59 protein-coding genes (1 of these 59 cut by a window edge) are annotated in these 55381 nt (G+C 74.5%); 38 read left to right on the forward strand and 21 right to left on the reverse strand.

Going from position 1 to position 55381, the window contains the following annotated elements:
• The first annotated feature begins 21 nt into the window (after positions 1 to 21).
• Together KDL28_RS21560 and KDL28_RS21565 are read left to right on the forward strand one after the other, a co-directional pair.
• Positions 22 to 660, forward strand: coding sequence for a sensor histidine kinase (locus KDL28_RS21560; protein ID WP_308216040.1), 639 nt, complete (start codon positions 22 to 24; stop codon positions 658 to 660).
• Positions 648 to 1280 carry a response regulator transcription factor gene (locus KDL28_RS21565; protein WP_252441270.1) on the forward strand — a complete coding sequence of 211 codons (633 nt, stop codon included), beginning with the start codon at positions 648 to 650 and terminating at the stop codon, positions 1278 to 1280. The genes KDL28_RS21560 and KDL28_RS21565 overlap by 13 nt, the downstream gene beginning before the upstream one ends.
• A 1-nt stretch (position 1281) precedes the next feature.
• Here KDL28_RS21565 and KDL28_RS21570 read toward each other — a convergent pair whose 3' ends face one another.
• The 10 genes from KDL28_RS21570 to ychF form a co-directional block, all read right to left on the reverse strand.
• Entirely contained in the window at positions 1282 to 2520 is a 1239-nt protein-coding gene (locus KDL28_RS21570; RefSeq protein ID WP_252441271.1) for a ferredoxin reductase family protein, read from the reverse strand.
• 3 nt (positions 2521 to 2523) lie between these two features.
• On the reverse strand, positions 2524 to 2859 hold the full coding sequence (locus KDL28_RS21575) for a hypothetical protein (protein WP_252441272.1): 336 nt from the start codon (positions 2857 to 2859) through the stop codon (positions 2524 to 2526).
• A 104-nt stretch (positions 2860 to 2963) separates the two neighbouring features.
• Positions 2964 to 3800, reverse strand: a complete 837-nt coding sequence (locus KDL28_RS21580) for an MBL fold metallo-hydrolase (RefSeq protein ID WP_252441273.1) — start codon at positions 3798 to 3800, stop codon at positions 2964 to 2966.
• Positions 3801 to 3885: 85 nt separating this feature from the next.
• The gene (locus KDL28_RS21585) at positions 3886 to 4734 is read right to left on the reverse strand and encodes a DMT family transporter (protein WP_252441274.1); all 849 of its coding nucleotides are present in this window, start codon (positions 4732 to 4734) and stop codon (positions 3886 to 3888) included.
• Positions 4731 to 4976 carry a hypothetical protein gene (locus KDL28_RS21590; protein WP_252441275.1) on the reverse strand — a complete coding sequence of 82 codons (246 nt, stop codon included), beginning with the start codon at positions 4974 to 4976 and terminating at the stop codon, positions 4731 to 4733. The genes KDL28_RS21585 and KDL28_RS21590 overlap by 4 nt, the downstream gene beginning before the upstream one ends.
• Positions 4977 to 5147: 171 nt before the next feature.
• Positions 5148 to 5558 carry a type II toxin-antitoxin system VapC family toxin gene (locus KDL28_RS21595; RefSeq protein WP_252441276.1) on the reverse strand — a complete coding sequence of 137 codons (411 nt, stop codon included), beginning with the start codon at positions 5556 to 5558 and terminating at the stop codon, positions 5148 to 5150.
• Positions 5555 to 5827, reverse strand: coding sequence for a type II toxin-antitoxin system Phd/YefM family antitoxin (locus KDL28_RS21600; protein ID WP_252441277.1), 273 nt, complete (start codon positions 5825 to 5827; stop codon positions 5555 to 5557). The genes KDL28_RS21595 and KDL28_RS21600 overlap by 4 nt, the downstream gene beginning before the upstream one ends.
• 531 nt (positions 5828 to 6358) lie before the next feature.
• Positions 6359 to 6973 (reverse strand): hypothetical protein, encoded by a 615-nt coding sequence (locus KDL28_RS21605; protein WP_252441278.1) that lies wholly within the window; start codon positions 6971 to 6973, stop codon positions 6359 to 6361.
• 31 nt (positions 6974 to 7004) lie between these two features.
• Positions 7005 to 8009 (reverse strand): helix-turn-helix domain-containing protein, encoded by a 1005-nt coding sequence (locus KDL28_RS21610; protein WP_252441279.1) that lies wholly within the window; start codon positions 8007 to 8009, stop codon positions 7005 to 7007.
• A gap of 191 nt (positions 8010 to 8200) precedes the next feature.
• Entirely contained in the window at positions 8201 to 9274 is a 1074-nt protein-coding gene (ychF, locus tag KDL28_RS21615) for a redox-regulated ATPase YchF (protein WP_252441280.1), read from the reverse strand.
• Positions 9275 to 9387: 113 nt separating this feature from the next.
• Between ychF and KDL28_RS21620 the strand changes: the two genes are divergently transcribed.
• Positions 9388 to 10575, forward strand: a complete 1188-nt coding sequence (locus tag KDL28_RS21620; RefSeq protein ID WP_252441281.1) for a phosphotransferase — start codon at positions 9388 to 9390, stop codon at positions 10573 to 10575.
• Positions 10576 to 10668: 93 nt separating this feature from the next.
• Positions 10669 to 10974 carry a hypothetical protein gene (locus KDL28_RS21625; RefSeq protein ID WP_252441282.1) on the forward strand — a complete coding sequence of 102 codons (306 nt, stop codon included), beginning with the start codon at positions 10669 to 10671 and terminating at the stop codon, positions 10972 to 10974.
• A gap of 112 nt (positions 10975 to 11086) precedes the next feature.
• Here KDL28_RS21625 and KDL28_RS21630 read toward each other — a convergent pair whose 3' ends face one another.
• The 3 genes from KDL28_RS21630 to KDL28_RS21640 are packed head-to-tail and all read right to left on the reverse strand — an operon-like array spanning position 11087 to position 13576.
• Positions 11087 to 11752: a response regulator transcription factor gene (locus tag KDL28_RS21630; RefSeq protein WP_252441283.1), complete on the reverse strand. Its 666-nt coding sequence runs from the start codon at positions 11750 to 11752 to the stop codon at positions 11087 to 11089.
• The gene (locus tag KDL28_RS21635; protein WP_252441284.1) at positions 11749 to 13296 is read right to left on the reverse strand and encodes a sensor histidine kinase; all 1548 of its coding nucleotides are present in this window, start codon (positions 13294 to 13296) and stop codon (positions 11749 to 11751) included. The genes KDL28_RS21630 and KDL28_RS21635 overlap by 4 nt, the downstream gene beginning before the upstream one ends.
• Complete coding sequence (locus tag KDL28_RS21640) at positions 13283 to 13576, reverse strand: hypothetical protein (protein ID WP_252441285.1); 294 nt, start codon at positions 13574 to 13576, stop codon at positions 13283 to 13285. Before KDL28_RS21640 ends, KDL28_RS21635 begins: the two co-directional genes overlap by 14 nt.
• 129 nt (positions 13577 to 13705) lie before the next feature.
• Here KDL28_RS21640 and KDL28_RS21645 point away from each other — a divergent pair, with 129 nt between their 5' ends.
• The 4 genes from KDL28_RS21645 to KDL28_RS21660 all read left to right on the forward strand — a co-directional run bounded on the left by KDL28_RS21645 (position 13706) and on the right by KDL28_RS21660 (position 18325).
• Positions 13706 to 15187: a DNA-3-methyladenine glycosylase 2 family protein gene (locus tag KDL28_RS21645; protein ID WP_252441286.1), complete on the forward strand. Its 1482-nt coding sequence runs from the start codon at positions 13706 to 13708 to the stop codon at positions 15185 to 15187.
• Positions 15184 to 15687, forward strand: coding sequence for a methylated-DNA--[protein]-cysteine S-methyltransferase (locus KDL28_RS21650; RefSeq protein WP_252441287.1), 504 nt, complete (start codon positions 15184 to 15186; stop codon positions 15685 to 15687). The genes KDL28_RS21645 and KDL28_RS21650 overlap by 4 nt, the downstream gene beginning before the upstream one ends.
• A gap of 323 nt (positions 15688 to 16010) precedes the next feature.
• Positions 16011 to 17594 (forward strand): DNA recombination protein RmuC, encoded by a 1584-nt coding sequence (locus KDL28_RS21655; RefSeq protein ID WP_252441288.1) that lies wholly within the window; start codon positions 16011 to 16013, stop codon positions 17592 to 17594.
• The gene (locus tag KDL28_RS21660) at positions 17591 to 18325 is read left to right on the forward strand and encodes a DUF6542 domain-containing protein (RefSeq protein ID WP_252441289.1); all 735 of its coding nucleotides are present in this window, start codon (positions 17591 to 17593) and stop codon (positions 18323 to 18325) included. Before KDL28_RS21655 ends, KDL28_RS21660 begins: the two co-directional genes overlap by 4 nt.
• On the opposite strand, the gene KDL28_RS21665 is transcribed toward KDL28_RS21660, so the two are convergent.
• Positions 18249 to 19211, reverse strand: coding sequence for a 4-hydroxy-3-methylbut-2-enyl diphosphate reductase (locus KDL28_RS21665; RefSeq protein ID WP_252441290.1), 963 nt, complete (start codon positions 19209 to 19211; stop codon positions 18249 to 18251). The genes KDL28_RS21660 and KDL28_RS21665 overlap by 77 nt on opposite strands.
• A gap of 159 nt (positions 19212 to 19370) precedes the next feature.
• On the opposite strand from KDL28_RS21665, the gene KDL28_RS21670 reads away from it, so the two are divergent.
• Genes KDL28_RS21670 through KDL28_RS21680 form a run of 3 tightly spaced genes read left to right on the forward strand, consistent with a single transcriptional unit; the run spans position 19371 to position 21561 of the window.
• Entirely contained in the window at positions 19371 to 20057 is a 687-nt protein-coding gene (locus tag KDL28_RS21670; RefSeq protein ID WP_252441291.1) for a lipid droplet-associated protein, read from the forward strand.
• On the forward strand, positions 20054 to 21358 hold the full coding sequence (xseA, locus tag KDL28_RS21675) for an exodeoxyribonuclease VII large subunit (RefSeq protein WP_252441292.1): 1305 nt from the start codon (positions 20054 to 20056) through the stop codon (positions 21356 to 21358). Before KDL28_RS21670 ends, xseA begins: the two co-directional genes overlap by 4 nt.
• Positions 21355 to 21561, forward strand: a complete 207-nt coding sequence (locus tag KDL28_RS21680; protein WP_252441293.1) for an exodeoxyribonuclease VII small subunit — start codon at positions 21355 to 21357, stop codon at positions 21559 to 21561. Before xseA ends, KDL28_RS21680 begins: the two co-directional genes overlap by 4 nt.
• A gap of 32 nt (positions 21562 to 21593) precedes the next feature.
• Here KDL28_RS21680 and KDL28_RS21685 read toward each other — a convergent pair whose 3' ends face one another.
• Entirely contained in the window at positions 21594 to 22220 is a 627-nt protein-coding gene (locus KDL28_RS21685; RefSeq protein WP_252441294.1) for a DUF4245 domain-containing protein, read from the reverse strand.
• Positions 22221 to 22397: 177 nt separating this feature from the next.
• Here KDL28_RS21685 and glpX point away from each other — a divergent pair, with 177 nt between their 5' ends.
• From glpX to KDL28_RS21700, 3 genes are all read left to right on the forward strand, one after another.
• Complete coding sequence (gene glpX, locus KDL28_RS21690) at positions 22398 to 23462, forward strand: class II fructose-bisphosphatase (RefSeq protein ID WP_252441295.1); 1065 nt, start codon at positions 22398 to 22400, stop codon at positions 23460 to 23462.
• Positions 23463 to 23657: 195 nt separating this feature from the next.
• Positions 23658 to 24335: a L,D-transpeptidase gene (locus KDL28_RS21695; RefSeq protein ID WP_252441296.1), complete on the forward strand. Its 678-nt coding sequence runs from the start codon at positions 23658 to 23660 to the stop codon at positions 24333 to 24335.
• A gap of 52 nt (positions 24336 to 24387) precedes the next feature.
• Positions 24388 to 25824, forward strand: coding sequence for a class II fumarate hydratase (locus tag KDL28_RS21700; protein ID WP_252441297.1), 1437 nt, complete (start codon positions 24388 to 24390; stop codon positions 25822 to 25824).
• 11 nt (positions 25825 to 25835) lie between these two features.
• Here the strand turns inward: KDL28_RS21700 and KDL28_RS21705 are convergent, their stop codons facing one another.
• Positions 25836 to 26804: a helix-turn-helix transcriptional regulator gene (locus tag KDL28_RS21705; RefSeq protein WP_252441298.1), complete on the reverse strand. Its 969-nt coding sequence runs from the start codon at positions 26802 to 26804 to the stop codon at positions 25836 to 25838.
• A 145-nt stretch (positions 26805 to 26949) separates the two neighbouring features.
• Between KDL28_RS21705 and KDL28_RS21710 the strand changes: the two genes are divergently transcribed.
• Both KDL28_RS21710 and KDL28_RS21715 read left to right on the forward strand, forming a co-directional pair.
• Complete coding sequence (locus tag KDL28_RS21710; protein ID WP_252441299.1) at positions 26950 to 27462, forward strand: DinB family protein; 513 nt, start codon at positions 26950 to 26952, stop codon at positions 27460 to 27462.
• Positions 27463 to 27511: 49 nt separating this feature from the next.
• Positions 27512 to 29020, forward strand: a complete 1509-nt coding sequence (locus tag KDL28_RS21715; RefSeq protein WP_252441300.1) for an ATP-dependent DNA ligase — start codon at positions 27512 to 27514, stop codon at positions 29018 to 29020.
• A gap of 28 nt (positions 29021 to 29048) precedes the next feature.
• Here the strand turns inward: KDL28_RS21715 and KDL28_RS21720 are convergent, their stop codons facing one another.
• Positions 29049 to 29468, reverse strand: coding sequence for a PaaI family thioesterase (locus KDL28_RS21720; protein WP_252441301.1), 420 nt, complete (start codon positions 29466 to 29468; stop codon positions 29049 to 29051).
• Positions 29469 to 29533: 65 nt separating this feature from the next.
• On the opposite strand from KDL28_RS21720, the gene KDL28_RS21725 reads away from it, so the two are divergent.
• The 13 genes from KDL28_RS21725 to KDL28_RS21785 all read left to right on the forward strand — a co-directional run bounded on the left by KDL28_RS21725 (position 29534) and on the right by KDL28_RS21785 (position 40063).
• Positions 29534 to 29962 carry a MarR family winged helix-turn-helix transcriptional regulator gene (locus KDL28_RS21725; protein ID WP_252441302.1) on the forward strand — a complete coding sequence of 143 codons (429 nt, stop codon included), beginning with the start codon at positions 29534 to 29536 and terminating at the stop codon, positions 29960 to 29962.
• 97 nt (positions 29963 to 30059) lie between these two features.
• Positions 30060 to 30512: a hypothetical protein gene (locus KDL28_RS21730; protein WP_252441303.1), complete on the forward strand. Its 453-nt coding sequence runs from the start codon at positions 30060 to 30062 to the stop codon at positions 30510 to 30512.
• Positions 30509 to 30826 (forward strand): winged helix-turn-helix domain-containing protein, encoded by a 318-nt coding sequence (locus tag KDL28_RS21735; RefSeq protein WP_252441304.1) that lies wholly within the window; start codon positions 30509 to 30511, stop codon positions 30824 to 30826. Before KDL28_RS21730 ends, KDL28_RS21735 begins: the two co-directional genes overlap by 4 nt.
• 74 nt (positions 30827 to 30900) lie before the next feature.
• Complete coding sequence (locus KDL28_RS21740) at positions 30901 to 32340, forward strand: GuaB1 family IMP dehydrogenase-related protein (protein ID WP_252441305.1); 1440 nt, start codon at positions 30901 to 30903, stop codon at positions 32338 to 32340.
• A 13-nt stretch (positions 32341 to 32353) separates the two neighbouring features.
• Positions 32354 to 33589, forward strand: coding sequence for a kynureninase (locus tag KDL28_RS21745; protein ID WP_252441306.1), 1236 nt, complete (start codon positions 32354 to 32356; stop codon positions 33587 to 33589).
• Positions 33586 to 34437, forward strand: a complete 852-nt coding sequence (kynA, locus tag KDL28_RS21750; RefSeq protein ID WP_252441307.1) for a tryptophan 2,3-dioxygenase — start codon at positions 33586 to 33588, stop codon at positions 34435 to 34437. The genes KDL28_RS21745 and kynA overlap by 4 nt, the downstream gene beginning before the upstream one ends.
• A 187-nt stretch (positions 34438 to 34624) precedes the next feature.
• Positions 34625 to 34936 carry a hypothetical protein gene (locus tag KDL28_RS21755; RefSeq protein WP_252441308.1) on the forward strand — a complete coding sequence of 104 codons (312 nt, stop codon included), beginning with the start codon at positions 34625 to 34627 and terminating at the stop codon, positions 34934 to 34936.
• Complete coding sequence (locus KDL28_RS21760) at positions 34936 to 35229, forward strand: hypothetical protein (RefSeq protein ID WP_252441309.1); 294 nt, start codon at positions 34936 to 34938, stop codon at positions 35227 to 35229. The genes KDL28_RS21755 and KDL28_RS21760 overlap by 1 nt, the downstream gene beginning before the upstream one ends.
• Positions 35230 to 35239: 10 nt before the next feature.
• A complete protein-coding gene (locus tag KDL28_RS21765; protein WP_252441310.1) occupies positions 35240 to 36247 on the forward strand; it encodes an MvdC/MvdD family ATP grasp protein in 1008 nt (335 codons plus the stop codon).
• Positions 36247 to 36786, forward strand: coding sequence for a MauE/DoxX family redox-associated membrane protein (locus tag KDL28_RS21770; RefSeq protein WP_252441311.1), 540 nt, complete (start codon positions 36247 to 36249; stop codon positions 36784 to 36786). The genes KDL28_RS21765 and KDL28_RS21770 overlap by 1 nt, the downstream gene beginning before the upstream one ends.
• Positions 36787 to 36808: 22 nt before the next feature.
• On the forward strand, positions 36809 to 37354 hold the full coding sequence (locus KDL28_RS21775; RefSeq protein ID WP_252441312.1) for a TlpA family protein disulfide reductase: 546 nt from the start codon (positions 36809 to 36811) through the stop codon (positions 37352 to 37354).
• The gene (locus KDL28_RS21780; protein WP_252441313.1) at positions 37351 to 39156 is read left to right on the forward strand and encodes an ABC transporter ATP-binding protein; all 1806 of its coding nucleotides are present in this window, start codon (positions 37351 to 37353) and stop codon (positions 39154 to 39156) included. The genes KDL28_RS21775 and KDL28_RS21780 overlap by 4 nt, the downstream gene beginning before the upstream one ends.
• 100 nt (positions 39157 to 39256) lie before the next feature.
• Positions 39257 to 40063: an SAM-dependent methyltransferase gene (locus tag KDL28_RS21785; protein WP_252441314.1), complete on the forward strand. Its 807-nt coding sequence runs from the start codon at positions 39257 to 39259 to the stop codon at positions 40061 to 40063.
• 73 nt (positions 40064 to 40136) lie between these two features.
• Here the strand turns inward: KDL28_RS21785 and phoH2 are convergent, their stop codons facing one another.
• Both phoH2 and KDL28_RS21795 read right to left on the reverse strand, forming a co-directional pair.
• Positions 40137 to 41471: an RNA 5'-3' helicase PhoH2 gene (gene phoH2 / locus KDL28_RS21790; RefSeq protein ID WP_252441315.1), complete on the reverse strand. Its 1335-nt coding sequence runs from the start codon at positions 41469 to 41471 to the stop codon at positions 40137 to 40139.
• Positions 41472 to 41836: 365 nt separating this feature from the next.
• A complete protein-coding gene (locus tag KDL28_RS21795) occupies positions 41837 to 43054 on the reverse strand; it encodes a DUF885 domain-containing protein (RefSeq protein ID WP_252441316.1) in 1218 nt (405 codons plus the stop codon).
• Positions 43055 to 43371: 317 nt separating this feature from the next.
• Here KDL28_RS21795 and KDL28_RS21800 point away from each other — a divergent pair, with 317 nt between their 5' ends.
• Positions 43372 to 43794 carry a hypothetical protein gene (locus tag KDL28_RS21800; RefSeq protein WP_252441317.1) on the forward strand — a complete coding sequence of 141 codons (423 nt, stop codon included), beginning with the start codon at positions 43372 to 43374 and terminating at the stop codon, positions 43792 to 43794.
• 224 nt (positions 43795 to 44018) lie between these two features.
• Here the strand turns inward: KDL28_RS21800 and KDL28_RS21805 are convergent, their stop codons facing one another.
• Entirely contained in the window at positions 44019 to 45050 is a 1032-nt protein-coding gene (locus tag KDL28_RS21805) for a LacI family DNA-binding transcriptional regulator (RefSeq protein WP_252441318.1), read from the reverse strand.
• Between the two features lie 277 nt (positions 45051 to 45327).
• Between KDL28_RS21805 and KDL28_RS21810 the strand changes: the two genes are divergently transcribed.
• The 8 genes from KDL28_RS21810 (at position 45328) to KDL28_RS21845 (ending at position 55102) form a co-directional block, all read left to right on the forward strand.
• Positions 45328 to 46638, forward strand: coding sequence for an ABC transporter substrate-binding protein (locus KDL28_RS21810; RefSeq protein WP_252441319.1), 1311 nt, complete (start codon positions 45328 to 45330; stop codon positions 46636 to 46638).
• Positions 46635 to 47567, forward strand: coding sequence for a carbohydrate ABC transporter permease (locus KDL28_RS21815; RefSeq protein ID WP_252441320.1), 933 nt, complete (start codon positions 46635 to 46637; stop codon positions 47565 to 47567). The genes KDL28_RS21810 and KDL28_RS21815 overlap by 4 nt, the downstream gene beginning before the upstream one ends.
• The gene (locus KDL28_RS21820; RefSeq protein WP_252441321.1) at positions 47564 to 48421 is read left to right on the forward strand and encodes a carbohydrate ABC transporter permease; all 858 of its coding nucleotides are present in this window, start codon (positions 47564 to 47566) and stop codon (positions 48419 to 48421) included. Before KDL28_RS21815 ends, KDL28_RS21820 begins: the two co-directional genes overlap by 4 nt.
• 2 nt (positions 48422 to 48423) lie before the next feature.
• The gene (locus KDL28_RS21825; protein WP_252441322.1) at positions 48424 to 50343 is read left to right on the forward strand and encodes a glycoside hydrolase family 127 protein; all 1920 of its coding nucleotides are present in this window, start codon (positions 48424 to 48426) and stop codon (positions 50341 to 50343) included.
• 111 nt (positions 50344 to 50454) lie between these two features.
• Positions 50455 to 51300 carry a P-loop NTPase family protein gene (locus KDL28_RS21830; protein WP_252441323.1) on the forward strand — a complete coding sequence of 282 codons (846 nt, stop codon included), beginning with the start codon at positions 50455 to 50457 and terminating at the stop codon, positions 51298 to 51300.
• A 163-nt stretch (positions 51301 to 51463) separates the two neighbouring features.
• Entirely contained in the window at positions 51464 to 52660 is a 1197-nt protein-coding gene (locus tag KDL28_RS21835; protein ID WP_252441324.1) for a fumarylacetoacetate hydrolase family protein, read from the forward strand.
• Between the two features lie 145 nt (positions 52661 to 52805).
• A complete protein-coding gene (locus KDL28_RS21840) occupies positions 52806 to 54311 on the forward strand; it encodes an aldehyde dehydrogenase (NADP(+)) (protein ID WP_252441325.1) in 1506 nt (501 codons plus the stop codon).
• A 29-nt stretch (positions 54312 to 54340) separates the two neighbouring features.
• Positions 54341 to 55102, forward strand: coding sequence for an alpha/beta fold hydrolase (locus KDL28_RS21845; RefSeq protein ID WP_252441326.1), 762 nt, complete (start codon positions 54341 to 54343; stop codon positions 55100 to 55102).
• 4 nt (positions 55103 to 55106) lie between these two features.
• Here KDL28_RS21845 and KDL28_RS21850 read toward each other — a convergent pair whose 3' ends face one another.
• Positions 55107 to 55381, reverse strand: the 3' end of a protein-coding gene (locus KDL28_RS21850) for a zinc-dependent alcohol dehydrogenase (RefSeq protein WP_252441327.1). It continues 871 nt past the right edge of the window; 275 of the gene's 1146 nt are visible here — the last part of the coding sequence; the start codon falls outside the window, past its right edge; its stop codon occupies positions 55107 to 55109.

Raw genomic sequence — 55381 nt, forward strand, 5'->3', positions numbered from 1 at the left:
GGGGGGGTGTTTTTTGTGGGGGTGGGTTGGGGGGGTCGCCCCCCCCGAACCCCCCCCCCCACCACCCGGGGGCTCGCCCAGGCCCTCGACGACCAGCGGCGGCGCATCGAGCGCGACCTGCACGACGGCGCGCAGCACAGGCTCACGGCCGTCACGATGGCGCTGGGTGTCGCCCGCATCGAGGACGACGCGCCTGCGGTGCGCGCCCAGGTCGAGCGCGCGTACGACCAGGCCCGGCTGGCGCTCGCCGAGCTGCGCGAGCTGGTGCACGGGATGCACCCGCAGGAGCTCGGCGCCGGGTTGGGGCCCGCGCTCGCCGCACTGGCCGAGCGGTCACCGGTCCCGCTCGACGTCCAGGTCCACCTGTCCACCCGCCCACCCCCCGCCGTCGAGGCCGCGGCGTGGTTCGTCGCGACCGAGGCCGTGACGAACATCGCCAAGCACAGCGGGGCCGGCCGGTCGTGGATGCGGTGCACGCAGCGGGCCGGCGTGCTGCACGTCGAGGTCGGCGACGACGGGCGCGGCGGTGCCGACCCGCTGGCCGGCACGGGTCTCGCCGGCCTCGCGGACCGGGTGACCGCGCTCGGCGGGCGGCTGCGGCTGCGCAGCCCCGCGGGCGGGCCGACCGTGCTCACCGTGGAGCTGCCGTGCGCGCGGTGATCGCTGAGGACGCGGTGCTACTGCGCGACGGGCTCACCCACATCCTGCAGCGCTGCGGGTGGGACGTCGTCGCCGCGGTCGGCGACGCGGACGCCCTGCTGGCCGCGGTCGAGCGGGAACGCCCGGACGTGGTGATCACCGACGTGCGGATGCCGCCGCGGTTCGCCGACGAGGGGCTCGTCGCCGCGCTGGAGCTGCGCAGGCGGCGGCCCGGCTTCCCGGTGATCGTGCTCTCCCACCACGTGCAGCACGACAGTGCCGCGGAGCTGGTGCGCAGTGGCGACGGCGTCGGCTACCTGCTCAAGGACCGCGTCGGCGAGGTGGCGGAGTTCGTGGCGGCGGTGGCCGAGGTGGCGGCCGGGGGAACGGTGCTCGACCCGGAGGTCGTGCGCCGGCTGCTCGACCGCTCCCCGGTCGCCGCGCTCACCCCGCGGGAACGCGAGGTGCTCGCGCTCGTGGCCGAGGGCCGGTCGAACGCCGCCATCGCCCGCGGCCTCGTGGTCACCGAGGCCGCGGTGGCCAAGCACGTCAACGCGATCCTGACGAAGCTCGACCTGCCGCCCGCGCCCGACGACCACCGCCGCGTGCTCGCCGTGCTCGCGTTCCTGCGCGCCGGATGAGTCAGCGGAACGTCGCCAGCTCCCGGTGGATCGCCGTCGCCGGGACACCGAGGCGGCGGAACCCGGCGGCGAGGCTCGCGGTCATCGGCTCGGGGCCGCACAGGAAGACGTCCACGCCGTCCAGCGGGCCCACCACGGCGGCGATCCGCTCCGCGGTCAGCCGACCCGACGCCGAGGTCACGACGTGGTGCACGCGCAGGTGCTCGCCGGCGTGGCCCTCGATCTCGTCCCGGAACAGCGCGTCCTCCGGGCGGCTGACGGCGTGGAAGAGGTCGACGGAGCGGTCGCCCGGACCGGAGCGCAGCCAGCTGAGGAACGGCGTGATCCCGATGCCGCCCGCCACCCACACCTGCCGCGACCGCCCGCGGGTGTGGTCCAGCATCCCGTAGCCGCCCTCCACGGTGGCCCGCCGGCCGGGCTCCAGCTCCCCGTGCACCCGGCTGGTGAAGCGTCCCGCCGAGCGGATGGTGAGTCGCAGGACGTCCTCCGACGGCGCGCTGCTCACCGTGAACGGGTGCGGCTCCCGCAGGCCGCGCTGGTGCAGCGTCACGAAGACGAACTGGCCCGGCCGGAAGGAGAGCCTGCGCCGCAGGCGCGGCGCCAGGACGACCTCCACCGTCGCCGGGTCGAGCCGGCGCACCGCTCGGACCAGGTAGGACCGCCGCGGCCGGACGAACCGGGCGACGAGCAGGGTGTAGGCGTAGGCGGCGATCCCCGCGCCGTACGCCGCCCACTGCAGCAGGAACGGGCCGGGCGCGGTGTCGACGAGGGAGTCGACGAGCAGGGCGTGCGCCAGGCTCACCACGAAGAAGACCCCGACGAGCCGGTGCGACCGCCGCCAGGCGCCGTAGCGCAGGGTCGGGATGGCGCAGAGCAGCACCAGCACCAGGAACCCGGCGCCGGCGAGCAGGCCGGACGGGGTGCCCCCGGGCGAGGACCCCGTCCACGGGACGGCCGCGACGTGCCCGGCCAGCAGCGCGAACCCGCACTGGCCCGCCCGGCGGTGGGCCCGGTACACGCGGTCCAGCCCGCCGAAGAGACCTTCGAGCCACCGCGCCCGCGTCGCCAACACCAGGGCCGCAGCGAACAGGAGCGCGGCGGTCGACCCGAGGGCCTCCCCCACCACCTGCCGCGCGTACCCCGGCCGGCCGTCGTCGGGTGGTGGGAAGCCCGCCCAGAGCGCGCCGCTCAGCAGCGGGAGCGCTGCGGTGACGGCCGGTCCGATCCGGTCGCGCCGCACGCGTCACCCCCTGGCCCGCGGCCGGGCGGCGACGGCGAACCCGACCGACAGCGCACCCGTGACGACGTGCACGAGGTCGTCGGTGTGCTCGAGCAGTCCGAGCCGGGCGACGAGCCCGAGTCCCACCCAGAGCAGGCCGAGCGCACCGACGACCCCGGGTACCGGCCGTCGAGCGCCCCACAGGAGGAACGCCGCCCCGGACGCCAGGTGCAGCGCGCCGTGCACGTACTCCGGGTGCGCGAACGGCGGCAGGCCCGGGACGGGGACCATGCGCAGGACGCCCACGACCAGGAACCCGACCCCGAGCACGAGCGACCAGACCCGCAGTGCCAGCACCATGGATCGACCTCACCGTGCCGGCCGGCCGGTGTCCCCAGCACAGGCATCCGGATCGGTGGTGGTGCCAGGGCTACCGCCGGTCGAGCGACGCCGTGAACCGATCGTCAGCGGGGCGTCGCGTCGCGTTCGCGTCTTCGGGCGAGGCTTCGGGCTTGCCCCGCGTGTATGTCGCTGACCCATTCCCAGCCGGGCGCGGCCGATGGGCCGATCCGCGGGTCGCTGGGATCCCGGGCGTCACGCAGGGCGTGCACGTACGCGCGGTCCTGGTCGATCCGCGCGCGAACCTGGTCGGGGCCGCCGACCGACCCGTGACCGGGGATGAGGACATCGACGTCGTCCGCCACGTCCTCGAGCAGCCGCAGCCCCGTGAGGTACTCCTCGATCGGGTCATTGGTGCTGTTCCAGTCGTCGAGCATCGGGATGAAGACATCGGACAGCATGTCGCCGGCCACGAGGACCCGGCGTTCCTCGATCAGCAGTGCCGCATGGCCCGGGGCGTGCGCCGGATTCTCGATGATCCGGACGTGCGGGCCCTCCCAAGGAACCCGCGCGGTTCCGGCGGGCAGACCGGTGATGAGGCCGAACGGGTCCAGCGGTATGTCCTCCGCGATCTCTGGCGGTAGCCCCTCGACGACGCGAGCCTTCCAGTCCGCGTTCGACCGCAGATCCCGCATGAAAGCGGCGCAGCGGGCCGTGCCGTAACGGGGCGCTTCTCCGAGCTCGGCGTGCCAGAGCACGTGATCCCAATCAGGGTGCGTCGAGAAGCCCGCCACCACGGACCGGCTCGACTCGCGGAGGTCGTTCGCGAGGCAGCCCATTTCCGCGCCCGTGATCCCGGGGTCGACGAGCAACACGCCGGCCCGGCCCTGGACGACAACGGTGTTGTTCTGGAGTAGCTCGCTCCGGTGGACCAGCACACCTTCCGCGACCTGCGTCAACATGGGGTTCCTTCCGTTCGTGGTCTGCAACTGCTCGTCGGGACAGTTGGTCGGGGAACGACGGCGTGCCCCTCCATCGCCGGTCCGATCAGGCCATGGCCACCAGCCCGACGGACGCTCCGCAGACCAGCAGGCCGAGGCCCTGGCTGAGACGGAACGGCTCGCGCAGCACGGTCGTGGCCAGCAGCACGGTCACGGCGGGGTAGAGCGAGGCCAGGACGCCGACGACGGCGAGGTCGGCGCTGTGGCTCGCGAACAGGAACGCGGCCGTGCCCGCCGTACCGAGCAGCCCACCGACGGCACCCCAACCGGCCGCGCGGAATCCGGCCCGGTCCCGGGGTGCCCACGGCTGCGACAGCAGCCCGGCGACCGCCAGGGTGAACACCGCGCCGACGCCCTGGTTGGCGGCCAGCGGCAGGAGGCCGGCCGACTCCGGCACCTGCGCGAGAGCCACGAACAACAGGCCGAACCCGAGGCCGGCCAGCGCTCCGTCCGCGATCCCGCCCCAGGACCGGCCGGTGCCGTCCGCGACCTCGCGCGAGACGAGGTAGATGCCCGGCAGCGCCACCAGGACGCCGACCCAGGTGAGCACGGCGGGACGCTCGCCCAGGGAAACGCCCACGAACACCGGTACCAGCGCGGCGCCGACGCCGGACACCGGGGCGACCACGCCCATCCGGCCGCGCGCCAGGCCGCGGTACAGGAAGACGGTCCCGACCGCGCTGCCGGCGCCGGCCAGCACCGCCCACGCGAAGTGTTCCGGACGGGCCTGCCCCGGCAGGGCCGAACCGGCGACCAGCATCGCGAGGCCGCCCGCGAGCTGACCGGCGAGGGCGACCGCCCACGGGGAGACACGGCGCGCGGTGAGCCCGCCGACGAAGTCGGCCGCGCCGTATCCGACCGCGGCCATCAGGGCCAGGACGATCCCGATGCTCATGGGCCGATCGTGGCCCGGAAACGGCCTCCTCTGAAGGTCCACTTCGGCCTCGCCACCTCGGACCAATTCGGGTGGGGGTCACCTGGTCGGGGGAAGGGCAGGCGTTGCCGGGGCGGAGCCGCGCCGACCACGCGGGCGAGGGTCTCGGCGAACTCGCGGCTGCGCACCTGCTGCGGCGCGGCGAGGTCGTGGGCGCCCCGCCACCGCTGCTCGGTCAGGGCCCGCAGCACGAACCCGGCCACGTCATCACGGTGGATCCACGGCAGCCCGCCGCGCACACTCGGCCGCTGCGGCGCACATCACCCGCCATGTGCGCCGCGGCCAGGCGGTGCGCGTCGCGATGAGGTCAGGCGGTCGGCCTCGGGCCGCCCGCCACATCGATCAACCCGAGCGGAAGGAGCTCCCTCCAGCCGTCACACCTCGGCGCCGGGCGCCACGACGGCGAAGGAACACCCTCGAGCGGCCTCGGCCAGGCGCTCGTCGTAGGTGACGAACGCGGAGACGTCCTTCCCCGAAGCCACCAACTGGTCGGCAGTCGCCAGGTGGATGGCGTCGAGCGAGCGCAGCACGGGGTCGACGTATGCGGCAGCAGTGGCACGGACCGCGGCGTCCAGCTCGATGCGGTCGATCCGGGCCAACGTCGCCGCCACTGCTGCGAGCACACCGGGATCACTGCGGCGCAATGCACGTGGGACCTCGACTTCCACGAGCGCGGACGCGACCAGCCGTTGGCCAACGCGTTCGTTCAGCCAGCTCACGAGCGCGCGGGTCTCGTCCTCCTCCCGGACCAGCTTGACGAGCGCCGCCGAGTCCAGGTAGATCACCAGCGCTCCTCGTCACGCAGATCCCGCAGCAGCCGGCCCGCCTCGGCGCCTGCCTCGGCCCGGTGGGCGGGCATGGGGATCGGCCCGGCGACGGTGGCGGGAACCACCCGGCCCTGGGCGACCCAGTCGTCGAGCTCACCCACGCCGGCAGGCACGATGCGGCCGATCACGCGGCCATGGCGGGTGATCTCCACTGTCTCGCCGTTCTCGACCCGAGCCAGCACACCTGCCGTGTCCTGGTTCAGCTCGCGTACTGGCACCTGACCCATACCGGCGAAAGTACTACAAAGGTAGGACGACGGTCGTCGTGCTCGGCTGTTCGTCGTCCAGTCACGGCTCGACGTGACGAGCCGATGCGGTGGAACCGCACGACCGGTACAGCCGCGAGCCGCGACTCGCGGAGTGCTCGGGTCTCGACGGCCGCGAGAGCCACCCGCCGCACGGCGTCGATCACGGATCGGGGACCTCGGCCGCGCCAGCGCGGTTCATGTCCCCCACCAGCGAGTAACCGCGCCAACCCCGAGATCCCGGCTCCATCCTCGAGGTCCTGCACGGGCACCGCTCGGGTTCAGCTCATCGGCTCGCCCCGCCCGACAGCGTCCGCCGAGATCTTGAGCTGGAACCCGGCTACACGTTGAAGCGGAACTCCACGGCGTTGCGCCACTGACCAACCTCAACGCCCTCGACGAGTCGCTCGACCAGTCCCGGTCAGTCGACGAGAACTCCTACCAGTAGATCGCCGACCAGGCGGACGTCGTCGATGTCGATGTCCTGGCCTTCTGGGACGGCACGCACCTTGCTCAGCGATCGCTCCGCCGTCTCGTGGAACCATCGTCGTGCATGCAGGAGGGCGTCCGCGCGCAGCTGCCGGTCAGCCGACTCGAGTTGGTCCCGGGAGGTGGATCCGCAGCCCCTGTCGAGCGTGAGCCGCACGATGTCGAGGAGATCCGTCCCCCCTTGGCCGCTCCGCGATTCATGATCGACTGCAGCTTCATCGCGATGAGCGGGCCGGGCTCGGCGACCGCAACCGTCAGCGGCGGCAACTCCTCCACCTCGAGCACCAGATGGGTCGCCGTCGAAGCCGCCCAGGCGTGGGACTGGACGTGGAGCCGGTCGGTCTCGTCCTCGGGGAGCGGATTGAGGTCTGCATCCGTCACCTCCAGGACGTCGACCTGCACATCGCCGAAGGATGTGCGGACGAGCGCCCCCGAAGGCCCGCTCGGTGTCGCGCCGGCCGACACCAGCAGTTCAAGCTGCGGATCCTGATCGACGGCGTGCCGGTCGACCGTGTCGAGGTCGGTCGTCGCTCGGTACGGAGCGGCCAACCGGCACATGACCGCCAGTCCACCGACGAGCACCACCGGACGCCCGGTTTGCTCGGCGACCACGGGTATGGCGCTCACGAGCCGGTTCATCGAGGACCCGCCGAGCACGACGACGCCTGGTTCACCAGACACGGCGCCAGCGGCCCCTCGGCGTCCAGCCGTCAAGGATCTCGCGCCCCCGACCCGGATCCTGGGCGAGATCGAGCGCCACGAACAGTGGATCGGCCAGCGGCCATTCTTCGCTCGCCCACCCCGTGGCGTCCACCCGCCGATCGCACACCATGGAAACCGGGGCCAGGCGTACGCGACCGGCACGCGACGTTGCCGTGACGGCGGACCCGAGCACCTGGACAGCGCGACGGAAGGTGCTCTGGTCGGGGACGTAGAAGTCACGCGGGTGGTCCGCCCGCATTCCGACGGGCGCACCGTAGGCAGCAGCTGCGACCGTGTCGCTCAGCGCCCACCCGGTGGTTGATTCGACGTCGTCGAACCCCAGGTTGAGTACAGCGTTGTCGCGAGCCGGGCCGGGACTCGGAAGAGTGGCCAGGTCGCGGCTCAGCGGCTTCCACTGTGCAGCCAGCTCCCAGAAGAGCGCGGGCACGGCAGGTTTGCGCTCCGTCCCGACGAGACCCGCCGCACGCAAGGCCCGGAAGGAGTCGGAGATCGCACTGGGTGACCGGGACAACGCCTTCGCAGCATCACGGACGCCCACCGTCTTCTCCGGAGCCAGCAGCAGCAGCACCGCAAGTTCGATCCCAACCCGGCCGACGAGCCCCGATCGGTCCGGACCCTGCTCCACCTGCGCGGGAACATCGGCGTCGATGAGTAAACCGGGCCCGGCCAACCTCAGGTGACCACGCAGATCCAGCCAGTTCCACCCGGCCCGCGTCAGTTGGTCACGACCATCGGCCGTGATCCGATCGGCGACGATCACACCCGCCGCGCCCTGTCTGCGCAGATCCGGCCACTGCCGGGCCTGGCCAGGCGCGCTGGCCGCGGTCACCAACGAGACCGGCTTGACCTCCAGGTACATCATCGACCCGTCCGGCAGCACGACAACGACATCGAGGCCAGCTGCGTCCGTCTCGGTTCGTGCCTCGAGCCCCACCGCCTCGGCCGCAGCCACGACCGCTTCAGCGGCGTCGTGCTCAGGGCTACGGGCAGACATGGATCGCAGCCTCCGGTCCGTTCGGCGTACTGTCAATACCGAACACCGAACAGGCGCTGTGACCGCAGCGTCCCGGCCATCTCGTGCTGTCGCCCGTGTTGCCAGCGCCGCGATGACGACCGGAACTCAGACGTTGAAGCGGAACACGATCACACGTTGAACCGGAACTCCACCACGTCCCCGTCCGCCATCACGTAGTCCTTGCCCTCCATCCGCACCTTCCCCGCCGCCTTCGCCGCGCTCATCGAGCCCGCCGCGACCAGGTCGTCGAAGGACACGATCTCGGCCTTGATGAAGCCGCGCTCGAAGTCGGTGTGGATGACGCCGGCCGCCTTGGGGGCGGTGGCGCCGCGGTGGATCGTCCAGGCCCGGGCCTCCTTGGGGCCCGCGGTGAGGTAGGTCTGCAGGCCGAGGGTGGTGAAGCCGGCGCGGGCCAGTGCGTGCAGGCCCGGCTCCTCCTGGCCGATGGACTCCAGCAGCTCGCGGGCGGACTCCTCGTCCAGCTCCAGCAGCTCGGCCTCGACCTTGGCGTCGAGGAACACGGCCTGGGCGGGGGCGACGAGCTCGACGAGCTCCTTGCGGCGGGCCTCGTCGGTGAGGACGCCCTCGTCGGCGTTGAAGACGTAGAGGAACGGCTTGGTGGTGAGCAGGGTCAGCTCGCGCAGCGGCTCGGGGTCGACGCCGGCGCCGAACAGGGTGCGGCCGCTGTTGAGGATCTCGACGGCGGCCTCGGCGGCCTCCAGGACCGGGCGGCGGTCCTTCTGCATCCGGGCTTCCTTGGCGATCCGCGGGACCGCCTTCTCCAGGGTCTGCAGGTCGGCCAGGACCAGCTCGGTCGAGATGGTCTCGATGTCGGACGCCGGGTCGATGCGGCCGTCGACGTGGACCACGTCGGGGTCGTCGAAGACGCGCACGACCTGGCAGATCGCGTCGGACTCGCGGATGTTGGCCAGGAACTTGTTGCCCAGGCCCGCGCCCTCGGAGGCGCCCTTGACGATGCCGGCGATGTCGACGAACGACACGACGGCGGGCACGACCTTCGCCGAATTGTGGATCTTCGCCAGGACGTCGAGGCGGGGGTCGGGCAGCGCGACGACGCCGACGTTGGGCTCGATCGTGGCGAACGGGTAGTTCGCGGCGAGCACGTCGTTGCGGGTCAGCGCGTTGAACAGCGTCGACTTGCCGACGTTGGGCAGGCCGACGATGCCGAGGGTGAGGGACACGGACAACCAGGGTAGTCGCGTCGGGTCCGGGGCCCGCAGCCGCGCGCTGCGGATGAGCGAGCTCTCATCCGGCTCTCACCGGGACCTCCACCGCCGCGCCCAGCCTGGACCCGGTGACCACGGCCCCGCTCACCCTGCTCCTCGGCCCCGAGGCCCCCGCCGTGCTGGCCACGGCCCTGGACGGCTACCGGGGCCGGTTGCACGCCCTGCGCGTCGCGTCGGTGGCCGTGCAGCCGACCGGCGCGGCCGTCGTCCAGTACCGGGCCGACGTCGAACGCGCCGACGGCAGCCGCACGGCCGAGACGCTGGCCGCCACGACCGGCGGGCGCATCCCGTCCGGCGCGGCCGTGCTCAGCGGTGAGCACGACGGGCGGCCCGTCGAGGTCGGGGTGTGGCGGTGGCCGCAGGACCCGGCGCTGCCGGCGCTGGCCGCGGCCACCGACCCGGACCGCCTGCGCGACGCCCTCGCCGCCGCGGGCCTGCCCCGCACCGGCCCGCCGCGGGTCCGGGTGCGGGCCTACCGGCCGGGACGGCGGGCGGTGCTGCAGGTCGACGGGGGCGGACCGCGGCTGTACCTGAAGGTCGTGCGGCCGGCGGCGGTGGACGCGCTGGTGGCCCGGCACGGCCTGCTGGCCGGGCCGGCGCCCGTGCCGCCGGTGCTCGCCGCCACGGCCGACGGGCTCGTGGTGCTGCCCGAGCAGCCCGGCACCCCGGTGCGGGCGCTGCTCGGCGGCGGGGCGCCGCTGCCCTCGCCCGCCGACCTGGACGCGCTGCTCGACGCCCTGCCCCCGGCGCTGGCCGGGCTGCCCTCCCGGCCCGGGCACCTGGGGCGGGTGCGCCACTTCACCGACGTGCTGGCCCTGACCGCGGTCACCGCGCCGGCCGAGCGGGAGGCGCTCGACGCACTGGCCGCCGCGCTGGAGGCGACCGACGCCGGCGCCCCGGCGACCGTCCCGGTGCACGGCGACCTGCACGACGGCCAGCTGCTGGCCGCGGACGGCTCGGTCACCGGCCTGCTCGACGTGGACACCGCCGGGCCCGGCCACCGGGTCGACGAGTGGGCCACGCTGCTGGCCCACCTGTCCGTGCGGGCCCCGCACGAGCGCGACCCCGGACCCGTCCGCCGCTACGGCGCGACCCTGCTGGCCCACGCCGAGGAGCGCGTGGACCGCGCGGCGCTGCGCCCGCGGATCGCCGCGGCCGTGCTCGGCCTGGCCACCGGCCCGTTCCGCGTGCAGCAACCCGGCTGGGCCGCCCACACCCGCGCCCGGCTCGGCCTCGCCGGCCGCTGGCTCGGATGAGAACGGCCTCATCCCGATCTCCCGGAACCCTCACGACCGGCCGGAAGAGTAGCTCCTGTCAACGAAGCACAACGCTCTGAACTGGAGAAGCACATGGCTCTGTGGAAGATCGTCACCCTGGGCGCCGCGCTCACCGGCATCGGTGCGGCCGGCGCCGGGCTGGCGTTCGCCGCCGCAGACGACGATGACGACGAGCGCCGCGTGGACACCCGCCCGGTCGCGGTGAGCGGACCCGCCGCGGAGGCGCCCGCGCCGCTGGCCCCGCTTCCCGGCGACCCGTCGCCGGAGTCGGCGGACTCGCCGTTCGAGAGCCCCGACGACGCCCCGCCCCCCGCCGGCGCCGCCGACGACACCCCCGACGACCCCGACACCACCCCCGACGACGGCGCCGACGACTGACACCCCCTCCCGCGAACGTCAGGAAAGCCACCATCAGGACGTGCGGCGTCCTGATGGTGGCTTTCCTGACTGTGAGAATCGTCGGGGCGGCTGGGGGGAGCACCGGGGCCGGTCAGCCCACGGCGTCGAGCCGGTAGCCCATCCCGCGCACCGTCGCGATCCGCTCGGCCCCGAGCTTGCGCCGCAGGTAGCGGACGTAGACGTCGACCACGTTGGACCCGGGGTCGAAGTCGTAGCCCCAGACGTGGCTGAGCAGCTGCTCACGGCTGAGCACCTGGCCGGGGTGCCGCAGGAACGTCTCGGCGAGCGCGAACTCGCGCGCGGACAGGTCGACGGTCCGGTCGGCGACCGTGGCGCGGCGGGTGCGCAGGTCGAGCCGCAGGCCGCCGTGCGAGAGGATCGTCAGCTCCGGGGTGCGGTCGGGGGCCAGCCGCAGCCGCACGCGCGCGAGCAGCTCCTCGAACCGGAACGGCTTGGCCATGTAGTCGTCGGCGCCGCCCTCCAGCCCGGCCACCGTGTCCTGCACGCTGTCGCGGGCGGTCAGCACGATGACCGGGATCGGGTTGCGCTCGGCGCGCAGCGTGCGCAGCACGCTGAAGCCGTCGACGCCGGGCAGCCCGATGTCGAGCACCATCAGGTCGAAGCCGCCGGTCATGGCGTAGTCGCGGGCCGACGGGCCGTCGCCGACGACGGTGACCGCGAAGCCGTTCGCGGCCAGGCCCTTCTCCACGAACGCGGCGATCCGCGGCTCGTCCTCGGCGATCAGGATGCGGCTCACGACGGCTCCTCGTGCGGGGCGGGGGCGGCGACGGCGGGGACGACGGCTGGGATGACCAAGGTGAAGGCGGCGCCACGACCGGGCACGCTGTCCAGCAGGACCTCGCCGCCGTGGGCGACGGCGATCGCCCGCACGATCGCCAGCCCGAGCCCGGCGCCCTCCGAGCGGGGGCCCGGCCCGGAGCCGCGGGCGAAGCGCTCGAAGATCCGGGCCCGGTCGGCCTCGGCGACCCCGGGACCGGTGTCGGACACCCAGAACCGCAGCCTGCCCTCGCAGAGCTGCGAGCCCAGCGCGATCCGGTCGCCGGGACGGGTGTGGCGGCACGCGTTGTCGGCCAGCGCGACCAGGGCCTGGGTGATCCGCTGCGGGTCGAGGACGGCGTCGACGCGGGCCGCCGTCTCCAGCGCGAACTCGCGGTCGTCGAGCGCGGCGACCTTCACGAACGCGTCCTCGGTCAGCGCGGCGACGTCGGTCGGCGTCGGCCGCAGGAACGCCGGCTGCTCGGAGCGGGCCAGCAGCAGCAGGTCGGAGACCATCCGGTTCATCCGGTCGAGCTCGTCGTCGACCAGCGCCACGGTGCCGCGGACGTCGTCGGGGTCGGTCGGGTCGAGCACGTCGAGGTGGCCGCGCACGATCGTGATGGGGGTGCGCAGCTCGTGCCCGGCGTCGTCGACGAACCGGCGCTGGGCGGCGACGCCGGTCTCGACGCGGTCGAGCATGGCGTTCACGGTGCGCACCAGGTCGCCCAGCTCGTCGCCCTCGCCGTGGTCGGGGATGCGCCCGGACAGGTCGGTCTCGGTGATCGAGCGGGCGGTGGTGGCGACGTCGCGCAGCGGGCGCAGGATGCGCCCGGCCACCAGCCACGCCGCGGCCGCGCCGCCGAGCAGGGTGGCCCCGCCGACGAGCAGCATCAGCTGGGCGGCCCGGTCGGCGTCGGCGCGCTCGGCGTCGGCCAGGTAGGCCGCGACGATCACACCGCGGGCCGGGTCGCCCTCCAGGGTGAGCGGGATGGCCAGGTAGTGGATCTCCCCGGCGGTCGGGCTCCCGTAGGTGCCGCGGGTGGGCTCGGCCACGGTGGCGACCAGCGCCGCGAACGCCGGGTCGCCGGCGAGCAGCTCGGGCGTGCCGGGCTGCTGGCGGCTCTGCGTGCGGTAGGTGCCGTCGACGTAGCCGAGGAACTTCTCGTTGGGCCGGGCCACGTTGTAGGCGATGGCCTCGCCGATCACCTCGTCGACGGTGCCGAAGGGCAGGCCGGTGCGCGGGTTCACGCCGGACGCGGTCAGCTCGGTGAACTCGTCGACCTCGAACCGCAGCCCCTCGTCCATCCGGGCCTCGGTGGCCTGCACGAGCAGCCGCCACGTCACGAACGTCATCACGGCCAGCGCGCCCAGCACGAGCAGCAGGACCCACCCGATGATCCGGGTGCGGGCGGTGAACGGCCGCGCGCGGCGCCACCGCGGGCGGGCCGCGGGGTCGGCCGGGGTGGGCGGCACCGGTGTCCTCGCCGGGTCCCGGCGGCCGCGCCGGGACTCAGTCGTCGTCATCGGGCTCGTCGGTGCCGTCCGCGTCGTCGTCGGGGCCGTCGTCGTCGGGCCCGTCGTCGTCATCGTCGCCCACGGCGGGCGGCGGCGCCACGTAGCCGTCCTCGTCGCGGGGAGCGGGCTCGACCGGCTCCGCCGGTGGCGCGCCGGGCGGCACCCGCGGCGCCTGCACCGTGATGGGCTGCAGCGGGGGCGGCTCCGACCGAACCATCCCGCTGGTCGTGGCCACCGCGATCCCGATGACGACCAGCACCAGGGCCGCGATGACGAGGGGGGCGCGCACGGGGTCGAGCCTGGTCGGTGGGGCGTGGTCGCGCGGTGAGAGCCGGATGAGAGAGCTCTCATCCGGGCCGTCACGGTGGTGTCCGATTCCCGCGAGAAGCGCCGTGGCGGCACTGGCACAGTCGACGGTGTGCTCCTCGACGAAGACTCCTGCTACCGCGCCGTCGCCTCCCGCGACGCGCGCTTCGACGGGCGCTTCATCACCGCCGTGCGCACCACCGGCATCTACTGCCGACCGTCCTGCCCCGCCGTCACGCCCAAGCGGGTCAACGTCGAGTTCCTGCCCACGGCGGGCGCCGCCCAGCAGCGCGGCTACCGGGCCTGCCGGCGCTGCCGGCCCGACGCGGTGCCCGGCTCGCCGGACTGGAACCTGCGCGCCGACCTCGCCGCCCGCGCCATGCGCCTGATCGCCGACGGCGTCGTCGAGCGCGACGGCGTCGCCGGGCTGGCCTGCCGGCTGGGCTACTCCGAGCGCCAGCTCAACCGGGTGCTCACCGCCGAGCTCGGGGCCGGCCCGCTCGCGCTGGCCAGGGCGCACCGCGCGCACACCGCCCGGCTGCTGATCGAGACCACCCCGCTGGGCATGGCCGACGTGGCGTTCGCGGCGGGGTTCGCCAGCGTGCGCCAGTTCAACGACACGGTCCGCGAGGTCTACGGCGTGGCGCCCACCCAGCTGCGCGCGGAGGCCGGTCGCCGGCGCGGCGCGGCGCCGGTCACGGCGGGCACGCTGGTGCTGCGGCTGCCGTTCCGGACGCCGTTCGACGCCGACGGGCTGCTGGCGTTCTTCACCGCCCGCGCCGTCGCCGGCGTCGAGGAGGTCACCGCCACCGCGTACCGGCGCACGCTGCGCCTGCCGCACGGCCCGGCCACCGTCGCGCTCGAACCGCGGACCGCGCACGTGCTGGCCACGCTGCGCCTGGGCGACCCTCGCGACCTCGGCCCGGCCGTGGCCCGCATCCGCAGGCTGCTCGACCTCGACGCCGACCCCCATGCCGTCGACGACGTGCTGGGCGCCGACCCGGCGCTGGCCGCGGCGGTGGCCGAGGTGCCCGGCATCCGGCTGCCCGGCACCGCCGACGGCGCCGAGACGGCCCTGCGCACCGTGCTCGGCCAGCAGGTGTCGGTCGCGGCGGCGCGCACCGCGGCCACCCAGCTGGTCGCGGCGCTCGGCGAGGAGCTGCCGCCCGCGCTCGCCGCCGACGGCCCCGGACTGCTCTTCCCCACCCCCGACGTGATCGCCGAGCGGGGCGGCGAGGTGCTGCGCGGGCCCGCCCGGCGGATCGCGACCGTGCTCGGGCTGGCCGCCGCGATCGCCGACGGCTCGCTCGTGCTCGACGCCGGGCGCGACCCGGCCGAGCTGCGCGCCGCGCTCACCGCGCTGCCCGGCATCGGCCCGTGGACCGCGGGCTACCTGGCGATGCGCCTGCTCGGCGACCCCGACGAGCTGCTGGCGACCGACCTGGGCGTGCGCCGCGGGGCGGAGCTGCTCGGGCTCCCCTCCACCATCGACGGCCTGACCGCGCGCGCCGCGAACTGGACCCCCTGGCGGTCCTACGCCGCCACCCACCTGTGGCGCGCCGCCGCCACCCGCACTCCCCGGAGGACGCCATGAGCACGACCGCGACCTGGTCCACGTTGGACACCCCCGTCGGCCCGTTCACCGCCGTCGTCGACGCCGACGGCGCCGTCCTGGCCTCGGGCTGGACGGCCGCGCTGGACGAGCTGACGCCGCAGGTGCACCCCGCGCTGCGGCCCGCCGAGCTCGTCGAGGGCGACATCGGCGCCGTCGGCACGGCGATCGCCCGCTACCACGACGGCGACCTGTCCGCCGTCGACGCCGTGCCCGTGCGGCAGCGGTCGGGGGTGTTCCTGGAGCACGCCTGGGAGGTGCTGCGCACGATCCCGGCCGGGGCGCCCGTCACCTACACCGAGTACGCCGCCAAGGCGGGGCGCCCGGCGGCGGTCCGGGCGGCGGCCTCGGCCTGCGCCCGCAACGCCGCCGCGCTGTTCGTCCCGTGCCACCGGGTGCTGCGCACCGACGGCGCGCTGGGCGGGTTCCGCTGGGGGCTGCCGGCCAAGCGCTGGCTGATCGCCCACGAGGCGGCCCACTGACCCCCTCCCCGCGCGCCGCCGCCCCGAACCACCGCCCCGAACCACCGCCCCGGACCACCGCTCGGGGCCGCCGCGACCCCTCCCCCGGTTCAGGAAGGCCACCTTGATGGACCCGGAGGTTCAGGAAGGTGGCCTTCCTGTCCCCACAGGGCCTGAAGGTGGCCTTCCTGAACGTCGGGGCGAGCGGGCGGGGCGGGCCAGCGAGCCGGGCAGGCATGGACGCCGACCTCCTCGATCATGCGTTCGACCGTTCGCCGATTCGTCCACCGGAGCCCGGCGCGTCCGCTGCCGATCCCTCGCGGCTCCGATGCACCCTCGGTGACGTGTCGACCACCTCCTTCCCCCTCCTGCTGCTCGGTCTGGTCGTCGGGGCGCTGCTCGGCGCCGGTGCCGCCTGGCTGGTGCTGTCGACCCGGGCCAAGGTCGCGGCGGCCGACGCGGGCAAGGCGGCGGCCGACGCCTCGGCGATGGCCCGCGCCGACGCCGCGGGGCTGCGCGCCGAGCGGGCGGGCCTGCTGGAGCGGCTGGCCACGCTCACCGAGCAGCACGAGCGCGCGGTGGACGAGGCCCGCCACGCCCAGACCGAGGCCGCGGCGGCGCACGCCGCCCTGCGCGGCGAGCGGGAGGCCTCCGCGCAGCGCGAGGAGCTGCTGACCCGCCGCGACGCCGAGCTCAAGGAGGCGTTCCGGGCGCTGTCGGCCGACGCGCTGGCCCGCAACAACGAGCAGTTCGTGGCGCTGGCCGAGGGCCGCATCAAGGAGGCCACGGCCGCGCTGCGGGCCAAGGCCGACGGCGATGCGGTCGCCCGGGAGAAGTCGATCGGCACGCTGCTCGACCCGATGGCGGCCACGCTGGCCAAGGTCGAGGGGCAGCTGCGGGCGGTGGAGAAGGAGCGCGAGTCGGCCTACGCGGGGCTGCGCGAGCAGGTGATCGCCATGCGGTCCAGCTCCGAGCGGTTGCAGGACGAGACCAAGCAGCTGGTCAACGCGCTGCGCGCGCCGCAGGTCCGGGGCCGCTGGGGCGAGCTGCAGCTGGAGCGGATCGTGCAGCTGGCCGGCATGGTCGAGCACTGCGACTTCTCCACCCAGGTCGTCGGCCACGGCGAGGACGGCGGCGTGCGGCCCGACATGGTGGTGCGGCTGGCCGGTGGCAAGCAGGTGGTGGTCGACGCCAAGGTGCCGTTCGCGGCCTACCTGGAGGCCGTGGAGAGCCGCGACCCCGACGTGCACCGCGAGCGGCTGGCCGCGCACGCCCGCCAACTGCGCCAGCACGTCGACGCGCTCAGCGCCAAGAGCTACTGGGAGGCGTTCGCGCCCTCGCCGGAGTTCGTGGTGCTGTTCGTGCCCGGCGACCCGTTCCTGGAGGCGGCGCTGCAGGCCGACCCGTCGCTGATGGAGTACGCCTTCGCCAGCAACGTCGTGATCACCACGCCGACGACGCTGATCGCGCTGCTGCGCACGGTCGCATACAGCTGGCGCCAGGAGGCGCTGGCCCGCAACGCCGCCCAGGTGCACCAGCTGGGCAAGGAGCTGCACAGCAGGCTGGCCACCATGGGCACGCACGTGGCCAAGCTCGGGCGCAGCCTCGACACCGCGGTGAGCAGCTACAACCAGACCGTCTCCTCGCTGGAGGCGCGGGTGCTGGTCACCGCGCGCAAGCTCACCGACCTGGCCGTCGCCGACGGCGAGCTGGCCGAGCCGGGCCAGGTCGAGCGCACCCCGCGGACGATCTCCGCGCCGGAGCTGGTGGCGTCCGCGGCCGACTCGCTCATCGCGCTGCACGGGGTCGTGCGCGCCGAGCCCGCGGCCCGCGACGCCGACGACGACCCCGGAAGGGGTGACGCGGGCCATGACGAGCGGACCGGTCAGGGCGGGTGGCCGGAGGGCAGGGCTACCGTGACGGGATGACCGCGCGTGACGTCCGGCCGGCCGGCGGGCGCTGGCCCATGCCGGAACGGTCCGTCCTGGGCAGCGTGCTCGGGCTGCCGCCGGTGGGCGCCGTCGGCCTGGCCTCGGTGCTCACCGCGGTCGGCGTGTTCGTCGACCTGATGCGCATCGGCAGCCTGGGCATCGTGTTCACCGTCTGCTTCGTGGCCGGCTGCGTGCTCGCGGTGGCGTGGGTGCGCCGGGGCGGGCTGTTCGGGCCGATGGTGCAGCCGCCGCTGCTGGTCGGCATCGCGGTGCCGGTGATCGTGCTGCTGGCCGGCACGCCCGCGCCCGGCGCCGGGATGGCCGAGCAGCTGCTGGTGATCGGGGCGCCGCTGGTCAACGCGTTCCCGATCATGGCGTGGACCACCGGCGCGGTGCTGCTGCTGGGGCTGGCCCGGCTGGTCGTGCAGCGGCCGCTGACCGGCAGGCCCGCCAAGGTGCGGCCCGCCCGGAAGTCGTCGACCGCACCGGGCAAGCCCCCGGCGAAGGGATCCGGGAAGCCGCAGGCGAACCGATCCGGCAAGCCGCCCGCGACGGCGGCGGAGGGCAAGAAGCCCACCGGCGCCCGCAAGCCGGGCGCCGAGCGCGCGGGGGCCGACGACGAGGACGCCGCGCGGCCCCGGCGCGAGGGCGCTAGCGAGCGGCGCCGGCCCGGCGCGGACGGAGCTCGCGGGGAAGGGAGAACGTCAAGGTCTCCTCGGCGGTCGTGACCTCCTCAACCGACTCCCAGCCGCGCTCGGCGAGGTGCTCGAGTACCCCGCGGACGAGCACCTCCGGCACCGAGGCGCCGCTGGTCAGGCCGACCGTCTCGACGCCGTCGAGCCAGCTGTCGTCGATCTCGCGGGAGTAGTCGATCAGGTGCGCGGCGCCCGCCCCGGCCTGCAGCGCGACCTCCACGAGGCGCACCGAGTTCGACGAGTTGCGCGAGCCCACGACCAGCACGAGGTCGCAGTGCGGGGCCATGGCCTTGACCGCGACCTGGCGGTTCTGGGTGGCGTAGCAGATGTCGTCGCTGGGCGGGTTCTGCAGCGTGGGGAAGCGCTCGCGCAGCGCGTGCACCGTCTGCATGGTCTCGTCGACGCTGAGGGTGGTCTGCGACAGCCAGATGACCTTCTCCGGGTCGCGCACCGTCACCCCGGCGATGTCGGCGGGCGACTCGACCAGCTGGATGTTCTGCGGCGCCTCCCCGGCGGTGCCCTCGACCTCCTCGTGGCCCTCGTGGCCGACGAGCAGGATGTCGTAGTCCTCGCGGGCGAACCGCTTGGCCTCCTGGTGCACCTTGGTCACCAGGGGGCAGGTGGCGTCGATGGTGCGCAGGTTGCGCTGCTGGGCCTGCTCGCGCACGGCCGGGGAGACGCCGTGGGCGGAGAACACCACGAGGGCACCCTCCGGCACCTCGTCGGTCTCGTCGACGAAGATCGCGCCGCGCTCGCGCAGGGTCTCCACGACGTGCACGTTGTGCACGATCTGCTTGCGCACGTAGACCGGGGCGCCGTGCTGGTCGAGCGCCCGCTCGACCGCCTCCACCGCGCGGTCGACGCCGGCGCAGTACCCGCGGGGCTTGGCCAGCAGGACGCGCTTGCTCGATTCGGGCATGGCACCCAGCGTACGTGCGCCGCCCCCGCCCGATCGCGGCGACGAGTCCGGCGCCACGAAAGTGGAGGTCACGGGGGATCGTCACGGGGATCGTCACGGGGATCACAGCCGCGGACGGTCGAAATGGGGAAGTCGGTGCGCATGGGGAACACTGGGCTCATGGACGACAGGGACTCCGAGCGGAACAAGCCGCTGCCGCTGCCGGTGCGGATCGCCGCCGGCCTGGTCGCCACGGCCTTCGAGCAGGCCAAGGACCTGCCGCGGACGGTCGTCGAGCTGCCGGTGACGGCGGTCAGCCAGGTGCTGCAGGCCTCGATGCGCGTGCAGCAGAAGGTCACCGAGCTGGCCATCAAGGGCGACCGCGCGCTCGGCGCGCTGCGCCCGGTCGAGGAGAAGCCCAGCTGGGCCACCTTCGACGAGGACCTCCCGCCCCGGCGCAACGGGCGCAGCAGCAGCGTCACCGAGCTGCGCCCGCAGGCGCGCCCCGAACCCGAACCCGACCCGGCCCCGCCGTCGGCGGGGATCGCCGCGCAGGCCACCGCGGCGGCCGCCGCCGGCACGGCGACCCTGGAGCCGACCGACGAGGACCTCCCGTCGGCCCCGCCCGCCGCGGCCGACCTGGCCGGCTCCCCCGAGCCCGGCTCCGCGCCCGCCCCGGCGGGCGACGCGGGCCCGAACATCCTGCCCGGCTACGCAGACATGACGATCCCGCAGCTGCGCGGGCGCCTGCGCCGCCTCAGCGCCGACGACCTGCGGACCCTGCTCGACTGGGAGCTCGCCAACGGCAACCGCCCGCCGTACGTGACCATGCTGACCAACCGGATCAGCACGGTCACCGCGGAGTGACGGCACCGCCGACCGCGGAGCGGCCGTGGCCGGTGCGCACGGTCGCCCGCAAGATCGCCGAGTGGGTCGACCGGCTCGGCGCGGTGTGGGTGGAGGGCCAGCTGGCCCAGGTCACCGCCCGGGCCGGCACCGGCACCGCGTTCCTGGTGCTGCGCGACCCGGCCGCGGACGTGTCGTTGCAGCTCACCGCGCCCATCGGGCTCGTGCGCGACGGCGGCCCCGCGGTGGCCGAGGGCAACCGCGTCGTCGTGCACGGCAAGCCGTCGTTCTTCCTGGGCCGGGGCACGCTGAGCCTGCGCGTGGACGAGATCCGCGCGGTCGGGATCGGCGAGCTGCTGGCCCGCATCGAGCGGCTGCGCAGGCTGCTGGCCGCCGAGGGGCTGTTCGACCAGGCCCGCAAGCGCCGCCCGCCGTTCCTGCCCGGCTGCATCGGGCTGGTCACCGGGCGGGCCTCGGCCGCCGAGCACGACGTGGTGACCAACGCGCAGGCCCGCTGGCCGGCGGCGCGGTTCCGGATCGAGTCGGTCGCCGTGCAGGGCGCGCTGGCGGTGCCGCAGATCGTCGACGCCCTGCGCGTGCTCGACCGCGACCCCGACGTCGACGTGATCGTGCTGGCCCGGGGCGGGGGCAGCGTGGAGGACCTGCTGGCGTTCTCCGACGAGACGCTGTGCCGGGCCGTCGCCGACTGCCGCACGCCCGTCGTGTCGGCGATCGGGCACGAGCCCGACACACCCCTGGTCGACCACGTCGCCGACCTGCGCTGCTCGACCCCGACCGAGGCCGGCCGCAGGCTGGTGCCCGATCTGGCCGAGGAGACCGCCCGGATCGCCGGGCTGCGCGACCGGGCCCGCCGCGCCCTGGCCGGCTGGGTCGACCGCGAGGAGCGCCTGCTGGCCGCGCTGCGCGGGCGCCCGGTGCTGGCCGATCCGCTGCGCATCCTCGACGCCCGCGCGGAGGAGGTCGCCCGGCTGCGCGAGTCCGGGCGGGCGTGCCTGGTCCGCGGGCTCGACCGGCGGGCGGGCGACCTCGAGCACGTGCGGGCCCGGCTGACGACGCTCGGCCCGGCCGCCACCCTGGCCCGCGGCTACGCGGTGGTGCAGCGGGTGCCGGCGGGCGAGGACGCGGTGGACGGTTCCGGGGCGCCGCTGCCGGTGCTGCGGTCGGTGGGCGAGGTCGCCCCGGGCGACCGGTTGCGCATCCGGGTGGCCGACGGGGCGGTGGCGGCCGTCGCCGCCGAACCGGGTACGAAGGGCGCGGCGCCCGCGGAGCGCCCCCGCCGAACGAGAGCGAGCACGTCATGACCGAGCGCCCGGCCGTGGACGCGTTGGGCTACGAGCAGGCCCGCGACGAGCTGGCCGAGGTCGTGCGCGCGCTGGAGGCGGGCGGGCTCGGGCTGGACGAGTCGGTGGCGCTGTGGGAGCGCGGGGAGGCGCTGGCCCGCCGCTGCGAGGAGCAGCTGGCCGGGGCCCGCGAACGCGTCCAGAAGGTCCTCGACGGGTCGTGAGCGGAAGGCGGTGCCAGCGCACCGTTCTCCACTCACGACCCCTGATCTGCTGGTTCTCCGGTGGCGAGGGCGGTGGCCAGTGCGGCGAAGTCGTCATCGGAGCCGCTGCCGGTGATCAGGGCGCGGCTCGGGGCCTCCCCCGCCAGCTCGGCGATCCAGATCGGCTCCTCGTCGTCGCGGGCGTAGACGACCCAGCGCAGGCCAGCGATCTCCCGCACGCCTGTGCCCGGCACCGGCTCGGGGCCGGTCTCGGTGCCCAGCAGCCCGGCCTCGTCGGCGTCGGACTGGACGACCCGCAGGTAGCGGCCCTCCGGGGTGAGGTACCCCACGCGGACCGCCCGCCGGGAGTCGGTGGCGCCGTCCGCGCCCACGCGGTCCTGGTCGACGTTGTTGGACCGCCACCCCTCTGGGACGTCGGGCACCCGCACCGGGAACGGCACCGTGCGCGCGATCGGGGCCAGCTCGGCGGCCACGTCGACCACCGGCAGCCGCGACGAGTCGATCGTCGGCCCGCCGGGTGAGAACGAGCACGCCCTGGTGAGCCCGCCGAGCAGCAGGATGACCGGGACCAGCACGGCCAGCGCGACCAGCATGTCGCGCACCGACAGCGCCGAGCGCGGCGGCTTCGACGGCGGGCCCGGCTGCTGATCGCTGCTCACGCCGTCATCGTCCCAGACCGCTGCTCCGCCACCCGGGCGTGCGCCTGGTCTCATCACGCCCGATCCGCCATCGACGGCCGCCCGCGACCGCGTCCGGTCTGCCAGGATCGGGCGATCCCCACGTCCCGCCGACCGGCGCCGCGAGTGCAACGCCCGTGGGAGAAGGAGGCCGCCGAGATGACCACCGCCAGCCAGCAGGAGCGCCGCCGCGAAGCCCCCGACCGCAACCTCGCCATGGAGCTGGTGCGGGTGACCGAGGCGGCCGCGATGGCGGCCGGGCGGTGGGTCGGTCGCGGCGACAAGAACGGCGGCGACGGCGCGGCCGTGGACGCCATGCGCCACCTCATCGGCAGCGTGTCGATGCGCGGCGTGGTCGTGATCGGCGAGGGCGAGAAGGACGAGGCGCCCATGCTCTACAACGGCGAGGAGGTCGGCAACGGCGAGGGCCCGTGGTGCGACGTGGCCGTCGACCCGATCGACGGCACCACGCTGATGGCCAAGGGCATGCCCAACTCGGTCGCCGTGCTCGCGGTCGCCGAGCGCGGGGCGATGTTCGACCCGTCCGCCGTGTTCTACATGGAGAAGCTCGCCGTCGGCCCGGAGGCGGCCGACGCCATCGACATCACCAAGCCGGTCGCGGAGAACATCCGCGGCGTGGCCAGGGCCAAGGGCATCGGCGTGGCCGACGTCGTGGTGTGCGTGCTCGACCGCCCCCGCCACGCCGAGCTGGTCAAGGAGATCCGCCGCACCGGGGCGCGCATCCACTTCATCTCCGACGGCGACGTCGCCGGGGCCATCTCCGCGGCCCGCCCGAACACCGGCGTCGACCTGCTCTACGGCGTCGGGGGCACGCCGGAGGGGATCATCACCGCCTGCGCGATGAAGTGCATGGGCGGGGCGATGCAGGGCAGGCTGTGGCCGCGCGACGACGAGGAGCGGGCCAAGGCGCTGGCCGCCGGGCACGACCTCGACCGGGTGCTGACCACCGACGACCTCGTCCGGGGCGACAACGTGTTCTTCTGCGCCACCGGCGTCACCGACGGCGACCTGCTGCGCGGGGTGCACTACCGGGCCGAGGGGTGCACCACCCAGTCGATCGTCATGCGGTCGAAGTCGGGGACGGTGCGGATGGTCGACGGCTACCACCGGCTGAGCAAGCTGCGCGAGTACTCCAGCATCGACTTCGAGCTGTCCGAGGCGCAGCTGGAGGCCGTCGAGCACGCGGCGCCGCCGCTGCCGTGACCCGATCCTCACCGGACCCTGATCGTTCCGTTCCCGACCGGAACGAGACAGATGTTTTCAGTTCGGTAGTTTCGGTCACTCGATCGGGAGTGTTCTGCGCCACTGTCCGGGCTTGATCGTCCAGCCCCCGGCGCGGATGCTTCTCGAGGAGTGGCTTCGCCTCGCCGGAGTCGCCGCTGACCTGGGGGGTTCGCCATGCGGGCGTTTCGCGCCTTCTCACTGACCGTGCTGACCGCGGTCATCGCGCTGGTCTGCAGCGCCGCGGCCGGCGGCCCCGCCAACCCCGTCGCGCCCGCCCGCGCGGCGGCCCCGGCCGCGGTGGTCGCGGCGCCGCCCCCCGCGCCTGCCGCCGCTCCCGCTCCTGCCGCCGCTCCCGCTCCTGCCGCCGCTCCCGCTCCAGCCGCCCCTGCGCCCGCTCCGGCCGCGGCGCCCGCCGTGCCCGCGGTCCCGGTCGTCGTCCCGCAGGAGGCGCCCGCCCGACCGGCCGCGCCGCCGAAGGCCCCGACCGCCCCGAGCGCCGTCCCCGGCACGCCGTGCCTGTCCAGCGCCCGCGCCTGCGTCGACCTGTCGGCCAACCAGGCCTGGCTGATCAGCGGCGGCGCGATCTCCTACGGCCCGGTGCCGATCACCAGCGGCCGCAAGGGCTACCGGACCCCGCCGGGCACCTTCAACGTCACGTTCAAGAACCGCCACCACGTCAGCTCGATCTACGACGCGCCGATGCCGTACTCGGTGTTCTTCAACGGCGGCATCGCCTTCCACCAGGGCAGCCTGCGGGAGAAGTCGCACGGGTGCATCCACCTGTCCCGCGCGGCCGCGCGGGAGTTCTTCGGCTCGCTCGGCCGCGGCGATGTGGTGCAGGTCGTGCGGTAAGCGACAGCACGCGCGGGATGCGCCCCCGCACGCCGGGCGGAAGACTCTCGTCATGGCCACCGACGACGCAGCCGCCCCCACCGGCGCGGACAGCTCCGGGTTCCGCACCGAGCACGACACGATGGGCGAGGTCCGGGTACCCGCCGACGCCCTGTGGCGGGCCCAGACCCAGCGCGCCGTGCAGAACTTCCCGATCTCCGGCCGCGGCCTGGAGCGATCCCAGATCCGCGCGCTCGGCCTGGTCAAGGCGGCCGCGGCGCGGGTCAACGGCAAGATCGGGGTGCTCGACGCGGAGAAGGCCGACGCGATCGCGGCCGCCGCCGACCGGGTCGCCGCGGGCGAGTTCGACGACCACTTCCCGATCGACGTCTTCCAGACCGGGTCGGGCACCAGCTCGAACATGAACGCCAACGAGGTCATCGCCTCGGTGGCGGCGGCGTCCGGCGTGCAGGTGCACCCGAACGACCACGTCAACGCCTCGCAGTCGTCCAACGACGTGTTCCCGACGACCATCCACCTGGCCGCGACCGAGGCCCTGGCCACCGACCTGGTCGACGCGCTCGACCACCTGGCGGGCGCGCTGCGCCGGCGCGCGGGCGACTGGGCCGACGTGGTCAAGGCCGGCCGCACGCACCTGATGGACGCCGTCCCGGTCACCCTGGGCCAGGAGGCGGGCGGGTGGGCCACCCAGGTCGAGTACGGCGCCGACCGGGTCCGCGGCGTCCTGCCCCGGCTCGGCCAGCTGCCGATCGGCGGCACCGCGGTCGGCACCGGCATCAACGCGCCGGAGGGCTTCGGCGCCATGGTCGTCGACGAGCTGCGCACCGCCACCGAGCTGTTCGTGCTGACCGAGGCCGAGGACCACTTCGAGGCGCAGGGCGCGCGCGACGGGCTGGTCGAGGCGTCGGGCGCGCTGCGCACGATCGCGGTGTCCCTGTTCAAGATCGCCAACGACCTCCGCTGGCTGGGCTCCGGCCCGCGCGCAGGCCTGGCCGAGCTGCGCCTGCCCGACCTGCAGCCGGGCAGCTCGATCATGCCGGGCAAGGTCAACCCGGTGATCAGCGAGGCGACGATGATGGTGGCCGCGCAGGTCATCGGCAACGACGCCACCGTCGCCTTCGCCGGCAGCCAGGGCAACTTCGAGCTCAACGTGATGATGCCGGTGATGGCCCGCAACCTGCTGGAGTCGGCGCGGCTGCTGACCGCGGTGGCCCGCCTGCTGGCCGACAAGGTCGTCGACGGCGCCGAGGCCGACGTCGAGCGGGCCCGCGAGTACGCCGAGTCGTCGCCGTCGGTGGTGACGCCGCTGAACCGCTACCTCGGCTACGAGGAGGCGGCCTCGATCGCGAAGCAGTCGCTCAAGGAGCGCAAGACCATCCGCGAGGTCGTGGTGGAGCGGGGGCACGTGCGCGACGGGAAGCTCACCGAGGAGCAGCTCGACACCGCGCTCGACGTGCTGGGGATGACCCGCGGCAGCGCCGGGGGCTGACCGCGGCCGCGTCAGGCGGGCTCGGCCGCGGCGCGGGCGAAGCGGGTGGCCAGCTCGCCCACCAGGGTGCGCAGCCCCGGCGGTGAGACCACCTCGAACTCCTCGCCGAGCACGCCCAGCGCCATGGCGGGCCAGGACAGGTCGTCGGTGGTCATGGTGACGCGGGTGCGCTCGGGCCCGAGCTCCTCGACGACGAACCACCGGCCCATGCGCTCGCGCACCGCGGCCGCCGGGGCCTCGACCAGCGCCTCCACCGCGTGCGACGCCGGGATGCGGGTGATCCCGGCCCGGACGAACGCCGCGGCGTCCTCGGCGGGCAGCTCGCGGGGGCGGAACCGGGCGCCGGTCCCCCGCGGGCCGGTGACCCGGTCGAGGCGGAAGCTGCGCCAGTCGGTGCGGTCGAGGTCGTAGGCCACGACGTACCAGCGCCGCCCCAGCGACACCAGCCGCAGCGGCTCGGCGTGACGGGCCGTGTCGGCGCCGTCGTGGGCGGTGTAGCGGAACCGCACCCGCTCGGCGTCGCGGCAGGCCTGGGCGAGGACGGAGAGCACGTCGGGGTCGACGGCCGGGCCGGGCGCGCCGCCCCACGAGCCGGGCACGGTGACCGCCCGGACGGCGTCGACGCGGCGGCGCAGCCGGGCCGGCATGACCTGCACGACCTTGGCCAGCGCCCGCGCCGCGGCCTCCTCGATGCCCGAGGTCGCGCCCTGGGTGGCGGCCTGCATCCCGACCGCCAGCGCGACGGCCTCCTCGTCGTCGAGGATCAGCGGCGGCAGCGACGCCCCCGCGGCCAGCTGGTAGCCGCCGTCGACGCCGCGGCTGGCCTCGACGGGGTAGCCCAGCTCGCGCAGCCGGTCGACGTCGCGGCGCAGCGTGCGGGGCGAGACCCCGAGCTTGTCGGCGAGCACCGGGCCCGGCCAGTACCGCCGCGTCTGCAGCAGGGACAGCAGCCGCAGGGTGCGGGAGCTCGTGTTCGCCATGGGTCCATCCTGCGCCGGATTCCGGTCAGGAAATGACCGTTGGGCAACATTGAGGTCAGGAAGTGACCGCTGCACCCCCTAGCCTTGTCCCGGTGAGCGAGTCGGGGATCCGACCCCACGATCGAGAGGCCAGGAGATGACGACGATGGAGCAGACCCTCACCGGTGAGCGCGCCGACCTGCTGGAGACCCTGCGGATGCACCGCGCCCTGCTGCGCGGCACCGCCCGCGACCTGACCGACGAGCAGGCCGCCACCCGCAGCACCGTCAGCGAGCTGACCGTGGGCGGGCTGATCAAGCACGTCGCCCTCATGGAGTCGCAGTGGGTCGACTTCATCGAGCAGGGCACCTCGGCGATGGAGTCGTCCCCCGACGACGACTGGGCGGAGTTCGGCAACACCTTCCGGATGCTGGAGGGCGAGACGCTGCAGGTCCTGCTCGACCGCTACGACGAGATCGCCCGGCGCACCGACGAGGTGGTGGCGACGCTGCCCGACCTGGACCTGTCGCACCCGCTGCCGGAGGCGCCGTGGTTCCCGCCGGGCGCGCGCCGCTCGGCCCGCCGGGTGTTCATGGGCCTCATCGCCGAGATCGCCCAGCACGCCGGGCACGCCGACATCATCCGCGAGGCGATCGACGGCCAGAAGTCGATGGGCTGACGACAGGTCGGCGGGGGCGGCTGTCGGTCGGCGCTGCCAGGATGGGTCCATGCTGCTCAGCGACGTGGTCGCCACCTCGGCCGCGGTCGGGGCCACCCGCTCCCGCACCGCCAAGGCCGCCGCGCTCGCCGACGCACTGCGCGCGGCCGCCCCGGCCGAGGTGGAGGCGGTCACCGCGTGGCTGTCCGGGGAGGCCCGGCAGGGCCGGATCGGCGCCGGGTGGCGCACCCTGGCCGCCCTCGACCACGCCCCGGCCGCCCAGCCGTCCCTGCGGGTCGACGTGGTCGACCGGCTCCTCGACGAGCTGGCCGCCACCACCGGCAGCGGCTCGGTCGCCCGCCGCGCCGCGCTGCTGGGCGAGCTGTTCGGCGCCGCGACCGCCGACGAGCAGGCCTTCCTGCGCCGGCTGATCACCGGCGAGCTGCGTCAGGGGGCGCTGGAGGGCGTGATGCTGGAGGCCATCGCGTCCGCCGCCGAGGTGCCGGCCGCCGTGGTGCGCCGCGCCTTCATGCTCTCCGGTCGACTGCCCGGCACCGCCGCGCTGGCCCTGTCCGGTGGGGTCGAGGCCCTGCGGGCGGTGGCGCTGCGGGTCGGCACCCCGGTCCGGCCGATGCTCGCCTCCCCGGCCGACTCGCTTGACGGCGCCCTCGCCGACCTCGGCTCCGACGTCAGCGTCGAGTACAAGCTCGACGGCGCCCGCATCCAGGTCCACCGCGACGGCGCCGACGTCCGCGTCTGGACCAGGACGCTGCGCGAGATCACCGCCGCCGTCCCGGAGCTGGTCGAGTTCGTCCGCGGCCTGCCGTGCACGTCGGTCGTGCTCGACGGCGAGACCCTCGCCCTCACCGACGAGGGCCGCCCCCGCCCCTTCCAGGAGACGATGAGCCGCTTCGGCGCCGCCGCCGGCGACCAGCTGCTGGCGCCCTTCTTCTTCGACTGCCTCGCCCTCGACGGCGCCGACCTGCTCGACGAGCCGCTCGCCGTCCGGCTGGAGGCCCTGGAGACGGTCGCCGGCGCGCACCGCATGCCGGGGCGGCTGCGGCCCACCCCCGACGAAGCAGCGCAGGTCCTGGCCGACGCCATGGACGCCGGCCACGAGGGCGTCATGGTCAAGTCGCTGGCCGCCCCGTACGCCGCGGGCCGGCGCGGCAAGGCCTGGCAGAAGGTCAAGCCGGTGCACACCCTCGACCTCGTCGTGATCGGCGCCGAGTGGGGCTACGGCCGGCGTACGGGCTCGCTGTCCAACATCCACCTCGGCGCCCGCGACCCCGACGGCGGCGAGCCGATCATGGTGGGCAAGACGTTCAAGGGCATGACCGACGAGCTGCTGGCCTGGCAGACGGCCACCTTCCCGCGGTACGCGCGGGAGGAGGTGCCGGGCGCGGTGCTGCTGCGCCCGGAGCTGGTCGTCGAGATCGAGCTCGACGGCGCCCAGCGCAGCACGCGCTACCCCGGCGGCGTGGCGCTGCGGTTCGCCCGGGTCCTGCGCTACCGCCCGGACAAGACCCCCGCCGAGGCCGACACGATCGACGCGGTGCGGGCGATGCTGCGCGACTGACTCGGTTTCGCGCGGCCCGTTCCGACCGCTACCGGGCGCCGGGGAGCGTGGCGATGGTGCCCTGCGCGACGGCGCAGAGGGTCGGCTCCCCCGCGTCGCTCAGCGCCTCGACGTCGCACCGGCACACGACCCGCGCCCGCCCGGCCCGTACCACCCGGGCGCGGGCGCGCAGGGTGCGGCCCGTGGCCGGGCGCAGGTAGTCGATGGTGAGCCCGGCGGTCACCAGGCCGGAGCCGACGGCCGCGCCCGCGGCGAAGGTGAGCGCGTTGTCGGCGGCGTAGCTGAGCACGCCGCCGTGCACGAAGCCCATCTGCTGGCGCAGGTCGTCGCGGATGTCCAGCTCCAGCACCGCCACCCCGTCCCCGAACTCGGTCAGCCGCGCCCCGAGCAGCCGGCTGAACGGCTGCGACTCCAGGATCCCCTGCGCGTACTCGAGCGGTGTCGTCATCCCCACCTCACTTCGCATCTGAAGTGAGCATCGCGCCCGCCGCCGCCGACTGTCAAGATCGCGGGGTGGCCGACCCCGATCAGCGCCTGTTCTTCCTGCTCCAGCGCGCGGCGCACACCCTGCGCCTGGCCGCCGACCGGCGCTGCCTGGCCGCGGCGGGCATCACGACCGCGCAGCTCGGCGCGCTGTACGCCGTGCGCGACCAGCCCGGGACCACCCAGCGGCAACTCGCCCGCACCCTCGGCCTGCGGGAATCCGCGGTCACCGGCCTGGTCGGCCGGCTCGTCGCGGCCGACATGCTGACCCGCGGCGCCCACCCGGACGAGCACCGAGCGGTGGTGCTCGAACTCTCGACGAGGGGCACCGAGGCCCTCGCCGCCGTCCAGCCCGAGGTCGACCGGTTCAACGCCGAGCTGCACGACCTGCTGGGCGACGGGTTCGACAGCACGTCCGAGGCGATGCACCGACTCGCGCACTGGAACCCCGCCGAGTGACCTCGCGGTGCCTCCACCAGCGGATCCGACTTGCCAGTCAGGAAAGTGAAGTGCTAACTTGCCTGCAAGGAAAGTCAAACGTGTGGAGGTGGAACCGATGGTCGACTCCGAGGAAGCGCGCGCCCGCCTGGCCGAGATCGCCGAGCGGCGCAAGCAGGTGCTCGACGGCACGACCCGCGGGCGGCACCGCGGCTGGGACACCACCGGACTGGTGGCGCTGGTCGCCGGCTTCGCGGCGATGGACCTGCCCGTGCCGATGGCCCTGCGGCTCAGCCTGTTCGGCGGAGCGGTGATCGCCGCGCTCGCCTGCTTCACCCACGCCGGCCGGCACGGCCGGGTGGCCATGCACAGGTCCCAGATGACCCCCCGCTTCTGGGCCCTGCTCGCCGGCGGCGCGCTGGCCTCCGCCGCGCTCACCGTCGCCGGCCTGCGGCTGCTCGACCAGATCGACTTCCCGCTGCGCAACACGCTCGTCGGCGTGGTGCTGGCCGTCTTCATCGCGGCCACCCACCCGCTCTACCGGGCGCTGCTGCTGCGGACCGCCCGGTGAGCACACCCCCCGGCTTCGACGAGCTCATCCACCCGCCGACCCGGCTCGGCCTGGTGGCGCTGCTGGCCGCGACGCAGTGGGCCGAGTTCAGCTTCCTCAAGGAGAGCCTCGGACTCAGCGACTCGGCGCTGTCCAAGCAGGTCTCGACGCTCGCCGAGGCCGGGTACGCGGAGGTGCGCAAGGAAGGCGCCGGACGGCGGCGGCGCACGCTGGTCAGCCTCACCGACCAGGGCCGCACGGCGTTCGACGGCCACGTCGACGCACTGCGGCGGCTGGTCGGACCCACCGTGGTGAGCCCGGCGGAGGCGCCGTAGCCGGCGTCCGGCCCGGCCGGACGCCGGCCGCGACCGGAACGAACGCGGCCGGACGGGCGTAGTATCCCGATACCGTGCGCTTTCTCGACGCCCAGCGGCCCGGTCACGACCTCACCTACGACGACGTCTTCCTCGTTCCCGGCCGGTCGTCGGTGGCCTCCCGGTTCGACGTCGACCTCGCCACCGCCGACGGTTCGGGGGCCACGCTGCCCGTCGTCGCGGCGAACATGACCGCGGTCGCCGGCCGCCGGATGGCCGAGACGCTGGCCCGTCGGGGCGCGCTCACCGTGCTCCCGCAGGACGTGGCGCCCGAGGCGGTGGCCGACATCGTCCGGTTCATCAAGTCCCGCCACGCGGTGTGGGACACCCCGCTCGTCCTGTCCCCCGGCGACGCGGTGGCCGATGCGGTCAACCTGCTGGCCAAGCGGGCGCACCGGGCCGTCGTCGTGGTCGACGACGGCGGGCGCCCCGTCGGCACCGTCGACGAGGCCGCCTGCACCGGGGTCGACCGCTTCACCCGGCTCGCCGACGTGCTCGAACCGTCCCCGCTGACGCTGCCGCTGGACACCTCGCCGCGCGAGGTCTTCGAGGCGCTCGGCGGGCGGGGGGTCGCGCTCGGGGTCGACGCCGACGGCCGGCTGGCCGGTCTGCTCACCTCGCTCGGCGCGCTGCGCGCCGACATCTACCGCCCCTCCCTCGATGCCGACGGCCGGCTGCGCACGGCGGCCGCCGTCGGCATCAACGGCGACGTCGCGGTCAAGGCGAAGGCGCTGCTGGACGCCGGTGTCGACGTGCTCGTGGTGGACACCGCGCACGGCCACCAGGACAAGATGCTGGAGGCGCTGCGGGCGGTGCGCGGCGTGGTCACCGACGCCGGGGCCGCGGTGCCGGTGGTCGCGGGCAACGTGGTCACCGCCGAGGGCGTGGCCGACCTGGCCGAGGCCGGCGCCGACATCGTCAAGGTCGGGGTCGGGCCCGGCGCGATGTGCACCACCCGGATGGCCACCGGCGTGGGGCGGCCGCAGTTCAGCGCGGTGCTGGAGTGCGCCGAGGCCGGGCGGCGGCACGGGGTCCGCATCTGGGCCGACGGCGGCGTGCGCCACCCGCGCGACGTGGCGCTGGCGCTGGCCGCGGGCGCGTCCGCGGTGATGATCGGGTCGTGGCTGGCCGGCACCTACGAGTCGCCGGGCGACCTGCTGCGCGACGAGTCCGGCCGGCTGTACAAGGAGTGCTTCGGGATGGCGTCCAAGCGCGCCGTCGGGGCCCGCACCCGCGGGGACGGCGCCTTCGACCAGGCCCGCAAGGCCCTGTTCGAGGAGGGCATCTCCAGCTCGCGGCAGTGGCTCGACCCGCGCCGGCCCGGGGTGGAGGACGTGCTCGACGAGATCTGCTCCGGCGTGCGCTCCACCTGCACGTACGCCGGCGCCCGCACCCTCGACGAGCTGGCCGAGCGCGCCGTCATCGGTGTGCAGACGATGGCAGGCTTCACCGAGGGCACACCGCACGGCCTGTGAGGGGACCGCTGTCATGACCACGACCACGACCACCTGGCGCGAGCTCGCCGCCGAGCTCGACGCCGCCGACCCGCTGGCCGGGGTGCGCGACGAGTTCCTGCTCGACTCCGCGCCGGGGGTGACCGCGTACCTGGACGGCAACTCGCTGGGCCGGCCGCTGCGGGCCACCGCCACGAGGATGACGGCCTTCATCGAGCGGGAGTGGGGCGGGCGGCTGATCCGGGGCTGGACCGAGGGCTGGATGGACTGGCCGCAGCAGCTCGGCGACCAGCTGGGACGGGCGGTGCTCGGCGCAGCGCCCGGGCAGACCGTCGTCGCCGACTCGACCACGGTGATGCTCTACAAGCTGGCCAGGGCCGCGGTCGACGCCGCGGCCGACGGCCGCGACGAGATCGTCTGCGACACCGACAACTTCCCCACCGACCGCTACGTCGTGGAGGGCATCGCGGCCGAGCGCGGCTGCCGGGTGCGCTGGATCGAGACCGACCCCGACGCCGGGATCACCCTCGACCAGGTGCGCGCCGCCGTCGGGCCGCGCACCGCGCTCGCCCTGTTCAGCCACGTCGCCTACCGGTCGGCGCACCTCGCCGACGCCCCCGGCATCACCCGGGCCGTGCACGACGCGGGCGGGCTGGTCCTGTTCGACCTCAGCCACTCCGCGGGCTCGGTCGAGCTCGACCTGGACGGCTGGGGCGTCGACCTGGCGGTGGGCTGCACCTACAAGTACCTGTGCGGGGGGCCCGGCGCCCCGGCGTTCGGCTACCTGGCCGCCCGCCACCACGGCGTGCTGCGCCAACCGGTCCAGGGCTGGATGGGGCACGCCGACCCGTTCGCGATGGGACCGGGCCACACTCCGGCCGCCGGGGCGCGGGCGCTGCTCAGCGGCACGCCGCCGATCGTGGCCATGGTCCCGGTGCGCTGCGGGCTGGACCTCGTCGAACGGGTCGGGATGGCGGCGATCCGGGCCAAGTCGGTGCTGCTCACCCGGTTCGCCCTGGACCTCGCCGACGACCTGCTCGCCGGCGCCGGCGTCACGGTGGCCAGCCCGCGGGCCGACGCCGAGCGCGGCGGGCACGTCACGCTGCGCCGCCCGGACTTCCGCGCGGTCAACGACCGGCTGTGGGAGGCGGGCGTGATACCGGACTTCCGCGCCCCGGACGGCATCCGGCTGGGGCTGGCCCCGCTGAGCACCAGCTTCGCCGAGGTGCTCGAGGGCGTGCAGGTGCTGGCCCGGGAGGCCGGCCGATGACCTCCAGCAACGACCGGCCGGTGGAGCGCGAGGTGGTGCGCGACTTCCGCGAGGCCATGTCCTACGGCGACTACCTGCACCTCGACGAGCTGCTCTCGGCCCAGCACCCGGTCAGCCGGCCCCCGCACCACGACGAGATGCTCTTCATCATCCAGCACCAGACCTCGGAGCTGTGGCTCAAGCTGGTGCTGCACGAGCTGCGCGCGGCCATGCGCCACCTCGCCACGGACGATCTTCGGCTGGCGCTGAAGAACCTGGCCCGGATCAAGCACGTGCAGCGCACGCTGATCGAGCAGTGGTCGGTGCTGGCCACCCTGACCCCGTCGGAGTACCTGGAGTTCCGCGGGTCGCTGGCCAGCTCGTCGGGCTTCCAGAGCCAGCAGTACCGGGCCGTGGAGTTCGCGCTCGGCAACAAGAACGCCGCCATGCTGGAGGTCTTCCGCCACGACGAGCCGCGGCAGCGGGAGCTGGCCGAGCTGCTGGCCGCGCCGAGCCTCTACGACGAGTTCCTGCGCTACCTCGCCCGCCAGGGCTGGCCGGTCCCCCGGGAGGTGCTCGACCGCGACGTCACCAAGACCCACGTGCTGCACGACGGGGTGGTCGAGGTGTTCCGCGGCGTCTACTCGCAGGTGGACCAGCACTGGGGGGTCTACGAGGCCTGCGAGGACCTGGTCGACCTGGAGGACAGCTTCCAGGTCTGGCGGTTCCGCCACCTGCGCACGGTACAGCGCACCATCGGCTTCCGGCGCGGCACCGGCGGCTCGTCGGGCACCGGCTTCCTGGCCCGCGCGCTCGACCTGACGTTCTTCCCGGAGCTCTACGCGGTCCGGACCGAACTCGGCGACTGACCGCGCAGCGCCTATCACCGTCATCACCGCGCGGTTCGTGCGCGCGCAATGAAAAGCGGCCATCCGCCCGCTTTCCGCCCGCGGATCACGGCGCTCGCCCCAGCCGCGGTGACCGCCAACGGCCCAGCCCGTTCGACGCCGTTCGGTCGATTGTCCGCGAGAACGCGATCCGGCAGCATCAATGGGCGTGACCAGCACGGGACCGACATTCCTGCGGATGGATCGCCCGGAATTGTCGGAGGGCAACGTGATGGTCGTCCGCTCCGTACCCCCCGCCGACCGGCAACAACGACGGTTGAGCCCGTCGTCCCCCTTGGCGTACCTGTTCGAGAACGTTTCCCCGTACGAGCCGGACAGCGATGTCGAGATGAATGCCGGGCACTACGACCAGACCGAACTGGTCTGGTCGTTCTCCGGTGAGGTGACCGCGATCGTCGGCCTCACCGAACCCACTGGCCCCGGGGACGACCGTTCCCGGCCGACGGATGGAGGTCTGTGATGTCCGCTCCGGTTCTGACCAGGAACCCGCTCCGCACATCCCGCTCGATGCTGCACGGGCACGTGGTGCCCGACGGCGTCACGCCCACCGAGAGCGGCCTGCCGCTGGCCTACCAGTACTCCGAGTTCCGGGTGGAGGGCGAGCTGCCCTTCATCGACATGGGCCGCTACGACGAGGACCTGCAGGTCTGGGTCGTGCCGGACGGCGTGCCGACCATGGGCATCGCCACGAAGACCCGCACGTCCAACGGCACCCAGTGCGGCGACTGCACCAGCGACGACGCCTGCGGCTGAGTCGACGACGATGGCGCAGCACCCCACCGTCCTGATCCTCACCCAGGAGTTCGACCCCACCGTCGACCCGGTCGTGCGCGCGCTGCGCGAGCGGGACGCCGAGATCGTGCGCGTGGACCTGAGCTACTTCCCGCAGCGGCTCAGCCTCACCGCGTCCGACTTCGGGGCAGAGCGGCGGGTGCTGCGCCACCGCGACCGCGTCGTCGACCTCGACGCCCTGTCCGGGGTCTGGTACCGGCGCCCCACGACGTTCGCGTTCGACCCGGAGATGGGCGCCGCGGAGGTCGAGTTCGCCCGGAGCGAGGCCCTGCACGGCGTCGGGGGCATCCTGCGCGCCACCGACTGCCTGTGGGTCAACCGCCCCGACCTCGACGGCACCGCCGAGCTCAAGCCCTACCACTCGCAGCTGGCCAAGCGGCTGGGCTTCCGGACCCCGCGCACGCTGATGACCAACGACCCCGACGAGGTCACCGCCCTGCTGCGCGACAGCGGCGGGAAGCTGGTCTACAAGGCGCTCAGCGGCGGGGTCGTGCACTACCCCGGCGCGTTCCCGAACGGCCTGCTCACCACCGTCGTCGGCGACGAGATGACCGAGCACGTCGACCGCGTCCGACACACGATCTGCACGTTCCAGGAATACATCGAGAAGGCCTACGAGATCCGTCTCACGATCATCGGCAACACCTACTTCCCGGTCGTCATCAGCTCGCAGTCCGAGGAATCGACCGCGGTCGACTGGCGGGGCGCGGACGAAATGCCCTACGGCGACTACGTCCCGCTGCCCGACCACGTCGTGAAGAACGTGCACGCGCTGATGGACGATCTGGGACTGGTCTACGGGGCGATCGACTTCATCGTCACCCCGGACGGCGACTTCGTCTTCCTGGAGGTCAACCCGAACGGCCAGTTCATCTGGATGGAGCACGACCTCGGCCTGCCGATGAGCACCTGCTTGGCCGAGCTGCTGATGTCCGGACCGACGTTCCGGCGCGGCGACGTGACCCAGATCGGCTACTGATGCTCGCCGCCGCGCTGACCGCCGCGGTGGCGGTCACCTTCGCGATGTCGGCCGCGGCCAAGCTCGCCGACCCGGGGGCGTTCCGCCGGTCGCTGCCGGCGACCCTCGGGGTGGCGCCGCTGCGCGCGAACCGCCTCGCGCCCGCGGTCGTGGCCGCCGAGCTGGCCGTGCTCCCGCCGCTCGTGCTCGGGGCGTGGTGGGTCCCGGCGGCGCTGCTCGGCTTCGCGTCGGCCGCCGCCCTGCTGATCGCGTTCACCGCGGCGCTGCTGTCGATGATCCGGCGCGGGGTCACCGAGCCCTGCCACTGCTTCGGCGCCCAGGATTCGCCGCCGGGTCGGCTCGACCTGGTCCGCAACGGCCTGCTGGCCGGGTTCGCCGTGGCCGGGCTGGTCGTGGCCGCGGTGGCCGGGCCCGTCGTCGGGAGCTCCGCGGTCGAGGTGGGCGGCGGGGCGCTGCTCGGGGCGGCCGCGGCGCTGCTGGTGGTGCGGCTGGACGACCTGCGCTGGATGGTCGGGCCGGTGCTGCCCGGCCTCGGCTGAGGACGAGGGAGGACGGGGAACGGTGTCGGAGTCCGCTGTCGTGCTGGCCGTGCTCGGCCCGCTCGGCCTGGCCAACCTGGTGCTGGTGGTCGGGCTGCTGCACCGGCTGCGCCGGCACGACGCGCTGATGCAGACCATGATCGACGGGGTGGCCAACCCCCGGTCGACGATGCTCGAGGCCGGCGAGGAGGTCCGGGCGTTCGCCGCTGCCACGGTGACCGGCGCGCCGGTCGGCTCCACCGATCTGCGCGGTCGCACCCTGGTCGCCTTCCTGTCGCCGACCTGCCCGGCGTGCATCGACTCGCTGCCGCTGTTCACGGCCAGGGCCCAGCTCACCCCGGGTGGCCCGGCGCAGGTGCTGGCCGTCGTCGTGGGTCACGACGGGGAGACCGCCGAGCTGCGCGAGCGGCTCGAACCGGTGGCCCGGGTCGTGGTCGAGCAGCCGTCCGGGCCGGTGGCCGCGGCGTTCGGCGTCGTCGGCTTCCCGGCCTTCGCCGTGCTGGACGAGCACACCGTGGCGGCCAGCGACTTCGCCCTGGAGCGGCTCCCGGAGACCGCGGCGGCGTGAGCGCGCCGGCCGCGCCGGACCGCGAGCGGCTGCTGCGGCCCGCACTGGCCCTGGCCCGCGAGGTCGCCGCCCCGCTGCTGGTGCTGCGGCTCGCGGTGGGGGTGGTGACCGCGGTCGTGCCGGTCGGCGTCGCCTGGCTGATGAAGGTCGTGCTCGACCGGCTGGTCGGGGGCGGTGAGCTGGCGCTGCCGGTGGCCGGGCTCGCTCTGGGCGGGGTGGCCGCGGCCGCGCTGCCCCAGCTCGTCCAGTACCTCGACGCGGAGCTGGGCCGGGCCTTCACGCTGGCCACCCGCCGGCGGCTCTACGCGGCCGTGGGCCGGCTGCGCGGGCTCGCCCGGCACGAGGACCCCGAGTTCCAGACCCGGCTGTCGCTGGCCACCGAGGTCGGCCCGGCCGGCCCGGCCGAAGTGCTGACCAGCTCGATCGGCGTCCTGCAGGGCGCGGCGATGGCGGCGGGGTTCCTGTCCGCGCTGGCCGTGGTCAACCCATGGATGCTGCTGGTCGTGCTGGCTGCGGCCGCCCCGACGCTGCACGTCGAGCTGGCGCTGAGCCGCCACCGCGCCGCCATGATCACCCGACTCGGGCACGCGGCCCGCCGCGAGCACTTCTACGCCCAGCTCATCTCCAGCGTCGAGGCGGCGAAGGAGATGCGCCTCTACGGCCTGGACGGGTTGTTCGCCGCCCGCATGGCCACCGAGTTGCGCCGGGTCGACGCCGGCTACCGGGCGGCCGATCGGCGCGAGCTGCGCGCCCAGGCCCTGCTGGGCGGGCTCGGCGCGGTGGTCGCCGGGGGCGGGCTCGCCTGGGCGGTGGCCGCGGCGGGCCGCGGGGAGCTCAGCGTCGGCGACGTGTCGGTGTTCGTGGCGGCGGTGGCCGGCGTGCAGGGCGGGCTGAGCGTGGCGATCAGCGGCTGGGCCCAGGCGCACCACGCGCTGCTGCTGTTCGGCCACTACCAGCACATCGTGCGGGCCGAACCGGACCTGCCGGTCCGCGGCCCCGGCCGCCCGGTGCCCGACCTGCGCACCGGCATCGAGTTCCGCGACGTGTGGTTCCGCTACGCCGACGACCTGCCGTGGACCCTGCGCGGGGCCTCGTTCACCCTGGGCGCCGGCGCGGCCACCGCGCTCGTCGGCGCCAACGGGGCCGGCAAGAGCACCGTGGTCAAGCTGCTGTGCCGGTTCTACGACCCGACGGCCGGGCGCATCCTGTGGGACGGGACCGACCTGCGCGAGCTCGACCTGGACGCGCTGCGCCGCCGGATCGGGGCGGTGTTCCAGGACTTCATGCACTACGAGCTGTCCGCGGCGGAGAACATCGCCGTCGGCGACGTGGCGGCGCTGGAGGACCGCGAGCGGGTGGCGCAGGCCGCGGCGTGGGCCGGGGTCGCCCCGGTCGTGGAGGCGCTGCCGCGCGCCTACGACACCATGCTGACCCGCGTCTACATGTCCGCCGACGTGGGCGACGACCCGGTCACCGGGGTCGTGCTGTCCGGCGGGCAGTGGCAGCGCCTGGCGCTGGCGCGCGCGGTGTTCCGCCGCGACGCCGCGGTCGTCGTGCTCGACGAGCCGAGCTCGGGGCTCGACGCGGCCGCCGAGCACGAGCTGCACGAGCGGCTGCGCGAGCTGCGCGCCGGGCGCACCAGCCTGCTCATCTCCCACCGGCTCAGCACGGTGCGCGACGCCGACCTGGTCGTCGTGCTGGCCGACGGGGTGGTCGCCGAGTCCGGGACGCACGCGGAGCTGATGGCCCTCGACGGCCGCTACGCCACCCTGTTCCGGCTGCAGGCCAGCGGCTACGCCTGACCGCGGGAACCGGACCGCCCGCGGGCCGTGCGCGGGCGCAGCGCCCGCGGGTGATCACGCCCAGTAGGGTTGCGGCGACCCGATCGGGAAGGACCGCGCCATGGCAGACGACCCGTCCGCTCCCTCCGACGACGTGATCGACGTGACCGTGCCGCACTCCGCCCGCATCTGGAACTACTGGCTGGGCGGCAAGGACAACTACGAGGTCGACCGGGTCGCGGGCGAGCAGTTCCGGCAGGCGTTCCCGGCGATCGCCGACAACGCCATGGCGTTCCGCCGGTTCCTGCAGCGCGGCATCCGGTACCTGGCCACGGACGCCGGGATGCGCCAGTTCCTCGACATCGGGACCGGCCTGCCCACCGCGTCCAACACCCACCAGATCGCGCAGTCGGTGGCCCCCACCTCGCGGGTCGTCTACGTCGACAACGACCCGCTCGTGCTGGCGCACGCCCGCGTCCTGCTCGACTCCAGCCCCGAGGGCGCCACCGACTACCTGCACGCCGACCTGCACGACACCGACGAGATCCTCACCGCGGCGGCGCGCACCCTGGACTTCGACGAGCCCGTCGCGCTGATCCTCAGCGGGATCCTCGGCCACGTCGCCGACTACGACGAGGCCCGCGCCGTCGTCGGCCGCCTCGTCGGCGCCCTCGCCCCCGGCAGCCACCTGCTGATCTGCGACGGCAGCGACACCAACGCCGAGCTCAACGCCGCCCAGCGCCAGCACAACGACCGCGGCGCGGTGCAGTACCACCTGCGCAGCCCGGAGCAGTTCGTCGGCTACTTCAGCGGGCTCGAGCTGGTCGAGCCCGGCGTCGTCCCGTGCCCGCGGTGGCGCCCGGAGCTCGCCGAGGCCCGCGAGCCGGTCGACGTCGACGCCTACGGCGGCATCGGCCGCAAGGCCTGACCGTCGAGAACGACGTCGTCGCCGATTCTGGCCGGTCCACACGGCGACGACGTCGTTCTCGACGGGGGACGGGTCAGGCGGCGGGGCCCTCCAGCATCTCGGTGACGAGCGCGGCGATCGGGCTGCGCTCGCTGCGGGTCAGCGTGACGTGGGCGAACAGCGGGTGGCCCTTGAGCTTCTCGATCACCGCCGCGACGCCGTCGTGCCGGCCGACGCGCAGGTTGTCGCGCTGGGCCACGTCGTGGGTGAGCACCACCCGCGACGCCGTGCCCAGCCGCGAGAGCACGGTGAGCAGCACGTTGCGCTCCAGCGACTGCGCCTCGTCGACGATGACGAACGAGTCGTGCAGCGAGCGGCCCCGGATGTGGGTGAGCGGCAGTACCTCCAGCAGACCCCTGGCCAGCACCTCGTCCATCACGTCCTGGCTGACCACGGCGCCGAGGGTGTCGAAGACGGCCTGCGCCCAGGGCCCCATCTTCTCCGACTCGCTGCCGGGCAGGTAGCCCAGCTCCTGCCCGCCCACGGCGTACAGCGGCCGGAAGACCACGACCTTGCGGTGCTGCTGGCGCTCCAGCACGGCCTCCAGCCCCGCGCACAGCGCCAGCGCCGACTTGCCGGTGCCGGCCCGGCCGCCCAGGGAGACGATTCCGACGTCCGGGTCGAGCAGCAGGTCGAGCGCCACCCGCTGCTCGGCCGAGCGACCGTGCAGCCCGAAGGCCTCGCGGTCGCCGCGGACCAGCTTGACCCGCTTGTCCGCGGTCACCCGGCCCAGCGCGGACGCCGGTCCGGTGAGCCGCAGACCGGTGTTGCACGGCAGCTCGCGGGCGAGGTCGTGGTCGATGACACCCTCCCGGAAGAGGGCGTCGACGTCGGTCTGGGTGACCTCCAGGTCGGTCATCCCGGTCCAGCCGGAGGGCACCACGTCGAGCGCGGTGTACTCGTCGGCCTTCAGACCGACCGCGGCCGCCTTGACCCGCAGCGGGATGTCCTTGGTGACCAGCACGACCTCACCGCGGCCCTCCAGGCGCCGCTCGGCGGCCAGGTTGAGCGCGCAGGCGAGGATGCGGCTGTCGTTGGCCTCGGTGCGGAAACCGGCGGGGAGCACCTCCGGGTCGGTGTGGTTGAGCTCGACGTGCAACGTCCCGCCCGCGGTGCCGATCGGCACCGGGGCGTCGAGCCGGCCGTGTTCGACGCGGAGCTCGTCGAGCATGCGCAGCGCCGTGCGAGCGAACCACCCCAGTTCGGGGTGGTGCCGCTTGCCCTCGAGCTCGGAGATGACCACCAGCGGCAGGACGACCTCGTGCTCCTCGAACCGGGTCAACGACCAGGGGTCCGACAGGAGTACGGAGGTGTCGAGCACGTAGCAGCGGGCGGCGTCCGATTCGGGGGCGTAACGACCTTCGGTCACGGGTGCTCCCTCGTGGGCGCGGCACCGCGCCCACACTCTGGTGGGCCGGCCGGCCCTGGTTGGGACCTCCGCGCAACCGCCGCGGGGGCCCGCGAGGGCCGGGTGCCGGCCCCCTCGGGTGCTTTCACCACGACCAGGGCCTCCCCGGGTGGTCCGCATCGGATACGGACCAACCGCCGATCACGCTACCGGCGGTCACCCCGGTGCGGTCAACAGCGACGCGCGGTCGCGGGGGGTCGACGCGCCGAGAATTAACACGAATGCCGACCGTTCGGCGCCTGGAGTTGACCTTCCGTCGCCCAGGTCGGCGCGTCGGGTCCGCGGTCACGGCCGCCCTCCGCAGCGGCAGGACGACAGGGTCGGGCTCAGCCCGCGCGGGCGACCGGAGCGGGGTCGACGGCCAGCAGCGCCGGCGTCGTGGGCCGCCCGACCAGCGCGGCGTGCCGGGCCCCGGCGACCGACGGCTCGGTGCCCACGTGCCGCTGGACCAACCGGAACCCCTCGACGTACGCGGTGGTGTAGGCCCGCCAGATCGGGTGGGTCAGGAAGGACAGCATCCGGTCGGCGCGCCGCTCGTCGACGAGCAGCCAGCGACGCAGGTGCCGGCGGGCGGCGTCCTCGCCGGCGCGCCGGTCGTGCAGCAGCAGCGCGGCGTCCTGCCGGACCGGCAGCAGCCCCTCCATCACCCGGTCGATCCGCTCGGCCAGCTCACCGTCCGTGCGCACGCCGACCCCGCCCAGCACCTCGCCCGCCCAGGCACCCCAGCCGGGACCGACGGCGGCCGACAGCCCGGAGTCGGCCAACCCCTCGGCGACGGTGCTGCACGGCGACAGGACCAGGGTGACGGCGTGCTCGCCCTCCCCGTGGGCCAGCGGCCCGTCCTGGGTGCGGCACAGCTCGGTGTGGTGGCCCGGGTAGGCCTCGTGCGCGACGAGTTGGGCCAGCTGACCTGCGCGCACCCGGGCGGACCCGTTGAGCCGGACGGTCGAGTGGTGCCGGCCCCGGTGCTGGTGCAGCGCGGCCCACGGGGCCTCCGGCACGACCTCGAAGACGACCGACTCGTCGACCGGCAGCGCGTACGCGGGGCCGACCCGCTCCCGCAGTGCACCGGACAGCGCCCGGACCGCGGGCAGGAGCCGGTCGGGGGCGAGCTCGTCGGCGCGGCGGTACGCGGCCAGCCGCTCGGCCAGCCGGCCGGGCCCGGGCAGCAGGGCGTCCAGCTCGCGGTGGGCGGCGCGGTAGCCGTCCTCGTCGCCGGGCTCGACCGCCACGCCCAGGCACAGCTCGATCTCCCGGCGGTACGGCACGACGCCGCCGGCCAGCCGCAGCGCCGTGCACCCGGCCGCGGCCAGCTGCGCGAGCAGCACGTCGCGGCGGTGCGCGGGCAGGCCCGCCGAGCCGACGTCGACGGCCAGGGCGCGGGCGCGCGCGGCCAGGTCGGCGGGAGCGACGACGGGCTCGTCGTCGACGGCGCGGCGCACGTCGGGCTCGCCCAGGTGCGCACCCACCAGACCGGGGGCGAGGCGGTCGAGGTGCAGCGCGAGGCGGACGAACTCGCGCGCCTCCCGGGCGCCGTCGGACATCGCAGCAACCTACCTCCGACGAGCGGCGATCACCGCGCGTGTCAGCGCCGGAGGATACTGCGCCGATCAGGCGCGGTGGGGTCACCGAGCGTCGACGGCACTGGTGCGCAGCGGACCTTTCCCGGTCTGCGGAAACGACCTGATCGGCGGCGTCACCGCACTCACAGTAATTCCATCACCCGATGGTGTTACCGGGTTTGTGGGTTGGCGATCGGAATCGCTAGCTTTTTGCTCATCGGCGGGCGCTCCCCAATCGAACGCCGACCCGCTCAACGGAACGACCCGCAGGTCGCACCGCTGCTCACACAGGAGAAAAAATGCTGAAGAAGGCTGGAATCGTTGTCGCCGTGGCCGCCGCGGGCCTGCTCTCGGTGTCGCCGCTGGCTTTCGCGACGGACGGCGGCGGGGACCACCACCACGGCGACCGCCACCACCACCGGCACCACTCCGCCCCGCAGAACATCGACTACACCAACGTCGAGCGCGACAACCTGACCAACGACTGCTCGTTCGCGCAGGACGGCCCCGACGTGGCCACGACCGCCACCGGCGGCAGCAGCCTGCTCGGCCTCGGCGGCCTGGTGGCCAACGTGGTGGCCCCGATCAGCGCCCCGATCCAGGCGCTGAACTGCACCAACATCGGTGTCTCCGACGTGATCGACATCAACTCGAACAACACCACCGAGAGCCGCACCAGCACCGAGATCGAGGACTCCGGCAACACCAGCATCGACGACTGACGACGGGCGACATCGGGCGGAGGGCGCGGACCGGACCGGTCCGCGCCCGCCGCCCTTGCCGGCCCCATGCGGTGCCCGGCGCGGGGGCGGCCCCGGCCGCCCCGCGCGCGGGGGGGCCCGGGGGCCCCGCGCGCACCGTGTGGCCACCGCGCACACGTTGGGAGGTGTGCGCCGTGGCCAGTGGACGCGCGCGGTGGCCAGTCGATGTGCGCGGTGGGGCGGGTTCAGCGGCGGGGGACGGTGGAGCCGCGGATGACCAGGCGGCCGGGGAGGTACTGGGTGCCGCTGCCGATGTCGACGCCGTCGAGGGCGGCGAAGACGCGTTGGGCGGCGAGGCGGCCCAGCTGCTGGAGGTTGGCGTCGATGCTGGTCAGCTCGGGGCGGGCGTTGAGGGTGAGGACCTCCCAGTTGTCGAAGCCGATCACGGCGACGTCCTCGGGGACCGCGCGGCCCAGGTCGCGGGCGGTGTCCAGGACGCCGCGGGCGATCTGGTCGGAGCCGCAGAGCACGGCGTCGATGTCGGGGTGGCGGTGCAGCAGGACGGCGGCGGCGTCGCGGCCCCAGCGCTCGGACCACTCGGCGAACATGACCTCGCCGACCAGGTCGAGCCCGGCCGCGGCCAAGCCCTCCCGGACGCCGACGGCGCGGTCCAGGGCGGCGGCGTAGGTGGGGTCGCCGGAGATGTGGGCGATGCGGGTGCGGCCCCCGGCGACCAGGTGCTCGACGGCGGTGCGGCCGGCGCCGACGTTGTCGGGGGTGAGGGAGAGGTCGGCGGGGTCGTCGGAGGGGGCGTAGACGTAGACGACCGGGACCGGGATCTCCTGGCCCAGTGACGGGCGGGGGTTGGTCTTCTCCCCCACCACGATCAGGCCGTCGACGCGGCGGCTGAGCAGGGCGCGCAGGTGGTGCTGCTCGCGGATGGCGTCGCCGCGGGCGTCGCAGAGGAACACGTTGATCTGCCCGGCGCCGAACGAGTCCTCGGCGCCCATCAGGATCGGGATGACGAAGCGGCCGTCCAGGTCGCTGGTGAGCAGGCCGACCGTGCCGGTGCGGCCGGCGAGCAGGCCGCGGGCCAGCGGGTTGGGGCTGAAGGCGAGCCGGTCGGCGGCGTCGACGACCCGTTGGCGGGTGGCGGGGGCGACCCGGGCGCGCCCGTTGAGCGCCTTGGAGGCGGTGGCCACCGACACCCCGGCCAGGCGGGCCACCTCGGTGAGCGTCACCGGTCGGCCCGCGCGCGCCGGTTCCGAACCTGTCATCCGACCTCCTCGCCACCGCACCCTAACAACGGCCGGCCCTTGACCCGCATCCCCGACGGGGCTACTTTGCCGAAAACCTTTTCGCGTTCGAGGGCACCACTGTGATCGCGATGTGAGCGCTCACAATACCTGCTTGACCAGCACGGCAGTCGGTCGACGGGCCACCGGGCCACGCTCGGCCGCGAAACCGTGCGACACGCTCGACGACACGGTTTTCTTCGATGGTTCCCGGGCCGCCACCCGGCGGCACGCTCAACGACGAGCTCGAGGAGACAGCATGAGAGGCGTTCGAGGGCGCTCGGTACGCACCCGCGCCGCGGTCGGCGTCGTCGCCGCGCTGCTGCTGGCGGTCAGCGCGTGCGGTGGCGGCGGGGGCGCGGCTCCCGGCGGGGGCGAGGTGGCGGAGGTCGGGCCCGACGGCGTCGACGACGGCGCGACGCTCACCCTGTGGGCCCGCGACTCCCTGGAGACCCAGACCAACCTGCTGGTCGACGCCTACAACGCGACGCACCAGAACAAGATCGAGGTCACGATCGTCCCCAACGACGACTACGTGACCAAGGTCGGCGCCGCGGCCGGGGCGGGCGGCCTGCCCGACCTGTTCGCCGCCGACATCGTCTACGTGCCCAACTGGGCCGAGCAGGGCCTCTTCCAGGACCTCACGGCCAACATCGACCGGCTGCCGTTCAAGGACACCCTGAACGAGGGCCACATGAGCGCGGGCACGCTGGAGGGCAGCTCCTACGTGCTGCCGTTCGTGCTCGACCTGTCGATGCTGTTCTGGAACAAGGACCTGTTCCGCGAGGCCGGGCTCGACCCGGAGAAGGCCCCGGCCACGCTGGAGGAGTTCGCCGCGGCGGCCAAGGCGGTCCAGGCGCTGGGCAAGCCCGACACCTACGGCACGGCCACCGGCCTCAACTGCGGCGGCTGCCTGGTCTTCACCTGGTTCCCGTCGGTGTGGGCCGCGGGCGAGCAGGTGATGAACCCCGAGGGCACCGAGTCGCTGCTGGCCTCGAGCACCGCCACCCGGGTCTACGACACCTGGCGCGACCTGTGGGCCTCCGGCGCGGTGCTGCCGTCCTCGCAGGACGAGGCCGGTCCGACGTGGACGGCCGGGTTCACCTCCGGCCAGGTCGGCCTGATGCCCTACCCGGCCACGCTGCTGGCCTCGGCGCAGGAGACCGTCGACGTCGGCGTGGCCGGCATCCCGGGCCCGGGCGGCGGCGCGTCGACGTTCGTCGGCGGCGACGGGATCGGCGTCTCCAAGGACTCCACCAAGGCCGCCCAGGCGTGGAACTTCCTGGCCTGGCTGATGACCGAGGACGCCCAGGTCGAGGTGCTGGCCAAGAACAACGACGTGGTCTCGCGCTCCGACCTGGCGGCCAACGCCTACGCCTCGGCCGACCCGCGGCTGGTCACCATCAACGAGGTCGCCGCCGAGGGCGTCACCCCCGTGGCGCGCAACTTCCAGCAGGCGTTCAACGCCCCGACCGGGCCGTGGCTCACCCTGGTCCGCGAGGCGGTGCTCGGTCCGGGGACCGCGGTGGAGCAGAACAACGCCGAGATCACGGCGGTGCTCGGGCAGTGAGCGTCGTCGTCCCCACGCGCCCGCGGGCGACGCGCTCCGCGCCGCCCGCGGTACCGCGACGCAACGGGCGCCGGGCCGCCCTGAGCGGGTGGCTCTACGCCACGCCGACCGCGGTGTTCGTCGTGGCGCTGTTCGTCGTCCCGCTCGGGCTGGTGCTGGTGATGTCGGCGGCGCGCTGGCCGCTGCTGAGCGGGTTCCGGGGCTGGAACTTCCCCGACAACTACGCCAAGGCCGTCGGCAACCGGTTCTTCGTCGACTCGATCGTCTTCACCCTGAAGTACACGGTGCTGGCCACTGTGCTGCTGATCGGGCTGGGGCTCGGGCTGGCCCTGCTGGTGCAGGAGTCCACCCGGTGGAAGGGCCTGCTGCGCACCGCCATCCTGGTGCCCAGCGCGCTCGGGCTGGCCTCGGCGTCGCTGCTGTTCTACGTGCTGTACTCGCCGCTGGCCGGGCCGCTGTCCCCGCTGATGGCCGACCTGGGCGCGACGTTCCTGGGCACGCCGAACGCGGCGCTGTGGTCGACGCTGTTCCTGATCGTCTGGCGGTACGCGGGCTTCTACATGCTGCTGATGCTGGTGGGCCTGCAGGGCATCCCGACCGAGGTCTACGAGGCGGCCCGGATGGACGGGGCCTCGCGCCTGCAGCTGTTCCGCCACATCACGCTGCCGCTGCTGCGCCCCACGCTCGCGCTGACCACCGTGCTGTGCGTGACCGGCTCGCTGCTGGCGTTCGAGCAGTTCTACATCCTCACCAAGGGCGGCCCGGACAACAGCACGATCTCGGTCGTCCAGCTCGTCTACACCGTCGCCTTCCAGGGCCAGAACGACCTCGGGGTGGCCGCCGCGCTGTCGGTGCTGGTGCTCGGCGTGCTGGTGCTGGTCAACGTGCTGCAGCTGCGGGCGTTCCGACGACCGGACGAGGGGCCGTGAGGGCGCCCGCGCGCGGCGGGGGGCCGGCCACCGTGCTGGCCGGCATCGCGATCCGCACCCCCTACTGGGTGTTCACCACGGCGCTGGCGCTGGTCTTCCTGTTCCCGCTGCTGTGGACGGCGGTGGCGTCGGTGTCGCCGAGCCCGGGCACCAACCAGGTGCAGGGCTGGGGCTTCGGCAACTACGAGACGCTGGCCGGCTACCAGGCGGGCATCGGGCGGTACCTGGCCAACTCGGCGTTCGTCTCGCTGCTGACCGTGGCGCTGACCGTGACCGTGTCCGTCTTCGGCGGGTACGCGTTCGCCCGGTTCCGGTTCCCCGGCAAGGACCTGCTGTTCCTGCTCACGCTGGCCATCCTGATGGTCCCCTACGCCACCCTGCTGATCCCGCTCTACGTGCTGCTCAACCGGGTCGGGCTGGCGAACTCGCTGGTCGGAGTGGCGCTGGTGATCTCGATGTTCCAGCTGCCGTTCTCGGTGTTCATGATGCGGATCTCGTTCGAGTCGGTGCCCCGCGAACTCGACGAGGCGGCGATGGTCGACGGCTGCTCGTCGTTCACGACGCTGCGGCGGGTGCTGCTGCCCGCCGTGCGGCCGGGGATGATCACGGTCGGGCTGTTCGCGTTCCTCACCGCGTGGAACGACTTCATGGCCCCGCTGATCCTGATCAACGACTCGTCCCGGATGACACTGCCGCTGGCCATCGCGAACCTACGCAGCCAGGTGCAGGGGGTCGTCGACTACGGCGCCACCGAGGCCGGCGTGGTGATCCTCGCGCTGCCCTGCATCGTGCTGTTCCTGCTGCTCCAACGACACTACGTGCGCGGCTTCATGTCGGGCGCGTTCAAGGGATGAAGATGACGCGCACCCGACCCGTCGCCCGACTGCGCCCGCTCGGCCTCGACGAGGTCGCGATCACCGGTGGATTCTGGGGCCACCGCCAGCACGTCAACGCCACCGCCACCCTGGCGCACATCGAGGGCTGGCTCGAGCGCGAGGGCTGGCTGGGCAACTTCGACCTGGCCGCCGCGGGCCGGCTGCCCGAGGGCAGGCGCGGGCGCGAGTTCTCCGACTCCGAGGTCTACAAGCTGCTGGAGGCGATGGCCTGGGAGATCGGCCGGGCCGGCGACCCGGGCCTGGACGACCGGTTCCGCGCGATCGTCGCCCGGGTCGCCGCGGCCCAGGAGCCCGACGGCTACCTGGGCACCGTGTTCGGCCGGCCCGGGCAGGCCCCCAGGTGGTCCGCCCTGGAGTGGGGCCACGAGCTCTACTGCCTCGGGCACCTGTTCCAGGCCGCGGCGGCCCGGGCCACCACCCGCCCGGACGCCGACGACGGCCTGCTCGGCGCAGCCCGCCGGGCCGCCGACCTGGTCTGCGAGGTGTTCGGGCCGGACGGGCGTGCCGCGGTGTGCGGGCACGCCGAGATCGAGCCGGCCATGGTCGCGCTGGCCAGGGTGACCGGCGAGCGGCGCTACCTCGACCAGGCGGCGCTGTTCGTCGACCGGCGCGGCCACGGGCTGCTCCCGGACATCGAGTTCGGCCGCGCCTACTACCAGGACGACGTGCCGGTGCGGGAGGCCACGGTGCTGCGCGGGCACGCCGTGCGCGCGGGCTACCTGTCGGCCGGGGCCGTCGACGTGGCCGTCGAGCGCGGCGACGACGAGCTGCTGGCCGCGCTGGCGCGGCAGTGGGAGAACACCGTCGCCCGGCGCACCTACCTGACCGGCGGCCAGGGCTCCCACCACCAGGACGAGGCCTTCGGCCAGGACTGGGCGCTGCCCCCGGACCGGGCCTACTCCGAGACCTGCGCCGGCGTCGGCTCGATCATGTTCAGCTGGCGGCTGCTGCTGGCGACCGGCCGCCCGCAGCACGCCGACCTGGTCGAGCGCACCCTGTTCAACGTGGTGGCGACCTCCCCGTCGGAGGCCGGGACGGCGTTCTTCTACACCAACACCCTGCACCAGCGGGTGCCCGGGACGCCCGCCCGCGACGACGAGGTCTCGCCGCGCGCCGCGTCGTCGCTGCGGGCGCCGTGGTTCGCGGTGTCGTGCTGCCCGCCCAACGTCGCCCGCACGCTCGCCGGGCTGGCCGGCTACGTCGCCACGGCCGACGACGACGGCGTCCAGCTGCACCTGTACGCCCCGGCCACGGTCCGCACCACCCTGCCCGACGGGCGCCGGGTCGCCTTCGACGTGGAGACCGGGTACCCGCGGTCGGGCACCGTCGCGGTCCGCGTCCGGGACGGCGCCGCCGACCCCTGGACGCTCACCCTGCGCGTCCCGGCGTGGGCCGAGGGCGCCCGCCTGCGGGTGCTGCCCGCCGACGGCCCCCCGACCGAGGAGGACGTGGAGCCCGGTACGGCGACCGTGCGGCGCGCCTTCGCCGACGGCGACGTCGTCGAGCTGCACCTCCCGGTCACCCCCCGCTTCACCGCCGCCGACCCCCGCATCGACGCCGTGCGCGGCTGCCTGGCCGTGGAACGCGGACCGGAGGTGCTCTGCCTGGAGTCGGTCGACCTGGCCGCGGCCACCGGCGGCCGCCTCGACGACGTCGTCGACGTCGGCGTCGACCCGACCGTCCCGCCCCGGGAGGTCGACGGCGCCGTCGTCGTGCGGCTGCGCCCGGCGGTCGCGCCGGACGGGTCCTGGCCCTACGGCCCGCCACCGGGGCGCGACGGCACCGGCGACGGCGTGGACGTGCCCCTGGTCGCCTACCACGACTGGGCCGAGCGGGGGCCCTCGACGATGCGGGTGTGGATGCCGGTGGTGCGGGGGTGACCCACCGCCCACGCCGCGCGGACCCCGGCTCGTTATCCTCCGCCCGACGTCCGGTCGCGCTCCCCGCTCGGCCGCATCGGACACCACCGCCGTCCCGCTGAGGAGCCCGCCGTGCCCGCTGCCCGCGCCGTCGTCACCGGTGTCCAGTCACTGGCCAGGAACAAGGTCGTCCGCGGGCTCGCCGCGACGGCCGTCCCGGTCGTCATCGGGGCGGCGAGGGAGCGGCTGCCGGTCGCCTACCGCAGCCGCCACCCGATCGTCGCCGTCACCGGCCTCGCCGGCAGCGGCAAGACCGTGCTGGTGCACCAGGCGTGCTCGCGCAAGGCGGACTACACGCCGCTGGAGTTCGAGTCGCCGACGGTGGAGAAGCGGTCCTGGCGGTCCGGGCTGTCCGGGATGCGCTTCCGGATCATCCCCGGCGGCGACGTCGCGGCCCGCCGCACCGGCTTCGAGCAGCTCTTCCACAGCGAGCCGGTGGACGGCGTCGTGCACGTCGTCGCCGACGGGCTGGCCACGGCGCGTCCCGGCTCGCCCGAGGCCCGCGACGAGTCGATGGGCCTGGACGCCTACCGCGCCCTGCAGCGCGAGCGCGAGGTCGAGGACTTCCGCCAGACCGCCACCCACATCGCGTCGCTGGTCGGCGAGTCGCGCAAGCCGATCTGGCTGCTCATCGCGGTCACCAAGACCGACCTGCTGCACCCGCACGTCGCCGCGGACATCGTCGAGAACTACTACTCCCTGCACGGCCACTCGCCGTTCGCCGACGTCCTGCGCGACCTGCGCCGCCGGGTCGGCGACGCCGGGCTGACCACGGCCGTGATGCCGGTGTACGCGCTCGCCGAGGACTTCGAGTTCGGCGGCCACCGCCTCGCGACCCGCGGCACCCCGGCGGACCGCGACGCGAAGCTGGACGCCTTCCGCCACCGGGTCCGCCACCTGGCCGGCCAGGTTTCCTGACCCCCGGGGACCCCGTCGAGAACGAAGCTGTCGTCGTTTTGGACCGGTCCAAACGACAACAGCTTCGTTCTCGACGGGTGGGGCGGCGGGTGGTTCAGCGCGCCCCGGGCCGGGTCTTCCGGCGCCGGTGACACGCACGGGTGGATCGCGAGAGGATCTGGCGGTGACCGCGACGTGGCCGCCCGTGGCCGAGACGACCCTGCCCGTCGACGCCGCGGACGCGGCCCTGGTCGGGCGGGTGTGGCGGGCCGACGTCGGGGGTCCGGCCGTGGTGGCCGTGCGCCCCGACGGCCTCTACGACGTCACGTCGGCGTTCCCGACGGTGCGCGACCTCGCCGAGACCGACGACCCGGCGGCGCGGCTGCGGGCCGCGCCCGGCGAGCGGATCGCCGACCTGGCCGCCGTACTGGCCGCCACCCCTGCAGAGCACCGCGACCCCGCCGTTCCGCACCTGCTCGCGCCGGTCGACCTGCAGGTCGTCAAGGCCGCCGGGGTCACCTTCGTGACCTCGATGCTGGAGCGGGTGATCGAGGAGCGGGTGCGCGGCGACGCCGGAGCGGCCGCGCAGGCCCGCGCGGAGATCCACCAGCTGGTCGGCGGCGACCTGCGGGCCCTGCGCCCCGGCTCCGAGCAGGCCGCCGCGCTGCGCGAGGTGCTCGTCGCCGAGGGCCGGTGGAGCCAGTACCTGGAGGTCGGCCTCGGCCCGGACGCCGAGATCTTCACCAAGGCGCCCGTGCTGGCCGCCGTGGGCACGGCCACCGACGCCGGCGTGCACCGCTCGTCCACCTGGAACAACCCCGAGCCCGAGGTCGCGCTGCTGGTCTCGGCGGACGGCCGGATCGTCGGGGCGACGCTGGGCAACGACGTCAACCTGCGCGACGTCGAGGGCCGCTCCGCGCTGCTGCTGCCCAAGGCCAAGGACAACAACGCCTCGGCCGCGCTGGGCCCGTTCGTGCGGCTGTTCGACGGCGCCGATGGCGGTGGGGGCTTCGGCCTCGACGACGTCCGCTCGGCGACCGTCGCGCTCACCGTCGACGGCCCGGAGGGCTTCCACCTCGACGGCACGTCGTCGATGTCGGAGATCAGCCGCGACCCGACCGACCTGGTGGCCCAGCTGGTCGGGCCGCACCACCGCTACCCCGACGGCGCCGTGCTCTACCTGGGCACGATGTTCGCCCCGACGGCCGACCGGCACGCCCCCGGCCAGGGCTTCACCCACGAGTCCGGCGACCTGGTCACCGTCTCCTCGCCGCGGCTGGGCACGCTGACCAACCGCATCCGCCCGTCCGACGAGTGCGAGCCCTGGACGTTCGGCGTCGCCGACCTGATGCGCAACCTCGCCGCCCGGAAGCTCCTGTGACGACGCCGATCGCCCGCCGCTACCGCAAGCGCTCGGCCACCCGCTCGGTGACCGCCCGGTCGAGCACCCCGCCCGCGACGTCGGCTTCGACCTCGTGGTGCGGGACAGCACCGGATCACCCGCCCACCCGAACCCGGAGGAATCCGTGACCGCAGCCGTCGTCTCCACCGACCCCCGCACCGGCGAGTCCGTGCCGGTCGCCCCGCCCACCACCGACGCCGAGGTCGAGCAGACCACCCGGGCCGCCGCCGACGCCGCCGCGGGCCTGGAGGCCCTCGGCCGGTCCGGCCGGGCCGAGTTGCTGCGCGCCGCCGCGGCCCGGCTCGAGGCCAACGGCTCCGAGATCGTGGCCACCGCCGACCTGGAGACCGCGATCGGTCCCGACCGGCTCAAGGGCGAGCTCGCCCGCACCACCTACCAGCTGCGGATGTTCGCCGAAGTGGCGGAGGAGGGCTCCTACCTGGAGGCCACGATCGACCACGCGGGCGACACCCCGATGGGCCCGGGACCCGATCTGCGCCGCATGCTCGTCCCGCTCGGGCCGGTCGCGGTGTTCGGGGCCAGCAACTTCCCGCTCGCCTTCTCGGTGCCCGGCGGCGACACCGCCTCCGCGCTGGCCGCGGGCTGCCCGGTCGTGGCCAAGGCCCACGAGTCGCACCCGGCGACGTCGCTGCTGGCGCACCGGGCGCTGCGCGAGGCCGCCGAGCAGGTGGGGGCGCCGGAGGGCACCGTCGGCATCGTGCTGGGTCGCGAGGCGGGCGCCCGGCTGGTCGCCGACCCGCGGATCACCGCGGTCGGGTTCACCGGCTCGCTGAGCGGCGCGCGGGCCCTGCAGCGGATCATCGACGACCGCCCCGACCCGATCCCGTTCTACGGCGAGCTGTCGTCGATCAACCCGCTGGTGGTCACCGAGGCGGCCGCCGCCGCCCGGGGCGCGGCGATCGCCGAGGGCCTTGTCGGCTCGTTCACGATGGCCGCCGGGCAGCTGTGCACCAAGCCCGGGCTGGCGTTCGTGCCCGTCGGCGCCGCGGGCGACGCGCTGGTGGCCCGGATGGCCGAACTCGTCGCGGACGCCCCGGCCAAGCCCCTGCTCAACGCCCGCATCCACGAGTCCTACGCCGAGATCGGCGGGCGCCTCGCCGGGCTGGACGGCGTCGAGGTCGCCGGTCGCGGCGCCACCGACGGCACCGGTTTCGCCGCGGGCGCCGCGCTGCTCACCGTGGCCGCCGCCGACCTGCGCCCCGAGGTGGCGCAGGAGTGCTTCGGCCCCATCGCGATCGCCGTGCGCTACGACGGCACCGACGACCTGCTGCACGCCCTGCGCGCGCTGCCGAGCTCGCTCGCCGCGGCCGTGCACGCCGAGGAGAGCGACGACCTCGACGCGCTGCTCGCCGTGCTGCGCACCCGGGCCGGGCGCGTCCTGTTCGACGGCTACCCCACCGGGGTGCTGGTGGCGTGGGCGCAGACGCACGGCGGGCCCTGGCCGTCCACGAACACGGTGCACACGTCCGTCGGCCCGACCGCGATCCGCCGCTTCCTACGCCCGTTGACCTGGCAGAACGCCCCCGAACGGGTGCTCCCGCCCGAGCTGCGCGACGCCGGGCCGGCCATCCCCCGCCGCATCGACGGCGTCCTGCGCCTCCCCCGATGAGTCGGGCGTCCGCCGCCGGTCCAACCGGTATGCAGACGATCCGATCCGCCGACGGCACCCGCATCGCCTACGACCGCGCCGGTGAGGGCCCACCGGTCGTGCTGGCCGTGGGCGCCTTCTGCGACCGGCACGTGGTCGACCCGCTCGCCGCGCTGCTGGCCCGGGAGCGCACGGTGCTCTGGTACGACCGCCGCGGTCGCGGCGACTCCGACCCCGCCGCGGCGGGTCCGGACGCCGTCGAGCGCGAGGTCGAGGACCTGGCCGCCGTCGTGGCGGCCGCCGGGCCGGGCACCGCGCTCTACGGGCACTCGTCCGGGGCGATCCTGGCGCTGGCCGCAGCCGCCCGCGGCGTCCCCGTCGACCGGGTGGTCGCCTACGAGCCCCCGTGGGCCGTCGACGACACCGCCTCCGATCCCGCGCTCGAACCCCGCGTCCGCGCCGCGCTGGCCGACGGGCGGCCCGACGACGCCGTGCGGCTGTTCATCGGCGGCTCGACCGCGCCGCTGGGCTTCGAGGACACCCCGGCCTGGGCCGGCATGCGGGCCTTGGCCCCGACCCTCCCCTTCGACTTCGCGCTGGCCGGCCCGGTCGGGTTGCCGGCCTGGCTGGCCGACGTCGCGGTCCCCGTCCTGGTCCTCGACGGCGGTGAGTCCGAGGCGTGGGCGCGCGACACCGTCGCCGCCGTCGCCCGCGCCGTCCCCGGCGCCCGGCACCGCACCCTCGCCGGCCAGGGCCACGGCGTGGACCACGACGCCGTGGCCCCGGTGATCGCCGAGTTCCTGGCCGGCTGAGGGGTCAGGGCCGGAAGACCGGCCGGACGCAGCCGTCGACCTTCTCCTTGAAGATCCGGTAGCCCTCCGGGCCCTCGTCCAGGGGCATCGGGTGGGTGGCGAAGTGCCGGGTGGGCAGCTCACCGGCGGCGATCCGGTCGAGCAGGCCGGGGATGTAGCGCTGGCCGTGCATCTGGGCGCCGCGCACCGTCAGCCCCTTGTTGATGATCGCGCCGAGCGGGAACTTGTCGACGACCGCGGCGAACACCCCGAGGATGAACACCGAGCCGCCCTTGCGGC

The sequence above is a fragment of the Pseudonocardia humida genome (assembly GCF_023898865.1).
In the GTDB taxonomy this organism is placed as follows: Bacteria; Actinomycetota; Actinomycetes; order Mycobacteriales; family Pseudonocardiaceae; genus Pseudonocardia; species Pseudonocardia humida.

Bases quoted from the DNA above. Each gene is read 5' to 3' on its own strand.
- KDL28_RS21825 (WP_252441322.1), top strand. From the start codon at position 48,424: ATGACGCGCACCCGACCCGTCGCCCGACTGCGCCCGCTCGGCCTCGAC.
- KDL28_RS21760 (WP_252441309.1), top strand. From the start codon at position 34,936: ATGTCCGCTCCGGTTCTGACCAGGAACCCGCTCCGCACATCCCGCTCG.
- KDL28_RS21765 (WP_252441310.1), top strand. From the start codon at position 35,240: ATGGCGCAGCACCCCACCGTCCTGATCCTCACCCAGGAGTTCGACCCC.
- glpX (WP_252441295.1), top strand. From the start codon at position 22,398: ATGACCACCGCCAGCCAGCAGGAGCGCCGCCGCGAAGCCCCCGACCGC.
- KDL28_RS21785 (WP_252441314.1), top strand. From the start codon at position 39,257: ATGGCAGACGACCCGTCCGCTCCCTCCGACGACGTGATCGACGTGACC.
- KDL28_RS21580 (WP_252441273.1), bottom strand. From the start codon at position 3,800: ATGTTGACGCAGGTCGCGGAAGGTGTGCTGGTCCACCGGAGCGAGCTA.
- KDL28_RS21625 (WP_252441282.1), top strand. From the start codon at position 10,669: ATGGCTCTGTGGAAGATCGTCACCCTGGGCGCCGCGCTCACCGGCATC.
- KDL28_RS21670 (WP_252441291.1), top strand. From the start codon at position 19,371: ATGGACGACAGGGACTCCGAGCGGAACAAGCCGCTGCCGCTGCCGGTG.
- KDL28_RS21845 (WP_252441326.1), top strand. From the start codon at position 54,341: ATGCAGACGATCCGATCCGCCGACGGCACCCGCATCGCCTACGACCGC.
- KDL28_RS21635 (WP_252441284.1), bottom strand. From the start codon at position 13,296: ATGACGACGACTGAGTCCCGGCGCGGCCGCCGGGACCCGGCGAGGACA.
- KDL28_RS21795 (WP_252441316.1), bottom strand. From the start codon at position 43,054: ATGTCCGACGGCGCCCGGGAGGCGCGCGAGTTCGTCCGCCTCGCGCTG.
- KDL28_RS21770 (WP_252441311.1), top strand. From the start codon at position 36,247: ATGCTCGCCGCCGCGCTGACCGCCGCGGTGGCGGTCACCTTCGCGATG.
- KDL28_RS21650 (WP_252441287.1), top strand. From the start codon at position 15,184: ATGAGCACGACCGCGACCTGGTCCACGTTGGACACCCCCGTCGGCCCG.
- KDL28_RS21805 (WP_252441318.1), bottom strand. From the start codon at position 45,050: ATGACAGGTTCGGAACCGGCGCGCGCGGGCCGACCGGTGACGCTCACC.
- KDL28_RS21575 (WP_252441272.1), bottom strand. From the start codon at position 2,859: ATGGTGCTGGCACTGCGGGTCTGGTCGCTCGTGCTCGGGGTCGGGTTC.
- KDL28_RS21710 (WP_252441299.1), top strand. From the start codon at position 26,950: ATGGAGCAGACCCTCACCGGTGAGCGCGCCGACCTGCTGGAGACCCTG.
- KDL28_RS21730 (WP_252441303.1), top strand. From the start codon at position 30,060: ATGGTCGACTCCGAGGAAGCGCGCGCCCGCCTGGCCGAGATCGCCGAG.
- KDL28_RS21585 (WP_252441274.1), bottom strand. From the start codon at position 4,734: ATGAGCATCGGGATCGTCCTGGCCCTGATGGCCGCGGTCGGATACGGC.
- KDL28_RS21800 (WP_252441317.1), top strand. From the start codon at position 43,372: ATGCTGAAGAAGGCTGGAATCGTTGTCGCCGTGGCCGCCGCGGGCCTG.
- KDL28_RS21705 (WP_252441298.1), bottom strand. From the start codon at position 26,804: ATGGCGAACACGAGCTCCCGCACCCTGCGGCTGCTGTCCCTGCTGCAG.
- KDL28_RS21810 (WP_252441319.1), top strand. From the start codon at position 45,328: ATGAGAGGCGTTCGAGGGCGCTCGGTACGCACCCGCGCCGCGGTCGGC.
- kynA (WP_252441307.1), top strand. From the start codon at position 33,586: ATGACCTCCAGCAACGACCGGCCGGTGGAGCGCGAGGTGGTGCGCGAC.
- KDL28_RS21660 (WP_252441289.1), top strand. From the start codon at position 17,591: ATGACCGCGCGTGACGTCCGGCCGGCCGGCGGGCGCTGGCCCATGCCG.
- KDL28_RS21695 (WP_252441296.1), top strand. From the start codon at position 23,658: ATGCGGGCGTTTCGCGCCTTCTCACTGACCGTGCTGACCGCGGTCATC.
- KDL28_RS21720 (WP_252441301.1), bottom strand. From the start codon at position 29,468: ATGACGACACCGCTCGAGTACGCGCAGGGGATCCTGGAGTCGCAGCCG.
- KDL28_RS21600 (WP_252441277.1), bottom strand. From the start codon at position 5,827: ATGGGTCAGGTGCCAGTACGCGAGCTGAACCAGGACACGGCAGGTGTG.
- KDL28_RS21700 (WP_252441297.1), top strand. From the start codon at position 24,388: ATGGCCACCGACGACGCAGCCGCCCCCACCGGCGCGGACAGCTCCGGG.
- KDL28_RS21605 (WP_252441278.1), bottom strand. From the start codon at position 6,973: ATGAACCGGCTCGTGAGCGCCATACCCGTGGTCGCCGAGCAAACCGGG.
- KDL28_RS21715 (WP_252441300.1), top strand. From the start codon at position 27,512: ATGCTGCTCAGCGACGTGGTCGCCACCTCGGCCGCGGTCGGGGCCACC.
- KDL28_RS21745 (WP_252441306.1), top strand. From the start codon at position 32,354: ATGACCACGACCACGACCACCTGGCGCGAGCTCGCCGCCGAGCTCGAC.
- KDL28_RS21680 (WP_252441293.1), top strand. From the start codon at position 21,355: ATGACCGAGCGCCCGGCCGTGGACGCGTTGGGCTACGAGCAGGCCCGC.
- KDL28_RS21665 (WP_252441290.1), bottom strand. From the start codon at position 19,211: ATGCCCGAATCGAGCAAGCGCGTCCTGCTGGCCAAGCCCCGCGGGTAC.